Origin of the sequence: Shewanella sp. SR43-8, from assembly GCF_014163775.1 — a bacterium.
Lineage (GTDB): Bacteria > Pseudomonadota > Gammaproteobacteria > Enterobacterales > Shewanellaceae > Shewanella > Shewanella vesiculosa.
The window spans coordinates 230,685-288,355 of the sequence record NZ_JACJDX010000007.1 but is presented as its reverse complement, the minus strand read 5'-3'; the positions used below and the strand labels follow the sequence as shown (position 1 = coordinate 288,355).

Genomic DNA, 57,671 nt, shown 5'->3' with positions numbered 1-57,671 from the left:
GTTGATCTTATGTTGTTAAAAACAAAAAAATTTTACATGAAATCATTACAGCTGCAGTTATTTTTGGATTTTTTATAAAAAATCGACATCATCGTAACGTCGATATTTGTCATCAATAATCCTTTATTGATGAATCGTTATTGATGGTTGACATCTAAGAAAACGCTAATCTGAAACCCACTATCGTAATCATGTGTTATCGATCGTCACCATTTTTAGGACGCAACATTTAGAACTAATGGGGGTTAACATTTACAGGAAAGTGCCTATCTGATGCACTTAAGTCATTAGCCAGATTAACTGTAAGGCTCAATATAATTCTGCATCGATGTCATTGATTGATCATTGAAAGGGAGTGGCTTGTGATTAGCTGGCGATAGATAGGTAAACAAGTTCCATGCTATAACCTTATACAAGCTTATGATCTAAGGTGTAGATATTAAGATTGTTAACTAAGAAACCATTAAGTATTCAATTATCAGGCGTTAACTAAGCGGTTAAAGGCGCGCAGTAGACGATCAATGATTATCTTAACGCTTTATTTTAATGGTCAATTATCAGACGTTAACTAAGTGGTTAAAGATGGGCTGTAGACGATCAATGATTATCTTAACGCTTTATTATAATGGTCAATTATCAGGCGTTAACTAAGTGGTTAAAGATGGGCAGTAGACGATCAATGATTATCTTAAAGCCTTATTATAATGGTCAATTATCAGGTGTTAGCTAAGAGGTTAGAGATGGGAAGTAGACGATCAATGATTATCTTAACGCTTTATTATAATGGTCAATTATCAGGCGTTAATTAAGAGGTTAGAGATGGGAAGTGCATCAATGATCATGTGGAGTGTTCTATTTGGCGCTATTGGTATGGGTTATTTTGTTTTTGGTAAACGCCAACGTGCGATTGTCCCCTTGTGTATTGGCATCGCGTTAATTGTGTTTCCTTATTTTGTTGCCAGTGTCACTAGCTTACTGATTATAGGCGTTGTTTTAGTTGCGATACCCTACTTTATCCGGCTTTAGTTGTGAGTATATGCCACGATTTAGCATCAGAGTTAAATCTGACCATTGCTACACCAGTGGCTTTTTATGCTCCAAAGAAAGTGGCTCCAAATAAAGGTTTAGCATTTTTAATGTTTGGTTGAATGGGCTTTAAGATTGTACCCTCATTACAGTCAATCACCTGCTGTGGGCTTATGTGCAGATACTGTTTCGGAACGCTTTGCGCCATCCATGGTCGCTTGTATGCCTTGGAATATATAGATATACGTGAAAGGCCATGGTCAGAATCGGTGAAGTCAGCTTTGTTGTACTCGTAGTCAGAATCCTTAAACATAATTTCATCAATGCTTTCTTTTTGCATAATATGCTCAAGCATTCTGACTCTTGTTGTATTGTTAGTTACCTAAGAGGGAAAATATCCCCTCAAAAAGACAAACTTAGAATTTACTGATTGCAGCAAGCAAACTTTGATTGAATGTCTTATCAGTAACGACGCCTTCCTCTAAGTCAAAATTATCAAAAAAGCTTGGTAATGATATAGCGGCTATTACTGTTGCTGCAAAGTAGGGCGCTGATGCTTGCGCTGCGGCTAAGACACTTTGCGCTCCTCCAGGACCTGGCGAGGTGGACAGCATAAGAATCGGTTTATTTTGAAAGACTTTCATGTCTATTCGAGATGTCCAATCGAACAGGTTTTTATAGGCTGATGTATATGAGCCATTGTATTCAGCGAATGACATCACGATAGTATCTGCTGCGCCAATCGCGTTATAAAAATCGTGTGCTAATTGCGGAATACCAAATTCAGTTTCTCTGTCTACGCTGTATATGGGCATTTCAAAGTCATGAATGTCGATTAGCGATATATCTGCATTGTTGATTTGCTGTGCGGCATAAAAAGCCAATTTTTTGTTAATAGAGTTTTTGCTGTTGCTTGTGCCGAAGGTCAGTACTTTCATTTTAATTCCCTGTGATCAATATTATTTCAAGTGTGTAGTATAGATTGCTTTTTAAGGGTGGCGCGCCTATCAGCGTGAGGGCTAAAGTAACACCGCCACTAGTAAGTAAAAGTCACTGTATCCCAGCTTGGCGATGTGTAGTGGGCAAGTGAAGTTAGCCATTATTTTTAGGTAATTCAATTACTTTTTCATATTAAAGGTTATTCGAAATCATTCTGACTTATAAAATTACTAACACACTTCTATTCCTAAACGAGTTATAAAGTGCTCACTGTATTGCCAGCGACGATGAACCAATATGCCTAGGCCGTAAACATATTCAAACGTTATTCCGTTATCGATCAATCTTGAGATAATTTGTATCTACTGTTGAGACTTTACTATTATCTATTTCATTCGTTTCTGATGTGAGTCACCAGGTTGCTGATATTTGTTCAAACATTTGTGCCGATAGTGATAAAAAATGCCAGTCAGTTAACTGACTGGCATTTTTTCATTGTGATTTATGCGTGTTGTAACTAAGACAACTTATTGCAGGTCTTTACTCACTAAATTACCAAATACGTACGCGTTGCTCTTCAGGTAAGTACAACTCGTCACCGGGTTTAACATCAAAGGCTTTGTACCAAGCATCGTGGTTACGTGGGGCGAGGGCGCGGTAACGACCTGGTGCATGAGTGCCAGCACGAAGTTGGCTTAACATGCTTTGCTCGGTACGTTTTTCTTTCCACACTTGAGCCCAAGCTAAAAAGAAGCGTTGATCGCCAGTAACGCCATCAATAACCGGTGCTTCTTTACCTTTTAAGCTCAACTTATAAGCGTGGTACGCCATTGATAAGCCACCAACATCGCCGATGTTTTCACCTAAACTGTTACGTCCGTTGACAAAGTTTTCTGGAATAGGCTCATATTTGCTGTACTGCTCAGCCAGTTTATCGGCTTTAGCATCAAAGGCTGCGCGATCTTTGTCAGTCCACCAATTACGCTGAATACCATTAGCGTCTGATTTAGAGCCTTGATCATCAAATCCATGACCCATTTCGTGACCAATGACCGCACCAATACTGCCATAGTTCACTGCGGGATCTGCGCTTGGATCAAAAAATGGCGGTTGTAATATAGCCGCAGGGAACACAATCTCATTAAACGAGCTGTTGTAATAGGCATTGACTGTTTGCGGGGTCATGCCCCAACGATTACGATCGGTTTTTTCCAGTTCCTGAGCTACGCTGTCGGCTTGGAAGTATTTGCGCAGATTTTTAATATCACCGACTAAATCATTTTTAGTCAGGGTTAAACCATCAAATTCTTGCCATGAATCTGGATAACCAATTTTAGGGTTAAATGCCGCTAATTTAGCATGGGCATTCACTTTAGTTTCATCGCCCATCCACTCTAAACCATCAATACGCTGTCCAAGTGCTGTGCGTAAGTTTTCAACTAATTCGGCCATTTGTTGCTTAGACGACTCAGGAAAGTAACGTGACACATACACTTTACCGATTGCAAAGCCCAATGATTGAGTGCCTGACATTTCTTCTACCGCGCGTTTCCAACGTGGACGAGGTTGTTCTTGGCCTGTTAACTCTTTGCCATAAAAAGCAAAATTAGTATTGAAAATATCTTCTGATAATAATCCGGCATTATTACTGACCGTGTGGTAGGTCAGATAATCCTGCCATACATTTAATGGCTGTTGATTTATCAAGTCAATGATAGCCTTAACCGGTTCAGGTTCAGATATATTGAGTTGAGGGACTTGATAGCCTGTTTGTGCAAAATATAAATCCCAGTCGAATCCAGGATATTGCTGAGCAAGATCTGCGCGCTTAAGTTGGTTTAAGGTTAAATCGCGATTACGACGTTTCTCTCTAGGCCATTGTGCTTGTGCTATTTTAGTTTCAAGTGCAAGAATCGCCGCGGCACGTTTTTCACCGTCTTTTATCCCCGCAAAAGCCAACATTGCAGCGATATGCTCAACATAAGCTTTACGAATATTCACAAAGCGATCACTTTCTTCTAGGTAATATGAACGGTCTGGTAAACCCAAGCCACCAGCGCCAATGGTCATTTCATATTGATTAGGGTCTAAACGGTTAAACCACATTCCACCCCAAATAGGTGATGATGTACCTGTAAGCCAGGCTTCGCCGAATATTTTTGTTAAGTCTTGAGTCGAGTTGATTGCCGCTATTTGATCTAAGGTGCCTTTAATTGGTGTGATACCCAACTTATTAATGGTTTCGGTATCCATATAGGCATGATAAAAATCAGCAATTAATTGTTCTTCTGCATTTAAATCACTGCGGCCAGCAATATCATCAATAATTGCTTTGACTTGATCTTCACTGCGCTCAGCTAAGGCATTAAATGCGCCGTAACGGGTTTTGTCTGCTGGCATGACAAAGTTGTCGTACCAATGACCACTGGCATACATAAAGAAGTCATCGCCAGGTTTAACCGCTTCATTACGCGCTGTTAAGTCAATACCAAAAGTACCTAATTCAGCTTTAGCAGGAGCAGGCGAAGTGACGGCTGCAACCTGAGTATTCGTTGTATCAGATACACCACAACCTGCTAATAGTGCAGTGGTTAATCCAATCGCAATTAAGGATCTATTCATTGTTATCGTATTCCTTAGCCAATGTGTTGACAGAGTTATTTGCTTCGTCATCTTGAAAGAATGACACAAAATGTCAACATTTGAATTGTTAGCAAATTTTAGCAACTAGGTTATTAATAAGACATTTCAGCGATGAATCTTCCTTGTTAACTATGGTTTTTGCCACTTATCTCGCGATGATTTTACACCGTAAAAATAGTATAATTTGAATAAACTCCATGTGTGGAGTATTATTGGTTGTGGTAATGATTCGTTTTATATCGCTGTATAAATCTCTGAGGGGGCTGGATATGTCTGCAATTGAGCAAGCTGTGTTACAGCAAAATCCTGAAAAAACTGCCCAAGTCGCGCTGAAGGTGTTTTTTAATATCATGGATGCTTGGCATGTAAGAGCAAAAGATCAAATTGTGCTGTTAGGTAGGCCGGCCGAGTCGACATTTTATAATTGGAAAAAAGGTAAAGTGTCGTCATTGTCGCCAGATACCTTGGAGCGTATTTCATACGTTTTAGGCATTTATAAAGCCCTTGGGAGTTTATTTCCGACAAGAGATCAAGCCGATGCTTGGCCTCAAAAAGTCAATCAAGCCTTTAATAATCAAACAGCTTTGGAGTATATGCTAAAAGGTAGCATGATAAATTTGAGTGATATGCGGAGATACCTTGATGCACAACGAGGTTAATACCATTGAGCCTAACGCGGATAAGCTGTACAGATTAGTGCCCAGCCATTTTCCGCCAATCGACTTATTTGAACAGGTCGCCAACCCTGATGAGCTTGAGATAGTCTTTGCTATTGAATCACTCACCAACGACCGTCTACGTGAAGAAGCAGGCGACTTGGCCCTAGTGCCAGTAGAACAACGTATTTCTGGTATTGGAACCTCGCCAATAATGGCGGCATTTACCCATATTGGTACGCCATCACGCTTTACCGATGGTTGTCAATTTGGAGTGTATTATGCGGCTAAAACGTTACATACCGCCTTTGCTGAAACCATTTACCACCGAGAAGTGTTTTTACGCGCGACTAATGAGCCCGATACCGAACTCACTATGCGTTGCTATATTAATCAAGTCGCGTTGGCACTGCATGATATTAGATCCCAAGAATTTGATTACTTATACACAGATGACTACGCGATAGCACAGCAATTTGCTAAAGCGTTGCGTGCCCGTGACAGTAACGGTTTGGTATATCGTAGTGTAAGAGACAGTGGTGGTGAATGTATTGCGGCATTCAAACCTAAAGCCGTCACAATCCCACTGCAAGGTGGGCATTACAAATACATCTGGAGTAGTAAAAAGCAAAAGATTGAGCACATATTAGAAGTCAATTTGATTAAGTAACCGCAGCCTTTTATCGGTTCTCATCTTCAGATAAACAAATGTAAAATGAATCGCATCTAATGCTACAACTCGTTTAATACCTAAATCTTTTACACGTTAGGCGCTCAAGCCGCTATCTAGAATCAACCTCACTATTCTATAAATTGCATTATCTCTTATGCTTAAACTTTCCGGTTAATCTGGCAGTTGTTGCAGTGACTTATCGATTTGCTCAGATAACTGAGCCAATAAATGGCTGTATGCACTAACCATGTCTGGTGCCGTTGCTCCTGCTTTGGTGACAGCAGTGAAGTGTTGCTGGGTGATATGTCGGTTTACTTGGTTATCGATAAGATCCCAATAAACATTTAGTCTGACATTGTTACTGTCTCTGCTTAAGCTCATAAGCTTTATTTTGACACTGTACTGCGGGCTATTTTCTGCTCCCCAGGGGAATAACACTAACTTACGACTATGATCGCTTTGGTTGAGATTAATACTCACGACACGGCCGATACCTTGATCTAATGGCTCAGCCCAGTAGCTGTTGGCTATTCTTTGTAGGCTGCCATCTTCAAGCGGATATACCATTTGAGTAAAGTTTAGGTACTCGGGTATTTCAATAGGGCCAATGCCAATATCGTATTCGAGTGATGTACTGCCGGGCTCTATCTGCAAGGACGGTGCGGTTAACACAAAGTACTGTTTTGGCGGTGAGCTTTGGCAGCCGCTGATCAGGCTAAGTGCCAATAAACTCACACTCCAATATAGTGATCTCATCCAAGATAGCCTCATAACATTATTCTCCTTGCTTACCACGTATAATCGCCTCGGGTTGCTCATCTAAGGTTTCACTTAAACTACGTAACGCCCGAGCTGTGCGGCTAATCTCTGCCAATGTATTGGTTAATTCAATCACGAGTGGGGAGTTTTGATCTAAAGAATTACCTGCTTGATTCGCCAACTGATCAATACTGACTAATGTTTTGTGCAGTGCCGCTAAACTGAGGTTGAGAGACTCAACCATTTGCGGTTCATCTTTACTTAACTGCATCAGTAAACTATCTAGTTTAGCCAGTACTTCGATACTCTTGGTGCCTAATGTCGCCTGAGTTGTATCGATATGCACAGCGGTGTTTCTAACGGCTGTTGCAGCGCGATCAAAATTATCCAGCGCTTGCTGTATTTTGCCACTGGCGGCAATGTCGCTAAGTTGCTGAGCCAATTTATCCACATTGGTGATGACGTTTTTCAAGTTCAATGATTGCAGATCTTTAAATAAGGATTCGAAATCAGTCGCTATGGTTGGTAGCTCCAATAATGAATCTTTGTCATCATGAAAATGTGCGGATGTGTTGGGATAAAAATCTAACTCAACATAGAGTTGGCCGGTTAATAAACTCAGATAATTCAGCTGAGCACGTAAGCCATTCTCTATCGCATGGGAGAAAAACTCTTCTCCCACTTGTATGCCTTTAAGATTGATGCGTTTCAACAGTAAATCGGCGTGAACTGAGGCCGTGACACCTTGGCTACTGTCGTTGGGGAAATCAATGCTAATATCGCTTATTTCACCAATGATTACGCCTTTTAACTTCACTGGCGCACCGACTTGAAGCCCTTGTACTGAGTTATTGAAATACATGACCACAGGCGCTTTTTCGGCAAATATTCGCCCACCAGAAAAAAATAGCAGGGCAATAAACACTAAAAGAATCGCGCCAAAGATAAAGGCCCCAATCGCAAGAGGAAGTCGCTGGCTTTTACTCATGATGCCTCCACTTTATCAGCACGATTGAGAAATTGTCGCACTCGAGCTTGGCTACTGTTAAGTTTTAATTCTCTCGGATCGCCACAATCAAGCATGGTATTGGTTTGATTATCAAGAAACACACAGCGGGTGCCGATTGACAATATACTGGGTAGCTCGTGCGATACGATAATCACGGTCGAGTCCAGTGCTTGGCAAATTTGCACAATTAGGTGATCTAAGCGCATAGAGCTAATGGGATCTAAGCCTGCTGAAGGCTCATCAAAAAATAACAATTGTGGATCCAGTGCAATCGCGCGTGCCAAGCCTGCACGCTTATGCATACCGCCACTTAATTCGGCAGGGTAAAATTTTTCAAATCCAGCTAAGCCGACTAAAGCAAGCTTATATGCCACAGCCTCTGCTATTTGCCGATCCGAAAGGTCGGTATACAGTTGTAACGGTAAAGCCACATTTTCGGCAAGCGACATACTGGAAAACAACGCGCCAGTTTGAAACGTGATCCCCCAGTCTTTGAGCATGGCCACTTGCGCTGGTTCATCAGCGTCATAAAAGTTTTTACCTTGATAAAGTACTTCTCCCTTAAGTGGGGTTAACAATCCTACCATTGATTTAAGTAAGGTTGTTTTGCCGCAACCGCTTCCGCCAATGACAAAAAAAATATCATTTTTGTTAATCTCGAAGTTCAGTTGTTTTTGTACCTCGGTCGTACCATAACCGACACTAAGATTGCGTACACTGATGAAGGCATCATCCACCATAATTAGATCCCTAACTTATCGTATAAGATATTGAGCGCGGCATCGGAAACCACCAGAAACACAATGGCTTTAACTACAGCACTGGTCGTGGCTAAACCAACGGCATTAGAATCTCGCCCGCATTTAAGCCCGGCCTGACAACCTGCAATCGCAATCAAAAAACCAAAAATAAGGCTTTTTATCAACCCGGTGGATATGTCTACCCAATCAATGGCAACCTGAGTTTGTAAAATATATTGGGTGTAACTCACGCCCATGCCATTGGCAACTACTGCACCGCCGATCATGCCTATCACGTCAGAGTAAATGCACATTAACGGCATAATGAAAATCAATGCCAACAAGCGAGGTAACACCAGAAACTCCATGGTGGAAATACCCATGACTCGCAGCGCATCAATCTCTTCATTGACCTGCATGGTGCCTAATTGAGCTGCATACGCGGCTCCCGTTCTGCCAGCCATAATAACGCCTGTCATCAGGGCGCCCATTTCGCGTACCATTCCAATCGCCACTAAGTTAGCGACATACACCTGAGCACCTAACTGACGCAGCTGCACTGAACCTAAATAGGCTAAAATCATTCCCACTAGCAGACTAATCAAAGTGACAATCGCCAGTCCTTTAGGCCCTGCTTGTTCAATAAAAAATACGATATCACTGCGCCGAGTACTGGCTTTACCTCTTAACCAACGCCCTAATGCCAACGTGCTTTCCCCGACAAACACTAAGCCATCGTGCACCTGTAAGCCTTGTACAATCATGCCTTTACGAAGCGTGACCCACATGCCACCAATGACACCATCATTCGCCGTTTGATACACAGGCACATCGGTAGCTAGCTGCAGTAATTGTTGTAATCCTTGTGGGGTATCTTGAATATTGAGGGCTATTTTTTGTTGTTCACACCAGCGGGATAATTGTAATAAGGCAATGGCAAGGCTTGAATCCCACTGAGATAATTCAGTCGTCACTAATCTGACAGTATGGCAAGTTGCGGGAAGGGCGGCACAAATATCGGCACCTAGTGGTGCTTGGCCTAATTGCCAATCACCTGCAAGACTCAGGTCGCAGTTGTCATCGTGCATGTCGATATCAAATGTGGCGAGTGTCATACTAGACCCCAAAAAAAGTAGCAATCAAGTGTATATTTGCATCAAATTCATTGTTGTACTGATCACAAGTGTAGACCAATCGCTCAGATTGTATTTTGACCTTGAACAAATAAATTCATTAACTATTAAACTGATAACGCTATCTAGCTGGCTAATAACAACCTTCAATGGCTAAATATGCCGCCTGCATATCGCGGTTTAACATAAATAAACTTGCACAGACAAAATTTAGCGCTACTATGTATCCTATAAATGGTACTGTGTTTTTATACAGTGTCTAGTATAAATGTACGAGGTTAGCGTATGCGCTTTATTCCCATTGTCGCCAGTGCTGGCATTACCGGTTTTGAAAGCCCTGCTGCTGAGTATCTTCAATTAGGCCTCAGTCTTGATGAGATGTTAGTGCAACATCCAAGTTCGACTTTTATCGGCTTAGCCCAAGGGGAGTCAATGCAAGGTGTTGGGATATTCGATGGCGACTTACTGATTGTCGATCGTCATGAAACGGCTAAAAGTGGCGACGTGATTGTGGCTAATTTTAATGGTGAATTTGTGTGTAAAATTCTCGATCTGCAACGGCGAATGCTAGTGTCATCTCATGAGCAACATTTACCAGTAACTATTTGCGATTATGATGACTTTAGTATTGAAGGTGTGGTGATCCGCTCAATTCGTTGTCATCGCCAAAGCCCCATGTTTGTTAGCCACCAAGGGTAAGCAACAATGTTTGCCTTAGTTGATGCCAATGCTTTTTATTGCAGTGCTGAACAGGTATTTCGCCCTGATTGGCGTGGTAAGCCAATTATTGTACTGAGCAATAACGACGGTTGTATTGTGGCTGCTAATCGACAAGCAAAAGAAGCGGGCATACAAAAATTTCTACCCTATTTTCAAGTTAAAGCGCTATGTGCCGAGCGTAATGTGATTGTGTGTTCATCTAACTATGAGCTCTATGCCGATTTATCAGCAAAAATGATGGCGATAATAGGTCGCTTTGCGCCCGATCAGCATGTGTACTCCATCGATGAATGTTTCCTGTCGTTTAAACACAGTTACCCCGCGATTAAATGCCTGCATACTCATGGTCAGTTAATCCGTCGTACGGTTTGGAAAGAAGCGCGTTTACCCGTCTGTGTCGGTATGGGTGACACCTTGACCTTAGCCAAGATAGCCAATCATGCCGCTAAAAAAATTCCAGGGTACCAAGGTGTTTGCGTAATTGAGACATTGCAGCAACGCACTGACATTTTGCGTCAGCTTGCGGTCGGTGATGTATGGGGCATTGGTAGGCGCATAAGTAAAAAACTTGAAGTAATGAATATTCGCAGCGCATATGATCTTGCCTGTATGCCACCGAGCCTTGCGAGAAAACAATTTAGTATTGAAATAGAGCGAACGGTTCGTGAACTGAATGGTCAAGTCTGTAAACAATGGGATGAGGCAAGGGCAGATAAAAAACAAATTTTCTCGACTCGTAGTGTTGGTGAGCGCATCACTGACTATGAATTGCTATTACAGGCATTGAGTAAACATATCGCTATCGCGGCGCTTAAAGCGCGTCAGCAAGGCTCGTATTGCAAAACCATGTTGCTGTTTGCCAGTAATTCCCCTCATGACGAACGGCCCGTGAGTGATAAGGTCATTGTCCATTTCCCTTGCCCGACACATTGCTCTGTTGAACTCACCAAAGCGCTTAGACAAGCTGCACCAAGGTTGTTTCGCGTCGGTGTGCGGTATTACAAAATTGGCGTAGGCCTTGTTGATTTAGCCAGCGAGAAATATTTTCAATTTGATTTATTCAATCCTGCTAAGGTCGATTATGCCCTCATGCACACCCTTGATAGCATCAACCAACGTTATGGCCGCGATACTGTGTTTCTTGCTGCACAAGGAATACAACAAAAGTGGGCAATGCGTCGTGATTTGCTTACTCCTCAATATTCAACTCAATGGAAATGCTTACCCAAGATTAAATGTTAATATTTTTATGGGTTCCATCATTAAAATTGTCATTGAGCAAATAAAATAGAAATCACTGATTCGATTATTGGTATTGATATTGAGCTAAGCGTGGCACCGGTCACAAAATATCAATGCTAATTGGCATATGCCATTAATCGGCGTATATATAGCATATGCCAATTACTGTTAATCGATAATGGCAAGCATTAATGTCATCAACCATAACCATTTATGCCGTTTAAACTAAATGGTATCTCGATGATAAAATTTAATATTGTACAGTGAGGACTGCCCCCATGATTACAGCCATACCCATGAAAGCGGAAAATATTTCCAACCATTTTAGCAAAGCCGATGAGGTACTGTTTATTAATGACCAAGCTCAAGTCGTCGGGCGTTTTACCAACCCAGCTTTACTCGATGGATGTGAGGGCAAGCAGCAATTAGTCAGTTTGATACTGGCACAAGGCGCTAATCGGGTGATCATACGTAATATTGGCCAGCAGTTATTGTCTAAGCTACTAAACCAGAATTTGAGTGTATTTCATGCAAAAAACGGCCGTACAGAGTTACAGCATTTTGCGGCTGCTGTTTTATCCAACTGTGAACAATATACCCAGGTAAGTCAGGGGCGTCCGTCAGTGAAACATATTGCTAAGCAAGCTAATGGCGGTTGTTGCGAACATGATCATGCTGATGGAGAAGCGGGCTGTCACAGTGCACCTGAGGCGAAACGTTGCTGTGAAACTAAAGCGGGCGCAGAAAGCGCCATGATGAAACCTTGTTGTAATAAAAAGCACTCACTCACTCATGCACCAACATTAGTGAATGCGCAGGTCGAAGTGATGTGCTTACAGCGCTGTTAGTTTTAAATCATAGCGCTGTAATTTACGATATAAAGTACGAACACTAATATTAAGCTTAATGGCTAATTCTGCAGGAGACCCTTGAAATTGCTCACAGACCTGAAAAAGATACCTATACTCAACGTCATCTAATGACATGATCGTGGTTGCCGTTTTTAGGGAATTGTTTTCTTCGGTCGACAGGTTATTAGGTTGAACAATTTCAGGTAAATCACTGCAGTGGATCATATCTTCGTTGGCTATTAATGCTGATTGCTCAATAATGTTTTTCAATTCACGAATATTACCTGGATAGGCATAACGACTGAGTAAGGTTAACGCATTAGCTGAAAACTTTTTATGTTTGTATTCAGAATATTTAATAAAGTGATTAACGAGCGTTGGAATATCATCATGGCGTTCACGTAACGAGGGTAAGTAAATCGGAAATCCTGCAATGCGATAATACAAATCACGTCTGAATTCTCCTTTTTCAACTAAATCGAGTAAATTTTTATGGCTGGCGCTGACTAATCTAAAATCAGAACGTTTTTGTTTTAAGCCCCCAACGGCGCGATAGCATTGAGTTTCAAGTAATCTGAGTAACTTGACTTGCATATTCATTGGTACGTCGCCAATTTCATCAAAAAACACCGTCCCACCATGGGCGATTTCAATCAGACCTTTTTTGCTGGTGGTCGCCCCGGTAAAGGCACCTTTTTCATAGCCAAATAATTCACTTTCGAATAGATTCTCACTCAGTCCGGTACATTCAATCACCACAAATGGCTTATCACTTCTACTGCTGGCCTGATGTACAGCTTTGGCGACCAGCTCTTTACCAGCGCCTGTTTCACCTTGCAATAGTACTGCAATGTTGGATTGAGAGGCGCGATTTATCCGATTGAGCATTTCCTTAAACGGCGCGGATTGACCGACCATAGTGCCTTTTTTAGATTCGATCGATGCATAATCAATAGCATCTAGAATCTCTAGAAACCCTAAGATTTGGCCGTCATTATCTTTAATCGGTTTCATTAAAATATCGCAATATGACTTGCCATGAGCCGTGCTATGGATATGCATCGCATTGGCTGCTCTAGTCGTACTCAGGCATTGCTGTAAAGGGCAATCTTCGCCGTGTTTGTCACAAGGTTCGTTACTGTGATGGGAAATTTGATGACACTTACTTTGACCCAATATCACTTTGGTCTCATATGTTTCTGCATAGGCTTCATTGACCGCATGTATGACATAGTCAGGGGTAATAAATATTGCCGGTTTATCAATCGCGTTTATCATCGATTGGACTACGGTAGTGTTATCCATTTATTGCTCTCGCTTGTCTATATATGCATCAGTTAATTCTAATATGTCATTATAGGTGCCATAATTGTCACGTCAATGCCACATTTGTCACTTGGTAACCTTGCATTTACATTATCTAAACATTGATTGGTTCTAGGCAACTGATTTCATTGCCTTAAAATTTAAGATGTGATCTGGCACAAGCTTTGTATAGCTCTAATATACATGTCTGATGGCCGTATTGAGTTCAAAGACACTGTAAATGGGGAGAACATTCAATGGCTAAAATTGTTGTGATAGGTGCCGGTACTGGTGGCATGCCAGCCGCATACGAAATAAAAGAGATTTTGGGTAAGGACCATCAAGTTTTAATGGTTAACGAACATGATACATTTCGTTTTACCCCTTCTAATCCTTGGATTGCCGTTGGGTGGCGAGAACCTAAAGCCATTACGTTCCAGATAGAAAAACACTTAGCAGATAAAAAAATAGAATTTAAATGTGCCAGAGTGACTAAAATTGATACTGAAAAAAATCAACTTATAACTGCTGATGAAGACATTATTGACTATGACTATTTGGTTATCGCAACCGGTCCTAAACTGGCATTTAACACTATACCTGGAGCAGGCCCTGAACACTTTACTCAATCTATTTGCACACTTGAACATGCAGTAGAGTGCAAAGTTGATGTCGATAAACTGTTAGCTAATCCGGGTCCTGTGATCGTGGGGGCATTTCAAGGTGCAAGCTGCTTTGGGCCTGCTTATGAATACGTGTTTATTTTAGACAAGGTGTTACGTGATGCCGGCATTCGAAGCAAAGTGCCAATTCATTTTGTCACTAGCGAGCCTTATGTTGGGCATTTAGGTTTAGGTGGCGTTGGTGATTCAAAATCAATGCTCGAGTCTGAGTTACGCCAAAGAGATATAAAATGGATATGCAATGCCACGGTTGACTCTGTAGAGGAGGGCGTGATGCATATTTCAGAGCTTGATAGAAAGGGAAATGTTGATTTTTCTCACTCATTGCCATTTCAACATTCAATGTTAATCCCCCCATTTGCTGGTATTGATGCTGTCGCGAATGTTGAAGGACTATGTAACCCTAAAGGCTTTGTTATTACCGATGAACATCAACGTTCACCAACATTTAGTAATATTTTTGCGGGTGGCGTTTGTGTGGCAATCCCGCCAGCAGAAATAACGCCAGTCCCAACCGGAATGCCAAAAACAGGTTACATGATTGAGTCGATGATGACTGCAATCGCTCACAATTTGCATAGCATTATTATTGAAAACAGCCCGCCTAAAAGTAAAGGCACCTGGAATGCAATTTGTATTGCTGATATGGGTGACACTGGTGCAGTATTTGTGGCAATGCCTCAAATAGCACCGCGTAACGTCTCTTGGTTTAAAAAAGGGAAATGGGCGCATTTTGCCAAAATTGGTTTTGAAAAATACTTTCTACGAAAAATGAAGACTGGTAGCAGTGAACCATTATACGAAAAATATGCGTTGAAACTCATGGGGATCACGCGCCTAGAAGCAGAGGATGATGATAATGACATTAGCAAAGAATTGTAATCAACACGTGGCAGGATCTGGCAAATTAGGCGCTTTACTAATACTCGCGAGTATGGCCAGTGTTAGCCAAGCAGCATCATTAACCGAACAGCAAATGCTTGAGCAAGAGGCTAATGAGCGTATTGCCGAATTTAGCCAAACATTAAAAGGTCAGTTACAGGCAGCCATAAAGCAAGGTGGATTGCCCAATGCTGTGTCTGTGTGTAAGTCGGTAGCGCCTGCCATTACTGCACAGAATTCGAAACAAGGCTGGACGCTCGCTCGAACCAGTTTGCGGGTGCGTAATTCAGACAATACGCCAGATGCATGGGAGTTAGCACAATTACAAAAGTTTGAAGCCATTCAGTCTTCAGGACAGCAATCCGTTGATAAACCGATAGTGGCCAGCGAGTATATTGTTAATGGCGATAATACTGAGTTTCGTTATATGAAAGCCATTCCAACTCAAGAGTTATGCTTAGGTTGTCATGGCAGTAATATTAACCCTGAACTGAGTGCATTGATTAATACAACCTATCCTGATGATAAAGCAATTAACTTTGCCCTTGGTGATATTAGAGGTGCATTTTCATTGCAAAAAGTCATCAGTGATCCAGTATCGCCGATGACAGCCAAACCCTAATAAAGACGTAAATAATGACGTAATAAGGCTTAACAAACGTTAAGTCTTATTACGCAAAACCTAAATCATAGTGAGTTGATTCGTTCGCAATTTATTGCGACATAATTCGCAGTAAAAGATGATGATTTGACTTAACATTATACTGTAATAATCAAACTTCCTCAGTCAACGATAAATGATGTTGCGAATGTGACCGATATTCATATGAGGTTTTATCTAACAAATGCCCAAGGGATTTTGTTGGGAGTAATGTGTCATGAGCAAAATCCGCATCGATCCTTTTTATCATCACGTTAGCCATACGATTACTTATGTGGTGACGGATCTTGCTACGCGTCAAAGCGCCATAATCGATCCTGTTTTAGACTTTGATATCGCCTCTGGAACCATAAGTACCCACTTTGCCGATATGCTGATTGAGCATATCGATAAACATGGATATGAAATTGAATGGATTTTAGAAACGCATGCCCATGATGATCATATTTCAGCGGCATGCTATATCAAGAAAAATCGAGGAGGGATAACGGGAATTGGCGAGAATATCACCAAAGTCCAGCACACGTTTAAGCGATTACTTAATCTTGATGAAAGCTTTCAGTGTAATGGTGAGCAGTTTGACCAACTGTTTGTCGATGAAGAATTGATTAAATTCGGTCATTTAAATATTCACGTAATGCACACTCCGGGCCATACACCAGCTTGTGTTAGCTATCTTATTGAAGACACAGTGTTTGTCGGTGATACCTTATCTATACCTGAGTTAGGGACTGCGAGTACTGAATTCCCAGATAGCAGTGCAACCACCTTATACCATTCAATTCAACGGATATTAGCATTGCCAAATTGTACCCGTGTATTTGTAGGACATTATCCGTTCACAGATAAAAACGCGGAGAATCAATTAGAAACATCGGTTATTGCGCAAAAAAGGAATAACCGCGTTGTAGGGGGTAAAGTCACTCTTACTGAGTTTGTTGAGTTACATCAACAACGTCATATAAATGCTGATACTCCAGCTTTGCTACTACCCGCAATCCAAATCAATATTCGTGCAGGCAATATTTCACCCATAGAAGGTGAAGATAACTATTATATTAAAATACCGCTAAATCAATTGTGATCACATCACGAAAATAATCATCTTACCAATTAGTGGTCAAATAAACGGCCTCCAGCTAATGGCAATGAAAGATATCAGCCATTAGCCAGAGCATATCTAGCTTACTGTGATTTAAACCTTATACGGCACTAATGGAAATCCATCTTGTTGCCATTGCACCATACCACCTGCTACAGATAGTGGTTTTTTAAAGCCCATATTTTGTAATGAATCAGCAGCAAGTGCGGAGCGACCCCCAGTACGGCAAATCAGAAATATCTCTTTTTCTGCTAATTCATTTAATGCTAAAACCCATTCGCAATGGTGACTGACCAAAGGATGCTCGTGTATTTTCATCTCTAATACACCACGAGGGAAATTTACTGCACCTTCGATATGGCCTAATAAAAATTCTTCGTGTTCACGGACATCGATAATAACCACATCAGGGTTAAGCATTGCCGTGAGTAAATCATGGGTACTCACTTCGATAATGTTAGCTTTGATTTCACTTATGTATTCTTGAGCAGTTTTCATGTGTACCTCGTGATATTAAATAATAGATTTAGTTAGGATAAATAGCGCCATTAAGACTAAAAACACGGCAAATATTTTCTGTAATATTGCTTTAGGTAAATATTGGCTTATCCATTGACCTGCAATACTGCCGACAAACCCGCCAGCAATCATGATCCCAATAACCGACCAGTCAAACTCAAGCCCTTTATCTGAAAGCAATGAGTAGTATTTTATAAAGCCAACGAATGAATTCATGGTAATAATCAGTAAGCTGGTGCCAATCGCGAGTCCAATATCAATACCACCGAGGATCACCAAAGCCGGCACAATTAAAAAGCCGCCACCAACACCAACAAAACCAGTCACAACACCGACCCCTAAGCCTTGTAAGAGGATTTTGGTCACATCCAGCGTGCCCGCTTTACATCGACTTGATTGATTACGCCACATCATGACGGCACCCATAAGCATTAAAATGACAAACACAGTCAGTTGAATGTCACTGGTCACAAAAGTGCTTGTCCAAGCACCTAAGTAAGTCCCCGCCATGCCAGGTAAACCAAATAAGAACACATGACGCCAAGAAACCTTTTTATGCTTAATGAAACGCATACTGCTGATTAAACTGATTACACCAACGATACATAATGATGAAGCTATGGCTAATTGTGGTTGCATACCAATAAGATATAACAACACTGGAACCGTAATAATTGAGCCTCCAGAGCCCAATACACTCAGCACTAAACCAATTAATAATGCGCCAATAATTGCTTGTATCATTTTGATGACTCTTAGGTTTAAAGAAGGTTAATCGGGATTTTTAAATAGACTGTGCCATTGTCTTCAGCATCAGGCATTTTTCCTGCACGAATGTTGACTTGAATCGATGGCAATATCAGCCTTGGCATGGCTAACGTGGCGTCTCGTTTTTGTCGCAAAGCAACAAAATCGGCTTTTGACATGGTGTCGTTAACATGAATATTGTGTTGTTTTTGTTGACTGATTTGAGTTTTAAATTGGTGGTCACGGCCTTCAGTAGGGTAGTCATGGCAAACATAAATGTCGGTCGAGTCTGGCAAACTAAATAATGTCTGGATTGAGTCATATAAAGTATTGGCATCGCCACCAGGGAAATCGCATCGCGCAGTCCCCACATCAGGCAGAAAGATAGTGTCACCTACAAACGCGGCTTGTTCGTTAATGATGTAGGCTAAATCGGCAGGAGTGTGCCCTGGAGTATGCATAATACGTATGGTCATATCACCGACTTGTAGCCGATCACCATGTTTAAATAGTCGATCAAATTGACTGCCATTCGGCAAAAAACTCGCCTCAAGATTAAATATGCTTTTAAAAGTATCTTGAACTTCGGTGATATGCTCGCCAATGCCTATTTTGCCACCGACTTTGTCACATATAAAACTGGCGGCAGATAAATGGTCTGCATGGGCATGGGTTTCTAATATCCATTTTACCGTCAAGTTTTGACGTTCAATCCAATGTAAAACTCGTTTGGCACTTCGAGTATCAGTACGACCTGACTTGTAATCAAAATCTAAAACAGGGTCAATAATAACGGCATATGAAGTGGCATTATCGGCAACGACATAAGTGAACGTTTCACTGTCATCATCTAAAAACTCATGGACACTAAAAGTAGAGTTCATTATAAAGTTCCTATATTAATCCTATGTAAAAGATGCACAGGAACTTAGATCCCTGTGCCGGCAAAATTAAAGCGATTTTTTGCTGAAATACCAATCAGTGTATTCATAACCTTGGTTTAAACGGGCTTTGGCTTCAGCAGTAGTGGCTGGTGGGGGGACAATAACGTCATCACCAGGCTGCCAGTTTTCTGGAGTCGCTACGCCATTGGCGTCGCTGGTTTGCAATGCTTTGACTAAACGAACAAATTCGCTAATAGAACGGCCGTTGCTCATTGGGTAATAGACCATGGCACGTAATATACCTTCAGGATCGATAATGAAAGTTGCACGCACAGCGGCGGTATCACTCGCGCCAGGTTGGATCATGCCGTAGGCTTTAGCCACTGCCATTGATAAATCGGAGATAATAGGGAAGGTAATTTCAACACCAAAGTTTTCTTCAATATTACGTACCCAAGCAATATGAGAGTGAATACTGTCGATAGATAGACCCAATAATTCGGTATTAATCTCAGCAAACTCTGCAGCGTGTTGTGCAAATCCCATAAACTCAGTAGTACATACAGGGGTGAAATCTGCTGGATGCGAGAATAACACCAACCACTTGCCTTTATAGTCAGTGAGAGAGCGCATACCATGAGTCGTCTTGGTATTAAATGCAGGTGCTGGTCGGTTTAATTGTGGAAAAGAAACAATAGAATCAGTCATGTTATTACTCCAGTAGTGGTTAACTTAAATTCTGCCTAATCTGTAAAACAGATTACAAACATACTTAGTAATAGCAATTGGTGGGCCAAGTTAGCTTAGTGCGAGGTCTTATTGGAATATTATTTATAAGGTATTGAAAATTATCATTTTTAAATCAGTTAACTTTATAAGGCTTGATATCGGTGTTATCTAATAGCGACTATCGTCTCGCTATGCTTTGTCATAAATGACGCTAGCGACAATAATGGTGTCAAATATGGCGTAGAGAAGTCAGTTATTGATGGTAATAAACCCAGAACCCAATCCACGAGATCAGAAACACTGCTGCCTAGTAGGCATGTGAAGTGCTGGGGGAAATGTGGTTGGATATTGAATAGAAAAGAAATTAACGGATCAGCAAAGGTTAATCTGAAATAAGCCAAGACTCATAAGCAACTAGAATGACGTTGAACGGCCTTAAATAGACTCTTTATTCGTCAGCACTGTGAAGCGGCTCTTGATTATGACTTTTGAGCCTATACACATATCCTCTTTAGTTTTATATTTTAGTGATTAAATCCAATATTTATAAAGGGTTAAGACACTAATGGATTTGGCAAAGCTTTCCCGTATTAGCATGAAACACTTAATCACTTTGCATGTGATGCTTGATACCCTCAGTGTCACTGCCAGTGCTGAACGCTTATGTTTAAGCCCCTCATCGGTAAGTAAAACCTTGAGTCAGTTAAGAAACAGCCTTAATGATGAATTATTTTATCGACATGGTAATTCGCTAATCGCCACCCCCTTAGCGCGAAGACTGGGCCCTAGTGTGCAGCAGATGATCAATGATATGAACCATATCATGAGCCAAGATGTGTTTAGTCCTGCTGATTATCAGGGCCGTTTTGCGCTCTCTATGCGTGAAAGCACCTTTGAACTACTGGCGGCAAAAATAAGCGCTCATATTCTTAAGTTAGCGCCCAACATCCATTTAGATATTTACAGTAAAGACAATATTGGTTTTGATGGCTTAATAAAGGGCTCGTTAGATTTCATTATTTTACCCCACGACCTAAGTCAGCCGACGGATATTGATGACGATTTAGTCTGGGAAACCTTGATCAATGATGAGATGGTTTGTTTAATGAATGCATCACATCCTTTGGCTTTGCAGCAAGACATCAGCCTTGATGACTATTTGCAATTCAGCCATATAGGTATAACCGATACCGACTTAAGCACACCCTTTTTCGATATTTTGCTGGCTCAGCAATCCAAAAAACGCGCGATCCCCATTTCAGTAGCAGACTTTGGTAGTGCCGCCTTAATGTGTCACCACAGTGAATTACTGTTTACCTGCTCGCGCTACTGGGGAGCCACAGCCAAACAAGCCCAAGGGCTGATCATTAAAGCTTTACCTATAGATTATGGCAAAGTCGCTTATAGCCTCGTATGGCATAAACAAAGCATGAATGATCCCGCACACCGATGGTTATATGAGCAAATATTACACTGTCGTCATTGCTAAAATAGGATGTCGAGATTAAATCGACTTAATTGAATTAAAGATATAGGACCGGTAAGGCAAGATTATTCACTCCTCGCTGGCTCAGCAGCGCGGCTAAATTTTCGATATCAGCCTGAGTGCATTGCTTCCATGTTGAAGCGATTTCACCAACTCCGTGATGGTGAAATGCATTTAATTTAACTCGGGTATCACTTGGTAGCTGAGTTACATAAGCCGCTAGGGCATCAATCTGGGTATCATAATCTGTAACCTCAGGAATATGTAACAGTCTCACTTCATAGAGCTTATTGTGCTGAGCAAGTAATTCAATTGAGTTAAACACCGCTTTGTTATCACGCCCGGTAATATAGTAGTGAGTAGCTTGGTGCCATGCTTTTAAATCAACCATAGCACCATCTAAATAGGGGAGTAATTTATGCCATCCCGTGCGACTTAAACTACCATTGGTGTCGATCATGCAAGTTAAGTGTGCTAGTTGCTCAGATGATTTAATCGCCTTAAACAGAGTAATAACAAAAGGTAATTGCAAACTCGCTTCGCCGCCGCTAACCGTAATACCGTTAATAAAATATCGCTGACAACTAATCACCTCAAGGATTTGCTCAAGCGTATAAGTTACCGTTTTGGGCGAGGATTGTGCTTGGCATACCCTAAGGCAAGTATCACATTCAGTGCACTTAGTGCTGTGCCACACGATATGTGGCTTACATTTTAAATCTGTATCTTGCGTTGCAATGAGCGTCAATGCTTGCTCAGGGCAATGATCAACACAATCGCCACATGCATTACACAAACTTATCGTTTGTGGATTATGGCAATTTTTGCATTGATAATTGCAGCCTTGCAGAAAAATTACCAATCTACTGCCCGGTCCATCGACGCATGAAAACGGCAATATTTGGCTTACAACAGCCAGTTTACTCATAAACAAAAGGCGCTTGTTCGTGAGCAATAACACGGGCTTGGCGCTGTAATATGCCGGTATTCATGGTGGCCTCAGCAGCTAAACCGCTAGTATTGCTGCGTGAACCAGGTTGTTTGAACGTTTCAATGTCAGATCATTTGACCATGTAACCAGTAACGCGGACTAAATCATTATTCGCGACATTGGCGGTAAACTCCCTAAAACCTAAGCTAAATGCGCCTTTACAGAGTTGGAACATGGCTTGTGGATTCGATTTTACGGTTTCATCTATGCTAAGAATATCGCTAATTCCCGCAGTATAATATTGATGATGCTTCGCTAACGCTTGAATATGACTAATAGGATCAGGCTCTGTGCCATAAGGAATACGAACACCAGGAGTCACATCTTTATCGACGCTAATACCACTTTGAGAATGCAATAACGCACGCCCCTTATAACCATAGGTCACCGGAGTTGATGTCACCATGTTAGCCAATGCAGCTGAGATCCTTAGGCCTAATTCATTAGTTGCCTGGCTGTGACCATAGGCGTTACTGGATAGATCAGTAGCCTCTTGCGATCCAATAGCGGCAGCTAACCCCTTAGCAGACAAGGCTTGTAAAATATTGACCGCCTCAGCCATACCGTAAATCCCAAACATAGGCGCAAAACGGTCCTCAACAATGAGTTGCTCCTTAACCAAAAAACTGTCGAAAAAATGTGATTGTTGATGTAAGAATGCCGAACGCGCTTCAATAAGCTCAAAGGTGAGTTGGCCATAATAAGGCAGTACTTGTTGAAAAAAATCATCGATGCTAGTGGCTTTTAAGGCAACTTGTTTTAAGTTAAGTCGTACTAACGTATTGGCGCCGCCAGCTAATGGGAGCGCGTTATAACAACTGACAATGCCAAACCCGCGCTTATCGAATGTTTCAGCATGCAACGAATAGTTGGCGATGTGAGGCTTATTGCAAAAACAAATATTGGTGGTCGCCTGCAACAATAAATCATCTGGTGTTATTGCAGGCTCGTACATAAAGGTCAAATTAGGCGCAATTTGTTGTAACTCAAGATCAATGCGCAATAAAGTCCGGCAAATAATATTATCAGTCGGACCAATATTCACATGCATAAATGCATCGGGCAATATGCGGTCAAGTAAGATCCAAAAACGGGTTAATTTGCGATAAATGGTATCAGCGTCAAGCCCAGCAACAAAAGGCATCAATAACGCATCTAAATGACCTAAGAACACCGGAATATTGGTCACCGACGGCACATGATGATAAAGCACCATTAATGCATTAAGGGCATCATCAAAATCTTCAGCCGGTGATAACTCTAAGTACTCTGAGCCTTGCTTCAGGTATTTAGCGTAGTCGGGCAGAACATAACGCGGTTTAAACGGCGCGTGGCCTTCAAACATATCGCAAATAATACCGTCCTTCATCGCATCACTAACCTGCTCAGACACTGCCACATATGGCAGACTATTTTCAGCTTCTAGGGCCAAATAATTTGATTTTTGCTTAGGAGAAAGGTGAGGGTGGCTGACTATTTGGATAATATTTTCTTGTAATGACATGACTGAATTCACTTTTTAAAGGCTAATGCTTGATAGCCATTAATCTACTCAGTGACCGGGTGTTTAAACAGTGAAAATAGCGGAGGTTGGCATTGATAAAATCGAAATCCGATGATGCAGATCACAATCAATCAAGTTCTCTACTCCATACTATGTCCTAATAATTCTAAACGCATAATGATTATCGTTAAGCTGAATTGATTAACGGTTGAAGTCATTGATAAACTTTTCTAAATTGGCTTTTTAAAACTGATAGATAGAAAAATAAAACTCAATTACAATGGACGACTTTTGCTTCAAAAATATTCGCGATCTGAGCATAAAATGCCAGCGTAAGATCTAAGGAACATCTTTAATTGAGAACATTAATTGTCTTTATCACAACAGGCTTTATCCTGTTAAGTGGTTGCCAAACGGTGGCAATTAAAGATGCCGACGCAGACAACAATTTCAGTACTGCCAATAAAACAAGCTCAACGATCCCTAAGTCTTTAGTCCGCCGAAATTACCAAGACAATGGTGATGTGTGGGAACGCATCCGCTACTCAATGGATATGCCAATCCCAGATGAGCAGTTAGTTAACCAATATCGACAGTGGTATATCGATAATCCACAGCATCTTGAGAGTATTTCGCAACGCGCAAAGCCATTTTTGTATTTAATTGTGCAAGAGTTTGAGCATCGAGATTTACCTATTGAATTAGCCTTACTACCTATGGTTGAGAGCTCATTTAATCCTTTTGCTTATTCTAGCGCCGATGCGTCAGGTCTATGGCAGTTCACCTCACCAATGGCCAGCCATTTTGGCTTGCAGATGAATTGGTGGTATGACGGTCGAAGAGATGTGCCAGCGGCAACATCCGCAGCATTAGATATGCTCGAATACCTGTACAAAAAGACCGATAATTGGTTATATGCACTAGCGGCATACAATGCCGGTGAAGGGCGCTTGCGTGAGGCGATTAGATATAATGAAGCGAGAGGACTGAGTACTGACTTCTGGTCTTTACCCTTGCCTAAAGAAACCAGACAATATGTACCACAACTGCTGGCAATCGCTGATGTGATAAAAAATGCTCAACGTTATGGTATTGCACTCAAAACGATTCCTAACAAACCCCTTGTTGAAGTCATTGATGTTGGCAGTCAAATCGATATCTCGGTGGCAGCCGAGCTTGCAAATATGCCCATAGCTCGGCTACAAAATCTAAATCCTGGATTTAATCGTTGGGCGACATCGCCAGACGGACCGCATCAATTAATAGTGCCTGTTAGCAAGGTAAATGAATTTAAAAAGGCACTTGCTGATACTGACATTAGCGCCAGAATGAAATGGTCTAAATATCAAATAAAACCGGGCGATAGCATTAGTGCTATTGCTAAACGTTATCAAACGACTGTGTCTAAAATTCAACAAATGAACGACATCAATAGTGATAAAATCGTTGCCGGTCAATTTTTGTATATGCCACAAGGCGTATCGAGCATGATACCAGAGGTCGAACTCGCTTCAACAAACAAACAACCAAGGACCATCACCACATCTAATCAGCCAGCAGTTCGGAGCGATCACACGGTAAAATATGGCGATACTCTTTGGAGTATTGCCAAAGTGTATAAGGTCAGTGTGGAACAAATTATCGCTTGGAACAAAATGACGGACAAAGACAAGTTGACGGTAGGCAAAACCCTGCAGTTTTATCAACAGCCCTTCCAGCAACAGCAGACTCAATTGTAACCCTGTTGTTTAGAAACTGATAAACACGATAGCTCAAATGTTGTAAAAGTTGAGCGTTACATAAATGTGAGTATTTATCGATTTAACCTAGTGAAGTACATCGAAATCCAGCTTTGCCATCTGGACACTTTTGATTATACAGATCGTTTAATAGAGTGACCCACAAGGCTTGAGTGATGTTAAATCTTAGTGTTCATATTTTTTCATATTTGTTTCCCATCAGTTCATAACCAACTCAACAGCCATTCATAAGTTTTGAATATAGTCACCCTATCAACAAGAACATATATTTTAGGGTAATGAATATGAACATTAGAAAAACTCAACTAGCTCAGTCAATTTTGTTAGGCAGTCTAATCTTATCGGCTACCTCTTTTGCCAATGCTGCAGATGATAATGTCTTCGATGGAGCCATAAGTGGTAAATTAACCTTTGCTTCAGATTATGTTTTTCGTGGCGAATCGGAAACGATGGATGCAGAAGTACCAGTGGTACAAGGTACTCTAGGGTGGGGTAATGATCTGGGCTGGTATACCGGTGTATTTGCTTCCAATATCAAATTTGCAGACCCCAATTTAGAAATTGTTACTGCACCTTATATAGGTAAAGCAGGTGAGTTTGGCGATAGTGGTATCAGTTACGACGTTATGGTTTTTTCTTACCTGTATCCAGGTGCCTCATATTCGAATTATACCGAACTGTGGATAAAAGTCGGTAAACAATTTGGTCATGCAAATGTGCAATTAGAAGTGACTCCAACAATCGACGATTGGTTTGGCGTAGAGGGCTGGCAAGGTGTTAACTATGCCGTTCATCCGAGCTATCAGTTTGACAATGGTTTACATGTTTCAGCAAGTATCGGCTACCAAGATTTAGATGGTAATGGAGCAGAAGGTTGGGGACACTGGAATTTGGGAGTGAGTAAAGCCTATGCCGGCCTCAATTTTGATGTTCGTTATCATGGCAGTACCATGGATAGCGATCATAAGGTCTATGGCACTCAAACAAAAATCTTTGATGACCGAGTGGTTGTCGGCATCAGCAAAAGTTTCTAATATAAAAACATAACGTCTTTTATTGCTAAACTACAAATATAATTGGATCTTGTTTTACATATCCCCATTATGTGATCTAGGTCCTTTTTTATAAACCAATTTTGCTAGCTGCCACTCATTCCTTGTATATCTTTATAGGCAAATATGAAAAGTTATGAATAATAACGACCATTATTAGCAACACTATCTGGATTGGACGATGGCACATCCTGGTTTAACAAATACAGTACTCGTCGTTGACGATGAAGCAGTGATCCGAGCTCGATTAAAAGGTTATTTTGAGCGTGAAGGTTATCGGGTACTTGAAGCTGGAGACGGCGAACAGATGTGGCAACAGTTTACAAATCAACATATCGATTTGGTGATGTTAGATATTAACTTACCCGGTACCGATGGTTTGAGCTTGGCACGTGAACTGAGAAGTCGTTCGGACGTTGGCATTATTTTAGTCACAGGTCGTGATGAAACCATTGATAAAATCGTTGGTCTTGAAATGGGCGCTGATGATTATGTGACTAAACCATTTGAATTAAGAGAACTATTAGTAAGAGTTAAAAATTTGTTGTGGCGAATTTCATTAGTTAAAAAAGCACAGCAAGACGTTGTAGAACAATTTGAACAGTGTGACGATATCATTGCGTTCGATAAATATATTCTTGAGTTAAACAGCCGAAAACTGAGTCGTGGTGACGAGGTGATAAAGCTGACTAAAGCAGAGTTCGAATTACTTACCGCCTTTGCATTGCATCCGCAGCAAGTACTATCTCGTGAGCGACTAATGCAGCAAACAAGCCACCGTAATGAAGATGTAAATGATAGAACCATTGATGTCATTATTCGTCGATTACGAAACAAGCTACAGGCTGACCTGTTTGTGACGGTTCATGGAGAAGGCTATTTGTTTGCGACAAAGATTAAAGATTAGTTTTTGGCGTCACGCGGTAAATAGGGTAAAAACTTGCAGGGGCTAAGCTGTTATTAAACATATCGAGTTGCACCTTTCCTTGTTCTAACGCCTGTATTTGTGGGCCAATATCACCAAATGATTGTGCTCCCTCAAGTAGTTTTACCATGATGTCTATTGCTAATTTACCTTGTAACACCACTTGATCATCACTGCTGAAAGCGACTTTATTACGATGCAGTCCTCGCAATGTCGCTGGCGATAGATAACTGCTCACAAGCTTTACTTGGCCAGCTAATTGTTTATGTTGCAATGTTCCAATTGCTGCTTCGATAGCAACAGCACTGCCTATAATATAGCTAGGAATATGATCATTAAGCAGATGATGAAGTTGGTCACGATAAAGGTCACGATTATTATCGGTATGGCGAATTGATGTAATCTCAATATGACTATTGGCAATAGCATCTTGAATACCGAGCTCAACCCAATCGCTGCCACCAACACTTTCTGGACCAGTTAGTAGTGCGAGTGTTACTGGAGATGATGGCGGTATTTTTTTAACAGCTTTAGCAATAAAGTGGCCAGCTTCCCAGCCCATTTGATACCAATTAACGCCTACACGAGTCGTTATCATGGGGTTATCGAGTCTATTCACTAACGCTATGATGGGTTTATTAATCTGTCCCGGATAGTTATCAAGTAAATTAGGGGCCACGGCACCGAGTAAGATGGCATCGAACGGCTGATTAAGGCAGTATTCAAGTTGTTTTAGTTGTTGCTCTTTTCTGTAATAACTGCCGGCTTCAAATAATTCTAAATTAATGCCTAATTGGCTGGCTTTTGACACCAAACCGTAATCAATACCGATCCAATAAGCATCTTTGAGGTGAGGTACTAAGGCACAGATCCGCCAAGGCTTTTTGGCCGAAGTCAGTTGATTATATTGTATCGATTTTACTGTTTGAATTTTGGCATTAAATGGCGTCCGCTGTTGTAATATCCAGCTAGAATCTAATGTAGCCTCAGCAAGTAATGGTATTGTCCCTAAGCAAGCTATGAGCAAATAAATAAGTCGGCGCATTATATTGTCTCGATTAAGGTTTCTAAACAGAACACTAAGATTTTTTGTAATTATAACATTTTAAGGAATGACTGTGAGCACTTTATCACTATCAGGCAAGAGCTTAGTAGGTCGCCTTATGTTGGCATTTTGTTTGCTCGGATTGTTACTGTTAATTTTAGTTAGCCTTGGCAGCATTTCGCTTTATTGGGTAAAGCTTGCTGACCAATATTTATATGAAGAGGCGTTACCCGCATCTGAGGCTGCAAGGCAATTGATGCAGTCTTCTAATGGCTTGCTCGACAATGCCCAAGCGCTGGAACGAGTGGAACAAGAGGCACAACGCGTTTTCCTTGGACGTAAGTTGTCACTCGAAAGCACTAATTTACTTTCCGCTATTGAACGACTCAATTCGTTAAATCTACAAAATCATGGTGTCGATAAAGATAAGCAATTAGCTCTATTAGCTGGTGAAATTATCCATGACTTATCGGTATTCGGCCGCCAAGTGGGTAAACGTTTAGTATTGGCGGCTCAATTGAATAATAAAGGAAGCGCACTCGCGGAAGCAGCCAGTAAGAGTAGTGTTTTACTTGAAGCAGAACAAGCTGTGGTCGATTCAACCATTCTGGCCAAGTTAAGTTTAGCTTACCCTCAAGTGGTTGGTGCTGAACAAAGTGCCCAACTTTTGGACTCCATCATAGAACAAGACTTGGATGTTCGTGAACGTTTAAATCGAGCTTTGGGATTGATCCATCACATTGAGTTAGTAGGGCAGTTATTACAGTCTCCAGAACAACAACTCGGATTAAATAACGTACTCGACAATATGGCTCGAGTACTGTCTCCAACGACTTATACCATTAATTCTACTCGCGATAACTCCCAAAACGGTAATGAAATACCGAGCCCTTATACTGCTTCAGGCACGAGTGGGCAAATTGATTTAATGCCTCTAGAATTACTTAAAGGCTTAATTCGAGATCCGGTTAGAGCGACAGAGCTTGAGCACCAATTGATAATGTTAAGGGAGGTGAATGATGGCTTAAGTTTGCAGCAGCAATATGCTCAATTGCTAACGAAACAAAATGCGCAGCTGTTAACGCTGACGGATAAATTAGGCCAACTGAATAAGTCAGTCGATAGCGCAATGAAAGCACAACAGCTACAGGCAGAACATGCCCGAAGTAATTTTTTACAGCAATTACTGTGGGCTAAATCAGGACTGTGGGCGACAGGTATTTTGATGTTAATCATTATGCTGTTGGTGGTTTATCGAGTTATTTATAAAGGTATCGCTTTACGCCTAAGTGAAGCAACTGCAGCATTATCTCAATTAAGTCAGGGCAATACCGAAGTAGTACTTGATCCTCACGGAGACGATGAACTCACCGCGATGGCTTCTGCCATTGAAGCTTTTAAACAAAAAACCGCGCACAATCAAGCACTGCAATCTGAATTACAACAAACGGCATCAGAATTATTTGCCCATAAAGCCTCACTTGAAAGTACCGTGCAGGCACGTACACTCGAACTGGCTGAAACCAACCGTCAACTAGACGCTGAAGCAAAAGGACATTCGACGGCTAGAGTGATGGCAGAACAAGCTAACAAGGCAAAATCGCTATTTTTAGCGACCATGAGCCATGAAATCCGTACTCCGCTAAATGGTCTTTTAGGCACCCTGACTTTACTGAGTCACTCGCCATTACCTCCAGCACAAAAACAAATGTTGGCATTATCGCAATACAGCGGCACCTTACTGCAAAATGTACTTAATGATATTTTGGACTTTTCCCGTTTGGAGCAAGGTAAATTAACTAACGAACCACGGGCTGTTGCGCTTAATGAGCTGCTCGATGAAGTGATGGCAATCATGTTAGCTGGTGCGGGATTGTCAGGTATCTCGTTATATTTAGTTCGCGGTAATTTACCTAAATGGATAACGGTAGATGGCCCCAAATTGCGCCAAGTGTTGTTTAATTTGCTCGGCAATGCCATTAAATTCACTCCAGCAGGACAGGTTACATTACGGGTAAATGTGGTCGAGAAACGATTAACCTTTGAAGTGTCAGATACTGGCGTTGGCATAAGTAAAAAGGCCATAGATCAATTGTTTATCGCCTATAGTGCACAGCCTAATCAAGGCAGAACCAGAGGCACAGGACTCGGGCTCGCAATTTGTAAAGAATTAGTCTCGTTAATGAATGAGGTTAATACTGCCAATGATTCTATTTGGGTCAATAGTAAAGTGGGTGAGGGTTCCACCTTTGGTTTTAGTTTGCCATTGCACATCTGTGAGCAAGAACATGAGGTTATCTGTGCAAAATTACCTAAAGTTGATCCTAAATGTGTACTCGTTATCGAAGACAACAAAGTCAATTCCATGGTAGCCCAAGGGTTTTTAGCACATCTTGGACATCATTCCGTACTGGCTGATAGTTGTGCTCAAGCAAGAGCGTTGTTTAACGTTGATAGTGCGTTGAAGTTTGACGGCATTATGCTTGATATTCAATTAGGCGATGGCTCAGGAGTTGAGTTATTGGTAGAGTTGAAGAATATTGCTAACGCAGCCCAAAAAGACATCAGCATAGCCGCTTTTACGGCACAAATTCAACATGATGACATAAACGAGTATCAAGCAGCGGGCTTTGACGACGTATTAGCCAAACCGCTTAATATGAAGTTTTTAGCCAATTGGATTGGTGATGCAAGTGATAAGTCAGCAATCAACAGCGACAACACGAATAAGTTAACTAAGATGGATAAACACAAAGGCTTTACACAAACGACCATAGATCAAAAATTTTCAGTTTGTAATGAAGACAATCAGCCTTTACTCGATGAAAAGCAAATTAATGAAGACTTACAATACCTTGGTACGGCAGCTGTTAAAGAGATGTTAGCGTTATTTAAAGTCAGTAGTACACAACACATCAATGCACTGGCAGCTTTACCTACAGATAGGCCAAAAGCGTTACACGCACTTAAAGGCAGTAGTGCCAGCATTGGCTTTATTCAGTTGAGTCAGTTGTGCAAACAATTAGAAAAAGATGGCATTAGTGATGATTCATATTTGTTGCTTAAGCAAGTATTGCAAGCATCCATCAACGCACTTGAGTTGAAAATCTAAACCTAAGATGTTGTAAAATATGGATAATAATTATAGCCAAGTGTGTGTAACCCTAACGCTATTTATCCTGAACTCAAACATTACATATAAAAACACCGAGCTTGATCGGTGTTTTTATATGGGGGTTAATTATATAGATATCCTGTTACTGAGCACCTTTTAGTCCTACACAATCGCTTTCAACCCAAGCCAGAGTGAGGTGAGCAATGGCTGAATAAAACTTACCAGTATCCACAGAGGTAAGCCTATCTACAAAACGGGGTAACCAAGCGTGGAGATATTGCCTAATAAAGCTGAGCTGAGTGTTATCGTCACAAGCACACGCTTGGTGAGCGACATAAGCCAAAATAACGGCAATATGGTCAGACGGTTCAGGAAATTCACTTTGAACAGTTAATTGGCTTTGTTTTAGATATGTTTGCATTTGCTGATGCTGTTCACCAAATAAGAGTATGTCGTCCTTGGCAACTGCATTATCGTTAAGATATAAACTGGCATAAGGGCTGGCGCTATGCTTTGTACCTACTAAAAATAGGCCACAATAATCGGCAGCAAGCTCTAATAAAGCGTGATCAGTATTGACGCTGTTAAGGGTTGAATTAAGCACTGAGTTTATGGTTTCAATGTCTTGACTCAATAACGGGTCACTGGCCAATTTAGCAAAGAATGCCTGAGCCTGACTTGCAGTGAGCTCTTGTAATAGCTGTTGGTCTAGCTCTTTTGCAAACAGTGATGAGAGCAGCTTATACACCATCGAACGACCCTGGTTCATTGGCGTGTTATACAATATCTTGTCATTCATCTATGTTATCTCCTGACCCTATTATGGCTGTTAACTTAAGCGCCAAGAATTAAATCGCTTGGCGCACAGTGATAATACTTACACTTTATAGCTGCGTTTCTATTGGGCCACTAAAAGAACTGACGTCAGGTAACTTACCTTGATACTTTTCGAAATCGACCAAGCAAGTGTATGCGGAGCAAGCCTGGGCAAGCTTTGATGTACCAATATCTTGCGTTAACGTATTAGGGTCACCATAGCTGCACAACGCCCCAATTTCACTACCGCCTTCTTTAGACCCATCTTTACCGACTGGGCCATACCAAGCCCCTTCATGAATTCGGATAACCCCACTAGGGAAGCTGTCGGATACCACTGCACCCGCTAACAGTTGACCTCGGTCGTTAAACACACGAACAACATCGCCATCTTTAATGCCGCGCTGTTTTGCATCGGTAGGATTCAAGTACACGGGTTCACGACCTTGTACCGTATAGGTTTCCCGATATTGCTGCGACTCACACATTTGTGAATGTAAGCGTTTATCTGGGTGGCAAGATTGCATCCACATTGGGTATTTATCTGAACCAGGACCACCATGGCAGCGCTCTGACTTTTCTATCCAAGTAGGATGGCCAGGACAGTCATCGTAATTGAATTGGGCGATTTTACGGCTGAAAATTTCAATCAAGCCCGATGGTGTACCCAATGGATTCATTTCAGGATCATCCCTAAAGTCGGCATGGCGAGTCCAAGGTTGGCCTTCACCAAAATGTACATAACCTTGTTTCCAGAACGTGTCGAAATTTGGCATATCGAACTTACCGGCATTATCGGCTTTACAGTCATTATAAAGTTTCTTAATCCAGTCAAATTCAGACATGCCACGGGTATATTCTGTCTCTTTACCCATTATTTTGGCAAAGCGGGTAAAGATATCAAAATCAGACAAGCTATCAAATAATGGTTCAACCATTTTTTGCATCGCTAAAACACCACGGTTAGCGTAGCTGCCATAAACGTCAATGTCATTACGTTCAAATGTAGTACAAGCGGGTAAAACGATGTCTGAGAAACGGCACGTTGCTGTCCAGTTAATGTCGACAGTGACCACACATTCAAGCTTTTGAAATGCTTGCTTCATCTTATTTCTATCTTGGTGATGACTCCATGGATTATTACCTGAAAATACCATCATCTTAATATCAGGATAAGTGACCTTAGCCCCGTTGGCATCGATGGTTTTACCCGGTTCTAAAATGGCATCAATCCAACGTGCAATCGGAATTGTGCTACTCGCACCTTTAAAATCATTACTGTCGAATAATGGCTTTTGGCCTTCATCAAGATTACGAGGAAACGCGCCCGGTGCAGCTGCGCCCGATGAAGGAACACCAATACTTGAGTAATGATGGCCATAGCTGATACCTCCACCAGGTAAACCAATTTGGCCAATCATAGTGGCAAGTACAGCTGCCATCCAATAAGGTTGTTCACCGTGTTGTTGACGTTGAATACACCAACCCATCATGATTTGAGTACGACCTTTGGTCATCACTTTAGCTAAATCACGTATAATTTCAGGGCTAACACCAGTAATTTTACTGGCCCACTCTGGTGTTTTAGCTACGTTATCTGACTCGCCTAAAATATAAGGTACGAATCTGTCGAAACCTAGGCTGTAGCCCTCAATAAATTTTTCATCGTGTAACTTACTGGTGATCATTTCATGGGCAATACCCAGCATTAACGCAACGTCAGTTTGTGGGTTGACGTAAAGTTGCTCACAGCCTAAGTATTTTTGGGTTTTAGTGACCACTGGGTCGATACTGATCACCCGGATCTTACCTTGTTTTACTTTTTCTTTAAGCTCCGCTAGATAAGCGAACGATTCATGGGTTTCGGCATTCCAACCCACTTGCAGGTTTTTATAGGGATCATTTGACCACAAAATGATGGTTTTAGATTGCTCAAGGATCAACGGCCATGAAGTACCTTGGGCATAAACTTCAGTAGAACCTAAAATATAAGGCAAAATAGTTTGGCCAGCACCCGTTGAGTAGTCACCTATTTTTTTGACAAAATTACCGTGCATTCCAACAGCGCGTTGCATGTGACTGGTACTTGAATGCAGTTGTCCAGTGGCGCGCCAGCCAGTTTGACCTGCGTGCAATCCTGATGGGCCATATTGAGTTTGCACCTCATCAAGTGAATCTTTAAACAGAGTCAATGCTTTATCCCAAGTGACACGGACAAAGCGAAAATCACCTCGTTGACTGGTATCACTTTTATGACCTTTCAATAAAAAATCTAGGCGTACCATAGGGTAGCGAACCCGTGAAGGGTTGTAGACTAAGCCTTTAACGCCATTAATCATATCGGTAGGGTATTTGTCCAACTCAAATGGAATCACCTGGTCAATCACGCCATTCTTACGTTTCATCTTGAATGCACCAAAGTGCGAACCGGTAGTCAACCAGTCGTCATTTGCTTTAGTGCCCGCAGCTGCAAGGGCATTGAATGGTGCCAAAACTGATGTACTGCTTAGTCCAACATAAGAAGTCGCCACTAAGCCTTTAAGAAAATGTCTTCTGTTCATGATGATGTCCTATTAATGCGCCGACTTATCGAAAGTAGATGAATGCTCTTGTAAGTACTTTTGTACAAGCGCTTGAGTGTCTTGGTCCATGTTGACGAATGCAATCATGCCTTTAAACATTCCAGGCCAGCTATTAGCGTCAAAGTGTGCTTCTGCTGGTTGGGTGTGGCACACACTACAACTTCTGGTATAAGTGGTGCGGGCATAATCCCAAAGTGGCTGTAAATCGTTAATTAGGTAGTCAGCATCTGTCCAAATTTTGGCTTCAACACGCTGCCATGTTAATCCGGTCATGGGGTCTTCTTTCTGTTCAAAAACATTCATTACGCCTTCTTCTAACGCAGCATCTTTTGATAACTGAGCCGACAGAATGTTAAGACCAAAATCGAAATAGATAACACGACCAGCACCAATTTTTTTACGCCAACCATTAATACCAACTAGTACACGATTGCCATTGATTTCAAGTACCGTCACTTTAGTGGCAATGTTTAACGTGCCAGCTTCAACATCTGTTTTTTGATTAAAATAAAGGGGTTTAGTTAAGGCAGTAAAGTACTGAGCACCAACCACAAGACCAGTTTCGCCAGATCCTACTTGTGCAATAAGTTCTGGTGCACGAGAAGTCCCCATGTCAGGAAGTTTGTGAGCAATACCTTTATGGCAATCAACACAGCTCTGGTCTATCTCTGCTGCACGCTTCATTTGTTTTTGCGCCAACTTTGACATGTCATCCCATTTCATCGAGTCATAGTTATGGCAGTTTTTACACGCCAAAGAGTTATCACGGTCGAAGCGTTTCCACTCACGGCTAGCCATCTCTAGACGTTTTGATTCAAATTTTTCTTCAGTATTAACAGTTTGCATCAACCAGCCCCACATATCATGTGATGCTTCAATCTTGCGCCCAATTTTACGACTCCAGTTATGAGGCACGTGACAATCGGGGCAAGTGGCCCGAACACCAGAGTGATTAGACCAATGCACCGTTTTCTGTAGCTCTTGGTAGGGCTTGCTTTCCATACTGTGACAGCTAATACAGAACTCTTCAGTGTTGGTCATTTCCAGTGCAGTATTAAAACCACCCCAGAATATAATCCCCATTAAAAAAGCAGATAGGCTAATTGTGCCTAATGTAAGATATTTGGCAGGCTGGTTTAGCGTCCGCCAGGTATTAATAAACCATTTCATAACAGCATCCTTTATAAGATTGACTCATAATTTATTTGAGGATTAGTGCGCAACAACGCCACCAAATGCTTGGATCATCCAAATGACAAAACCATACGCACTAATGCTGGTTACTGTGATAATGGGAAAGAATAAAAAAATGATAAACCCAAGAGCTTTCAGCTCCTTAGACTTCACATTACGTTGGGGATCTACTACGTTTTTTGTTGTCATAGCTTGCTCACTTAAAAAATTACCTTTGCTGATGACAGCTATATTAGATAACAATTGTTAATGGCACTCAGACTGTGGATGAATGAACGTAGACAATATATGAAAGATTATGAATAAATAGATTGAGTACCAACAAGAAAGGTTGCGGTAGAAAATAACACCGGGGTAGAGACTAGGGAAAGTGAGATTATGGTTTATGCACCGCATCGCTATCTACCATAGCTTTAGACTATTTTGTGGTTTTTTAACCCGTAATTTTATTCAGGTCTAATAGAGAATTACATTAAACTATTACGATAATAAAAAGCTAAACACTCGATGTGATATGACGTGTGATAACAATGTTAAACAACACCATAAAAAAATAGATTAAAATCTGTTAACTACACTATAGTTATTCTATTAATTTGACACTAATGGAGTAATACAAGGATGTTGATTTTAAAGTTTATTTTATTGTCTTTAATCGTATTTATGCCAACTTCACATGCAGGTGAAACATGGAAAATCGCATCACTAGAGTGGGCTCCTTATGCGGGCTCAACCATCCCAAGTATGTAAAGATGCACTTGTACCATGGATTAATACTATGGGTTCTTGATCAGACTTTGGTCCTTCATCTCTTGAGTGAATATTCATCCTGAGAAGCAGGTTGAGCCCAACGCTTACTCAGCTCTGCAACTGACTTATCAGGTGCTTGATTAAGGCAAGCTAAAAGTACCAACAACAGATATAAAAAATATTTCAACAATTCGAACATTTGTGCACCTTATTATTGTCACAGGTATTATTGCTAATAAATATTAACAGCAGTGTTCCTTAGATTAGATAGCCACTTAAGACTACAATGCAAATGAGGTAAATCTTTGCTAAGTAGCTTCAAATAATGACAGCCATATAGTTACAATAATGTTAATAGCAGGCTTGCAGCATACACAATGACATTGTTATCACAATATCCCCAGAACAAGATGCATTGGCTCTCTTAAGTGCAAAATATAGCTTATATGGTAGAGCTTTATTGGCCGTTAAATATGTTAAAATTTGTTTTTATCACTATAAAACAATGAGATAATCTTATTCTAAAGAGTTTGTTAACAAATATTAGCCTAGCTCACAGCATGATATAACTGATATAGAATATATAAGCCAGTTCTGACCGTTCTAGGCGGATAGAGGCGCTCTCTGTAGTGAGAGTATTAACGTACTTAGCTTTTTAATCACTTACTAGGCATCGTATAGTTAGTCGCTAAATGTGACATGTGTCGAACAAATCTAACTAAAAATCGTTATAGTAAGATCATCTTCGAATTCTTGGGCGCCATATATGCTGAAAGTTTTGTTAAATATAGCGATTATAATATCACTAGTAGGGCAATTATTGATGCCTAGCTTCGCTATGTCTAATGAAATGTCTATGCCTGCAGAAATGGTCATGTCTGACGCACAATCGAGCCCACCTCATCAGTCAGCAATGATGAACACTGACTGTGATAACGAGCCTAATTGTTGTTTAGGTGATATGAGTCAATGCATTAGTCATTGCCATGCGATCGCGAATACTTTTACGTTTTTTACAGGCATAGAGCTTATCTCTATAGGGCTAACCAGCACGAAGGCCAGCTTGCCTTTATGGGTATCAACCCCTTCTAATCTATCAAGCCAAAACCCACCTCCAATAGCTTAATTCTTTATCTAAATTAATTATTTATATTAGTTACCTATATTAATCACCCACATTAATTTATAAAGATTTTTGTTGCTGTCGTTATCAGCATCAAAAAGTTAACGGAGTTTATTATGAAAAAATTTATTGCTATCTCATTACTATCTTTAGTCAGCTCAGTATCAATGGCTGCCACTATCTCATTGCCTGATTATTTGATCTTTACTGCGGTCGATGGAAAACCGGTATCAAATAAAAGCCAATTAGAAATCTCTCCTGGTCAACATCTCATTGAATTACAGTTTTATGAGTTGTTCTCATCTGGCGCTGATGATACTAATTTCATTAAGTCTGATGCGTTATATTGGAGTTTTAATCTATCTAGAGATGAAGATATTAAAGTGTATACCAAAGAGATTCTATCTTCGAAAAATGCAAAAAACTTTATCAAATCACCGTTTATAACATTAGAAAGCGCCACTATTAAAGGTGAAACCGTCAAGTTAGTTAATCACGAAGAGTTAATGGCTATCATCATGAAACAACATAGTAAAATGATGCAGCAATAACCCTCTAATAATAGGGCGCTCTAATGCGCCCTATTATTTTAATATTCAAACCTTGCTTGACCTGTGTGTTACACATAGGTTTATAGTTAGATGATTATAATGATTAACCTTAGCGGAGGAGGCTGCATGAAAGTGAACCAACTTGCTATTGAACTAGGTATTAGCGCCGACACAGTGCGCTTTTACACTCGCATTGGCCTACTTAATCCCAATAAATCTCCAGTCAATGGTTATAAAGACTATGACCATAAAGATAAGTCGCGTATGCAATTTATCTTAAGCGCTCGAAGACTTGATTTTTCAGTTGAAGAAATTAAAGTGATTTTTTCAAAAACCGACCATGGTGAAAGTGCCTGCCATCTTGTGCGAACGTTAGTTAAACAAAAGCTGGCTGAAACGGAAAGACAATTTAATGAAATGGTTAAACTACGCTCAAGGCTTGCACACGCAGTTGAGCAATGGTCAACCATGCCGGATAACTTACCGACAGGAAATATGATTTGCCATTTGATTGAAGGTTCACATCAAACAGATGGCACTCCTGCAAGAATTAATCAGGATGATAAGATTACATTAACACCAACGGAGGTTAAGTAATGGAACACACAACGCATTCACCTATACAGCTCAATATTATCGGCGCAGGCTGCGCTAGCTGTGTTGGTAAAATTGAGAAAGCCATTAAAACCGTACAAGGCGTAGATTCGGCCGATATGAATTTTGCAGATAGAACGGTACTTGTTACTGGTCAAGCAACTGCAGAGTCCATTATCAACGCGGTAGAAAGTGCTGGCTACAATGCCACTCAAATCCAGGCTGAGTCGGCAGAAGATGCCATGAATGAGAAAGAACAGGCTGATTTACAACATTATAAAAGTTTATTACGCCATACCATTATCGCTTTAAGCGTCGGTATTCCGTTGATGATCTATGGACTTTTTATTGGCGAAATGACGGTATCAAGCCTCTCAGAGCAAATGGTATGGGGGCTGGTTGGTGTAGTTACCATGGCCATTATGTTGATATCCGGTAAACATTTTTATATTGGTGCTTGGAAATCTTTTTTAAACCATAACGCCAATATGGACACCCTCATCGCCTTGGGAACAGGAACGGCTTGGATATATTCGATGCTAATTGTGGCATTTCCGCAGTGGTTTCCCGAAATGGCAAGACATGTTTACTTTGAAGCAACCACAATGATCATTGGTTTAATTAATCTTGGTTTAGCACTAGAAGTAAAAGCGCGCGGTAAGACCTCTGAAGCCATTAAGCGTCTTATTGGCCTGCAAGCAAAAACGGCGCGGGTTATCCGTGATGGCAAAGAAATCGATATCGACATTGCCCAAGTGTTACTTAACGATCATGTTAGAGTCCGTCCTGGCGAAAAAATCCCCGTGGATGGGGTGGTTATTGAAGGTAAAAGTACCATTGATGAGTCAATGCTGACCGGTGAGCCCATGCCAGTTGAAAAAGCTGTTGATGATGATGTGGTCACCGGTACTTTAAATAAATCTGGCTCAATCATATTTAAAGCAACACGGGTCGGAAAAGATACCGCACTGGCGCACATTATTAGTATGGTCAAACGGGCACAAAACTCGAAGCCACCGATTGGTCGATTAGCGGATGTCATTGCGGCTTATTTTGTACCAGCCATTATGATCATTGCCATTGTCAGTGCCATGGTGTGGTTTAACGTTGGACCTGAGCCATCAATGGTATTTGCCATAGTGTCTGCTACAACCGTGTTGATTATCGCTTGTCCTTGTGCCCTCGGACTCGCAACACCAATGTCGGTAATGGTTGGCGTTGGTAAGGCGGCTGAATCTGGGGTACTTATTCGTAACGGTGAAGCTTTACAAACGGCCTCTAAAATCACCGCAATGATTTTAGATAAAACTGGCACCATTACCGAAGGTAAACCGCAAGTTACCGATATTATTCTGGCTCATGCAGACAGTGAAGAGCAGGTAATTGCCTTATCGGCTGGAATTGAAAGTCACTCCGAACACCCCCTAGCACAAGCCATTGTTGACAGTGCCAACGCTAGAAGCATTAAAGCCATTAACACTGAACACTTTAATGCCATTTCGGGGCAAGGTGTAGAAGCGCAGGTGGATGGACAAACATTACTGTTTGGTAATGAAAAACTGATGCAAGACAACAATATTGCGATTAGTGACTACCAAGCCAAGGCCCAAACCTTAGCCGAAGAGGCTAAAACACCTATGTATTTGGCGCTTGCAGGGCAGTTACTTGCCATTATCGCAGTATCTGATCCGATAAAATCCGATTCAATCGAAGCGATTGCGAGACTAAAACTCAGTGGCATTAAAGTGATTATGTTAACCGGAGATAATAAAGCCACCGCAGCCGCAGTGGCGAAGAAAGTCGGTATTGATGACTTTTTCGCTGAAGTGATGCCAGCAGATAAAGCCAAAAAAGTCGCTGAACTTCAGCAACAAAATGAAATTGTTGGCATGACTGGCGATGGCATTAATGATGCTCCAGCGTTAGCCTTAGCCGATGTCGGCTTTGCAATTGGTACGGGTACCGATGTCGCGATAGAAAGTGCCGATATTACCTTAATGCGTGGATCACTTCATGGATTAGCCGATGCCATAGCAATTAGTAAAGCAACGCTGCGCAACATTAAACAAAACTTGTTTGGTGCATTTATTTATAACGTTGCGGGTATTCCGTTAGCGGCAGGAGTGCTTTATCCGGTATTTGGTATTTTGTTAAACCCAGTGATTGCCGGGGCGGCGATGGCCTTTTCATCGCTAACTGTCGTCAGTAACGCCAACCGTTTACGTCTGTTTAAAGCTAAAGAACACTAGGAGACTCAAAATGTTGATTAATTTACTGTGTATCGCATTAATCGGTTTTATCATTTGGTGGTTTTGGCTGTATAAACCATCAAATGAAACTAAGGTTGATGCCAGCACATCAATAGTGGTTAAAGACGGGGTGTATTCGCCTGCAAGAATTAACATTAGCGCCAATACGCCGACAGAAATAACCTTTTTACGCCAAGATAAATCCGGATGTTCCGCCACAGTCTTGCTACCCGACTTAGATATTAGCCAAGATTTAGCACTGGATAAACCCACGACGGTAGCATTACCTGCTCTGGAAAAAGGCGAGTATCCATTTCATTGTCAGATGCAAATGTATAAAGGCGTGTTGATCGTTGAGTAAGCGTTACCAGCCCGTTATGGCATAACGGATTGGATAATGAATCTTTGGGGGACATGAACAAAATGACGTTCAGAACTTGATAGTGTAATGTCACCCTAAGATTTAATTAATGATTATCGTTAATGTAACGCATGCCTATCGGCAAAATGAATTTACTGAGCAAAAATGACCCAGACAATTGACTTACCCATACTTTATTCTTTAAGAAATTGCCCTTATGCAATGCGGGCTAGGTTGGCGATTTATGCTTCAGGCCAGCAAGTTCAGCTACGCGATATAGTGTTAAGTAACAAACCTGATGAGATGCTTAAGGTGTCACCTAAAGGTACCGTCCCGGTACTAGTCACCACCGATAACCAGGTGATCGATGAAAGCCTAGCCATCATGCAATGGGCATTTTTACAAACAGACCCAGAAGGTTACACTAACAAAGCAGTCCCCAACGCTTTAGATGAAATGTTGGCTGTTATTGCGATATTTGATAATGAATTTAAAGGTCATCTTGAACGGTATCGCTGCTCAAAACGTTACCATGAACCCTCATTACCAGAAGATAGACAGCAATGTGAGCGTTATCTTGCCGATCTGGAATCGCGACTCTGTCTGCACCAGTATTTGATGTCCGACAAACCGAGCTTAACTGATTTGGCATTAATGCCGTTTATGCGGCAGTTTGCCCAAGTAGAGCGGCAATGGTATCTACAATCACCCTATCCAAAATTGCGCCAGTGGTTGAATCATTTTTTGCAAAGTCGGATGTTCAGCAAGGTAATGGTACAAAATTCAATGTGGTTAGACACTAAACAACGCCTGATATTTGGCGCTGGTGTCTAGGGCTATTATTTTTATTGAGCTTGAGTATTTAAGATTAATTCGGCATAGCGCGCCATTGGAATATTGATTTGTTGTTGCAATATTTGAGCCTTACGCATGAGTTGTTCAGTTTCTATTTGGGGTATGGCATTTTTGAATGCCAGAATGATCCTGTTGCCACTGTCAACTTCGAAACTGATTAAGCGATGTTCAAATTCTAGCGCAAGTAATGCATCTAACTCTTGTCGAAGTTCTACCGATGTATGCCAAATATTGAGTACTAAAACGCCATTTTCATTAAGTGCAGTTTTACAATCCCGTAAATAGGATGACTGCACTTGGTTAGGTTCCATGCCTTGTGAGTTATACAAATCTGAAAAAATAACATCACTTTTGACAGTAGTATATTTAATGTGATGGACTGCATCGTCTATATGAGTAACGATGCGATGGGTATCGGGTAAATAAAAGTAATCTTTGGCGGCATTGACTACCGCTTCGCGGTATTCAACCGCATGGACGTTTATATTAACGAAACTATTGAGTAAACACTTTGCCATCGATCCCGCCCCCAGCCCCATAATAGTGGCGATGTTCACTGTCGGAAGAAACAATAATCCGCTCATCATGGCTTGGGTATAACCAAGATGTAATCCATTTATATCATTGAGTTTCATGCAGCTTTGATAGATTTTTCCATCGAAGCTAAGAATACGGCTATTTTTTGTTTGATAAACATAAATGGGGCCGTGCTCATCTTCAGTTGATGAGATGCAGGTTCCTTTGATATCCATGGTATTGTTAACATCGCTTAAATACGTACATGTAACGGGTAGGGCAGTATAGCTGATAATAGACGCGGTAAATTAATTGCTTACGAAGTAAAGCTCTTTTAGTTGATATCAAACGGCTAAATTATTCGTGGTTAAGTTAATATAATGTATCCAGAAAGTGACTTTTTTCAAATATAAAACTACTATGATTATTATGAAAATAACAAATTGATTTTTTATGAAAAAATATCTCTTTACCTTAATTATCATTTTGCTATTCGCTTGCGAACAACCCGCTACAGAAAAAGCCCTGCAGTACAGTCGTTCGCCTAGTAATAATACCGCGTTAACCTATCGATTTGCGATTCACCCTTTACACAATCCGCAAAAGTTATTCGAAGCTTATCAACCGCTGATTGATTATATCAATCTTAAAATCCCTGAGATTGATATTGAACTCGAAGCATCAATCGATTATGCCTCTTATGAACAAAAAATCCGCGACAGAAAGCCAGATTTATTACTGCCTAATCCATGGCAGACCTTGCAGGCTAGGGACAACGGATATCGAGTGATTGCCATGGCTGGTGATGCTGATGATTTCAAAGGGATTTTTATTGTAAGAAAAGACAATAATATCCAAAAACCAATTGAGCTGAAGGGTAAAAGAGTGAGTTATCCTGCACAAACAGCGCTTGCTGCGACAATTATGCCACAGTATTTTTTGTACACTAATGGAATCGATATTAACCAAGATCTTGATAATATCTATGTGGGTTCACAAGAGTCTTCAATCATGAATGCATATCTTGGTAAGGTAGCTGCAGCAGCAACTTGGCCACTTCCTTGGCGATTATTTCAAAAAGATCACCCAGAAAAAGCAAACCAGCTTAAAGTTATTTGGCAAACACCATCTTTAATCAATAACTCAGTTATGGTACGTGATGACTTTCCTAAAGAGATTAGTCAAAAAATACAACATTTACTGATTACTTTAGCAGACTCACCAGAAGGTAAGGCGATTATGCTCGGTATGGAAACCGCTAGATTTACTCAGGCTGAAGATGCTGATTACGATGTTGTACGCAGCTATATAAATAATTTTGAGAGTAAAGTGCGTCCAGTGGAAAGCTCAATCAATGATTAAAAAATTGCAACGTATTCTATTAGGCACATTGCGCCGACAAATGATGATTGGCATGACGCTCATCATCACTTTGATGATGGGATTATTTGTCTGGGATACCACTCATCGCCAACAAAAAATTAAAGTTGAACAATATAAAGATCAAGCTATTGCACTTGCTGATACTTTAGCGACTTCGTCTGCTATTTGGGTTGCCTCGCGAGATGTCAGCGGTCTGCAGGAAATCGTCAATGGTGTCTCAAAATACCCTAACTTAAAGCAAGCTATCGTCATCGATTTACGTGGCCAAGTGTTGGCACATACAGATTTAACTAAAGTGGGTTTGTATATCGATGCATTCAACCAAGACAATGATCTGCAACAGATACATTATTCTAATAGTAGTATTGATGTAACTAAAGCCATTGTATTAGCTGATCGAGAAATTGGCTGGGTGGTGATTGATTTAGATAGACGCGCTTACTTAGAAGAGATTAACCAAATAAAAATAAACAGTTTCTTTTATGCACTTACTGCCATTTTACTTGGTGTATTAATCACCACCTTAGCCAGTCGTTATTTAACTCGTCGTTTGTATATCATTCAAAAAGTAGCCGACAAAGTCCAAACTGGCGCCACTCATTTACGTGTCAACATGAAGGGAACTGATGAAGCTTCGTTACTTGCTAAACAATTTGATCAAATGCTGGATAGCTTGGCATTAAGGGAATCTCAATTAGCCTCATTTTATTCTTTAGATTTGGTCGGTTTAACGGTTACGTCACCAGATAAAGGCTTGATCAGTATCAATCCTTGTTTGTGTAAGATGCTGGAATACACCGAAGAGCAACTGAAAAAATTAACATGGAATGATTTAACCTACCCTAATGATTTAGAGGCTGATGAAGCCCAATTCACCAGGTTACTTGCCAATGAAATTGATGGCTATAGTCTAGAAAAACGTTTTATTAGCAGAACAGGCAAAGTGATCCCTACCATGTTAGTCGTTCGTTGTGTGCGTAAAAACGATGGCAGTATTGACTACGTTCTGGCAATGGTTCAAGACATCAGCAAGCAAAAAGAAGACGCTATTCAAATAGAGCGACTAGCCTACTTTGACCCGCTAACGAAATTACCCAATCGGCGGTTATTAGATGATAGGTTAAAACAAGCATTAATATTTAGTGATCGGAATCAGTATTATGGTGCGATATTATTTCTTGATCTGGATAATTTTAAAACACTCAACGACACCCTAGGACATGATATTGGTGACCTGTTATTGCAACAAGTGGCCAATCGACTTATCAATATTATCCGTGAAGGTGATACAGTCACTCGCTTTGGCGGTGATGAGTTTGTGATCATATTAGAAGGCATTCATTCTAATGCTTTTGTTGCCGCCACACAGATAAAAGCGATTGCCACGGCTATTTTAGATACCATTAACCAGCCTTACACTATAGCAGGCCATAGTTACTCGACCAGTACCAGTATTGGCGCGACTTTGTTTCTCGGCAATAATACCACCCCAGATGAGTTACTCAAGCAAGCTGATATTTCCATGTATCAAGCCAAAAAATCAGGTCGAAACCTTGTCTGCTTTTTTGACCCTAAAATGGAAATCAGCATTATCAATAGAGTGGTGCTTGAACGCGATTTACTCATTGCACTAGAACATAATCAATTCCAATTGTATTACCAAGTACAAGTCGACAGCTCAAACACCCCCGTGGGCGCCGAAGCCCTGATCCGTTGGAACCATCCACAGCGCGGCATAGTGTCCCCCTTAGAATTTATCCCGTTGGTAGAAGAAACCGGCATGATTATCGAAATAGGACAGTGGGTTATTGATTCGGCCTGTAGGCAACTCAATGCCTGGCAGCAACATGTTAATACAGCAGGATTATCATTATCCATCAATGTCAGCGCCAAACAATTCCATAAAGCCGATTTTGTCGACATAATCAAAAAAAGTATTGATAAATATAGTGTTAATCCTAAATTACTTAAAATTGAATTAACTGAAAGTGTACTGTTAAATAATATTCAAACCATTATCGAAAAAATGAATACTTTAGCGGCTATAGGTATCCAGTTTTCGTTAGACGATTTTGGTACCGGTTATTCATCGTTACAATATCTCAAAAAACTTCCATTACATCAGCTTAAGATTGATCAGTCATTTGTGCGTGAACTCTGTGTTGATAGTAACGATAAAACCATTGTTAAGACCATTATTTCGATGGCACAGAGCTTAGGTTTAAGTGTAATTGCAGAAGGTGTAGAAACTGAACAACAACAGCAATATTTAATCAGCCAAGGGTGCCGTAATTTTCAAGGTTACTTGTTCAGTAGACCTATACCAATTGACCAGTTTGAAAGCCTAATACCTCAAATCGCTTAATTAGGCAGATGCCAGTAGGATAGGGCGACGATAAGCAAAATGCGCCTATTGACTTAGAGTCAATAAAACGGCTATTGCGTAGAACATGAAATGAGATAAATCGAGGTAAACACTAAGATTTTTATTCTAAGGTGTGCGTAGAAGGGGTAATGTTGCTGCTGGAATAAACACCGAATGAATCAACACGATGGACCAATAGTGGCTAAAGTTAATTAGCCACCTTACTCGACATTATCTAACAAATGCCTGTTAACATAGACTGTCCCAACTCAAGATAAGCATTAGCATCATCAACAATCCCTTTCGATTTAAGATGATGGGCAAAACCCAATCGTGCAGTCATCAATAACCAAAATATCGTACTAATTAAACCCACAATGCGCCATAGCGTTGATTTTGCCCACTTAAGCGTAAAGGTAATTGAGAGTACATAAAGTACAAAACCACCTAATTTAGACGATGCCCAACCGTTCACAAACGGGTACAAGTTCAATGGATTAACGATAATCATGTAAACAAAGGTGCAGATAAACAGAGCATACAAAATATGAGGACCTATCTTTAGCAGTTTATTATTGACCTTGTCAGAGCCTCTCATCGTCAACACAAAGTTAATGATAAAAAATATAAACGTCAGCGCAATTATTGTCAGGTGGGTGTGCTTAACTATCATGTACATGGTCTTGTTCCCTAAAAAGTAATGTGTATATAGTACTTATACCGTGTGTTTGTAGTTTAAAGCAAAGTCTGTAACCAACGAACCTTAATTACGTACTACGGTGGCGCTAAGATCAATATCACCAACCAAGTCTAATTATTGTATTTGAGTATCGTGCTTATATGAAAAATAGGCATCAAACTTTCTCTTACAAGCTTTCTCCTAATATCAGCAATACAGCACTGTAGGCTACAGTTTTTTCATTTTAGTGCAGCTCATGAGTACTAACTCTTTAATCCGTTGTTCAGGTGTTATCTTTGGGCTTTTTGTCGGTTTCTTGTATTAAACCATTACACTTTGCGCACTGACTTTAAAATGAATTTACTAGCCAAGCGTTCATCTCATTCAGCTTCGTCCCATCCAAAGATAACAGGATATTTTTCAATGAGTCTGTAGACATCTTTGATGATATCGCCCAATCCACACCAATAATTCTAATGGCTTTATGTGGGTCATACTATTCTCGGTAAGGTGTCTAAATATGTAGCTTAGACAAATATTCAGGCCAAGCTGAGTGCGGCAGCGAACAGAGTGAAAAATAAAATACACGTATGATGAGCATTAACATCATGAGTTAATTGTGGTCGCTAACTCTTATTTATGTAGCCAATACATAATGTTGCATAGACTGAATGAGTTCAAAGTGATTGCAATTTAAGCCACAGATGGTGATATTTTTTTACCATTTTTTTATTTTTATGCTAGGCAGGCGCTTCACTTTGCACAGCAAAGTGATCTAAACGCGTCAATTTTGAGGATAATATGCAAATAGAAACACTTCACGATGTTATGCAATGGACTAAAAACATGCACCAAGAACTGCACTATTTTGCAGCAAATTGTGCACTAAAAAGCGATAGTGTAAGAGTTGGATTGCTGCTTAAGTACATTTCAGAGCACGAAAAAAAAATGGCGCAGATAATGAAAAAGTTCGAAGACAGTGGTAACAACAGTGCGCTTAACACTTATAGTCGGCATTACTACGAAAAACTCGCTATTTCAATTCACACTGAAGGTGAGCATCCGTTTGAAAAGATGGATACGGATGAAATAGCGATTGTCACTCTTGAATATCACAAAAATATTGTCGGACTATTTGAGTATCTGCAAAAGTGCAGTTGTGCACCTTCCGTGACGGAATTTCTTAACGATATATTGTCGGTTCAAGAGGCTGAGGGAAGATTATTGGCACGTAACATGAAACAAATTGACGATTTGTAGCATCAATACTCCTCAGACCAAAAGTCATAGCGTCATGCTGAGTGGTTTCGTATTAGAAACTATGCAGAATGCGCTCCCTCTGGTAAGCAAAGCCTGTTTAGTGGCTGACTTTATACGTTATTTTAGCCACCAAATTAGCGTTAATTTGGCAACAACGGCGAATTCACATCAAGCCATATAGATAATGCGACATTTCAACAAATCTAAGCCGAATTTATCGGTTTTATGACCTTAACTTGGTGTGACTCTGCAATAAAACTCCGCGACGTTAGCAAAAAAATGACAGGTTATTCACAGTGTTCAGATTTTTTAACATTTTGAATAAAAACATTAAAATCGAAAATAAAGCCACTATCAAGCGTATTCTCGAAAGTACGCTAACGCGCAGAGTCTAAAACTAAAGATCAGTATAATTTACTCGTTAGTCATCAAATCTTAGGTATCACTTAGATATCAAATGTCTCTAGTCATTGCAAAATACAATTTATTAATATTGAGGTGAGCACATGCTTTTTAATAATTCGAATATCTCGGACTCTCCTATCCGTCAGAAAATTCGCGAGTTCTATCGTATTGATGAAAGTGTTGCGGTAGAGCATATTTTACCGTTAGCAAAGGTTAACCCTGAAGCTGCCAGCAGAGCGTGGGAAAAAGCCCGTAAAATATCACTAAAAATACGTAGAGATGAGTCAGGAAACGGTGCTGTAGATGCCTTACTCGCAGAATACACATTATCCAGTGAAGAAGGTGTGGTGTTGATGTGTTTGGCCGAGGCCTTATTGCGTGTACCAGACAAACACACTCAAGATGCCCTAATTAGCGACAAAATTTCTCAAGGTGAGTGGCGAAGTCATTTGGGCAGCAGTGATTCACTGTTCGTTAATGCCTCATCCTGGGGACTATTAGTTACCGGCACTATGGTTGATTATGCTGATGAGCGCGAAAAAGATAGTTTTGATTTATTGAAAAAGATTATTGGTCGTTTAGGAGAGCCTGTCATTCGTAAAGCAATGAACTATGCCATGCAAATTATGGGTGAGCAGTTTGTTATGGGCGAAACGATTCAAGCTGCAACAGAGCATGCTACCAAACAAGATCGGCAAGGCTTCGTATATTCTTACGATATGCTAGGTGAGGGTGCTCGCACCATGGATGATGCGGATAAATATTTTAAAGCTTATCAAGTTGCTATAGATACTATTGGCGCGGTTTCACTCGCGTCAGGTAAGGACGATCCTCGCAGGGTTCCTGGTATCTCAGTTAAGCTTTCTGCTATCCATCCTCGTTACGAATTTGCGCAAAAACAACGGGTAATGACTGAAGCTGTGCCCAAGCTTAAAGCGCTTTGTTTGCAAGCTAAAAAATACAACATTGGTTTAACGGTTGATGCGGAAGAATCTGAGCGATTAGATTTATCCCTTGATGTTATTGAGGCGGTATTTAGTGATGACGATTTAGCGGGTTGGAATGGCTTTTCTATGGCGCTGCAAGCTTATCAAAAGCGGGCTATTTTTATCCTTGATTGGTTGCATGAGTTAACCGTTCGTGTTGGCCGGACAATGATGGTGCGTTTAGTTAAAGGTGCTTATTGGGATACTCAGATTAAAAACACTCAAAAAGGCGGCTATCAGCATTTTCCGGTATTCACTCGCAAGGCTTCTACTGATGTTTCTTACCTCGCCTGTGCGAAAAAATTACTAGAATATAGAGATACTCTCTATCCACAGTTTGCGACACATAATGCTTATACTGTGGCGACTATTCTTGAACTGGCGGGCAATGACAAAACAAGTTTTGAATTTCAATGTCTATATGGCATGGGTGGTTCTTTATATGATCAAGTTGTTGCCAGTGAAAATGTTCAATGTCGCGTTTATGCACCGGTTGGTCCTCATAAAGAGCTACTCGCCTATTTAGTCCGTCGTTTGTTAGAAAATGGCGCTAACTCTTCTTTTGTTAATGCCATTATTGATGAGTCTCAACCGGTCGAATCGTTACTTGAAGACCCAGTTGAAAAAATGACTCGCTTAACAGACAAATATAACGGCCAGATAATCAAACCTATTGCGTTATACCATGATGAAAATGGTGTGGGTCGAGATAATTCCAAGGGCCTAGATTTAACCGACATCAATATGCTTACCCCGTTAAAAACATCACTAGATAACTGGGTTGAAGCTAACCAGTTCTGTGAGAGTGATATCCCAGAAGGGGCTGTAGCCATTAGAAACCCAGCAAAGCAAAGTGAAATCATTGGTTTCCAGCGACATCATAGCAAAGATGACATGCTCGCGATGATAGATACGGCTCAAACGGCGTTTGCCTCATGGTCACAAAAGCCTGTATCGGAGCGTGCAGCCTTATTATGCAGTATCGGCGATATTCTCGAACATCATAGGGACGAGCTCATAGCCTTATGCATCAAGGAAGCGGGAAAAACGACTCAAGATGGTATTGATGAAGTCAGAGAGGCTGTTGATTTTTGTCGTTATTATGCACAACAAGCGATTGAACTTGCAGAAGATGATCGTTTAGAAGCCCGAGGTGTGGTGTTATGTATCAGCCCTTGGAACTTCCCGTTAGCGATATTCATAGGCCAAGTAACTGCAGCCATTGCTACTGGTAATACGGTGTTGGCAAAACCCGCCCAGCAAACAAGTTTAATTGCATTACGCGCTATTGAACTCATGACATCTGCTGGACTACCTCACGGGGTTGTACAAGCGGTTATTGCCAAGGGGAGTGAAGTAGGCAGTATTATTATTCCTAATGCACATATTCAAACGGTTATTTTTACGGGTTCAATTAAAACAGCGACTATGATTTCGCAAACGTTGGCTGATAGAGACGGCGCAAAAGTGCCTCTCATTGCTGAAACGGGCGGTCAAAACTGCATGATAGTTGACTCCACAGCTTTGCCAGAGCAAGTAGTTGATGATGTTATTTCTTCAGGATTTCAGTCTGCAGGTCAGCGTTGCTCTGCGCTCAGGGTGTTATTTTTGCAAGAAGATATTGCTGATACGATTATTACAATGCTTAAAGGCGCATTAGCAGAATTGCATGTGGGTAATCCAGAAAAACTGAGCACTGATGTGGGGCCTGTCATTGATCAAAAAGCGCTAGAATCACTCAATGCTCACAGTGATTATATGAAAACTCATGGTCAACTATTGTATCAATGTGCGATATCTAATGAAGAAAATGAAATAGCACAAAACGAAGATTTCTTTTTTGCACCGCGACTTTATGAAATAGACAATATTAGCGTGCTCAAGCATGAAGTCTTTGGTCCCTGTGTGCATATTATTCGTTTTAAAGGCGATGAAATAGAAAAAGTCATTGATGATATTAATGATACCGGTTTTGGTTTAACTATGGGTATACATACCCGGATTGAACAGCGAGCCATTCGTTTGGCGACACTATCGCGTGCAGGTAATGTATATATAAATCGTAATATGATTGGCGCTATTGTCGGGGTGCAACCTTTTGGGGGGCGTGGCCTTTCAGGTACAGGGCCAAAAGCGGGTGGCCCCTATTATTTAACGCGTTTAGTGAAAGAGAAAGCCACTCCCGATGCCGATAAATTTAACTTATTGCCTTCGCAAGTCGATGCCTTAGTGAGCGATGCGGGATCAAAAGCAGAAGCAGAATTATTGATGGATAGGGCGGATGTAGCAGAAAAAATCTGGCGCATGACCGAGTTAAATCAGCGTATTGCTTTTGTTCGTCAAATGTTAGTCGAAATGGCTAATATCGATAGTATTGATGATTTAGCCGATGACTTAAATCGTACTTTGACAGCCGCTAATTCACAATTAGTGGCTGTTGAAAAACATCTGCAAAAGCCAACAACACTTCCAGGTCCAACAGGTGAGTCTAATATTCTCTATTTAGAAAACCGCGGTAATATCATCTGCTTTGCTGATAAAAATGTAACTTTCCATTTTTGGATGCTCTCTATCGTAACGGCTTTGGCAACCGGAAATACCGTTATCTCGGTGGTTTCTGATTTATTTTATGATCAAGCGCTAGCCATTAGAGATAAGTTCGTTACAGCAGGTGCTGATGAGAATGTTTTTCAAGTTACTCGGTTAGGTCATTTAACCACTTTGTTGGCACATCCGGCGTTATCAGGAGTTGTTGTTGATAGTCATTGTGACCGAAAACATTATATCAGTGACAGACTAGCCGAGCGTCAAGGCGCAATTTTACCGGTTATTAGTTCAGAGTATTTTGATAATCTCATTCAACGTTTATTAACAGAAAAAACCGTTAGCATTGATACAACCGCTTCTGGTGGTAATACGTCGTTGATGACTTTAGATGAAGAAAACTAACTATTTTAGAATGTTATGGTTAAACAAACATTCTGAATATTTATAATTTCATCAACTGAAACGTTGATGAAATTATTCACTTTAGTGGCAATCGATAAAATTAAAACGACCTAACAGGCAAACTAAAACGATAGACGAATAGATGTATTATTCGAGTTGACCATCAATGGTAACAGAGGATTTAGATATGCAGTCTGTTCGTTGTCGAACAGACTGCATTTGGTTTTATCGGTATGATTTTACTGTGCGATTAGGAACATTAAGTAACCAATTATTGCAGTTAAAGTCAAAGACAATCCCGATTAGTTAAGCTTGTCAGATTACTGATTGCACATTTATAAATAGAAGGGCTTGTACTGAGCCCTGAGGAGAAACTATGATTCAAACCAACCAAATTCAACCTGATATGCCTGTTGTCTGTTCCGAAGATGGTCAATTTGCTACTGTAGATCATATGGAGGGCACCGACACCCTCAAGCTGAAAAAAGATGATAGCGGTCAACACCATTACATTCCGCTGAGCTGGGTAACTTCAATTGAGGGCGATAAAGTTAAAATCGATCGTCCAGGAGACCAGGCTATGCAGGAATGGTCTCAAACTCCGCCAACAGCTACAGGACACTAAAGTCTTGTTGTACCGCTAAACAGAGATGGCATGCACTCATGCCATCTTAAGACCAGAGCGGGAAGTACTGAATTTATTTCCCGCCATCACATTTCCCCAAAAACTCACACCAAAATCATAGACATCAAAAACAGCGTTAGTCGAGTTCGTACAGATTTTACGTAGGCGCGGATTACAGGAATGTCAGGAACATTTTTCTCTTTGGCATTATTTTCTGCAACCAGAATAGCTAGATCTCACGTGAAATTTGAATCTCAGTTTTCCTGATATCAATGAAAAATGGCTCTAGGCCAATAGTGGTGTAGGCTAGAGCAATTCAAATTTCAGTGGGATCAAGTTTCAATCTCAATGTCGAATATCACAAAACAGTATTTGATTACCTTACACAAATACTCTATTTAACATAATATACAGCATACGAACAAAAAAAGCCTCAAATCAAGAGGCGAGTTCTTCATAAGCTTTTGAAATATCAGGTTCTTTTATCTTTGCAGCCATAGTCGCAAAGTGAGACTTTATTTTGTCATCCCCTGCTAAATCTGCAATCTTTTTTAACACTTCATCTGAGGGGAATTTGTTCGTTTCCCTCCATCTTATGAATTGACCTAGGGAAACATCAGTAATCCCTATTTTTAGCGCGGCTTGTCGAATGCTTCCGCGCTCGGATGCACGGGCGATTGCGCGCGATAAAAGCTCATCGTAATGCATTGTTATAAATCCATGTTTTGTAGTCACGTAGGTATATTAGCACCTGTCTCAAAATGAGACAAATATGATGGATTATTGAACATGAACGTGAACTGAACGTCTTGCATATAAACTGGTTAGTTTGTATCGTCTCCCCGTCAGCGTTTTGTAGTCACATTGCTAAATGCTGGTTAATAAAATGGGTTGTCTCGGTGATAGGGCGGTGTGCACAGCCGCCCTTTCATTTTAACGGGACTGCACACAACACCAGGGACAGACACCATTATGCAAATCACTATTAGCTCACCAAAACAGTTTTATAGACTCGCTCATCAAGCTAGTGAGTCATTTAGTCCAAGCGTCACCAATCCTTATTTTAAAAATCAAATTGACACCTATCTTGATATGGCGGCCTGGTATTTAGACCGCAATCAAATCAAAAGCGCTCGTGATGCCTTTGAAATCGTTTGTGTATATCAGCGATTAATCATGCAGTCGTACCAACACAGCGGCAAGTTTGAGGCGTAGTCAGTGAAAGAGACTACGCCAACTAAAAAACGTTTTGAGCGCCCCTTTGCGGCGCTCAATCGTGATCGTTGGAAAACCTATCTCGCTAATCCATCGGGGCAAGTTGCATTGCTAACCCCGTGCGGCCGTGCCACACAAAAGCGCTTTTTACGTGATATTGCGCTAGTGATGGACACATTAGTCAGCAATATGTGCCTACGCACTCGTAAAGTTGGTGTAATAGCGCGAAATGGCTTTTTTCTCTACACATGGGAAAAGATAGCAAAAGAGTGCAATCTACCGCTTTGGAGAGTGAAACAGTGCGCAGCACGGATAATAGAAAATGGCTGGCTTGAGTCAACGCAACCAAGAGGCCTAACAATAACGAACGGTAAACCTGCTTATGTGTGTTTAGCGTCAATTAAACGGATCACGCTTAAATACATAACTGCTGCAGGATTGAAAAAAGCATTCACAGAAGCACACGCCGCGGCTAAAAAATCCGTTATGAAGCTATCAATACGCTATAATAAGCCGGTCAAATATTTACTCACTCCCATAACGTTACTTGCCAAATTTAAGCGTGTTAAAGCCGCTATACCGTCCCCACAACCACCAAATTAACCGAATAAAACCAAATTAAGCCGCTTAAATGCGGATTTTCACGATCCGAAATTACCAAATTTGGTTAAATAACCATCAATTTAACTAAGTTGTATTAGATTTATCTACTGAACGACCAGGCATAGAACCAAACCGAACCCAAACAGATAGACCGAATCCCAACCAAGCTGTGGATAAGGTTGTGCATAAGCTGTGATTTAGCGAAATAACTACTCCGAGTATATACACCGAACATTTATACATCATAGTCATTCTTCCTAGTGTCTTTATTACATAAAGAGAGAGAGTCTTATTAATGCTTTACCCCTCGCAAGCTTGGGGATAAAGCATTAATTTGATGATGCCTGTCCATTTCCTAGCTGCGCTAGGGGACAGTATCAAAGCGGTGCGCGTTGCTTGGTTTTGCCTCCGGCCGTCTGACTTCGTTTGTAAGCATGGCTTGGTGTCCCTGCGGGGCTTATCGCTTCGCGATGGCTTGGCAAGAAAGATAAATCAAATCGAAATTTGCACTTTTTTGGTTAACTGGTAGCCTATGTATTGAGACAACCCTCAACCAACCAAACGGTAGAGGGTACCAAATGCGTAAATTAAACAGACCAAACGTTAAAGTGTTACAAGCTCAGGCACAAAAACAAGCTCCAAGCCTGGACGATAGCATTGCAACCGAAACACCAACCGCAATCACTGAATCAGCGCCAGCTGAACCCGCTTTTAATTTCACCGGTCTTGATTATGAGACTGTGTTTGCTATCCATGAAGAAAGCGCCCGTTTACTTAACGAATGGGAGGCTGAATCATAATGGTAAAACCACCGCAAAAATTATCAGATCAGCTAAACGATATTTTAAGTCGTATGGCCGAGGCTGATAAAATTCCAGCTTATCGACTCGATGCTAAATCCAAAGTAATGCAAAACGCCGCTCAAGACGCGATAACCTTAACCGGTGCGATTATTGTCGAAGTTGAGAAACTCATGCACCAGGTTTTAATGTTGCAATCTGACGTTGAAGTTGGCCGGCAAGCACTCATAAAATCAGGGGTTATCGATGAAGAAAACCAATCCTGATATTGTCGGCAAGATGCGCTGTGATACCTGCTCAAGTGAGATGGAGGTTCGCCAGCGCTCAAACGGTAAAAAATTGCTGTATACCTATTGCCCTAAATGCAAAATGGATCAGCGTAGCGGTGAAGCTATTCAGGCATTTTGGCGGCAAAATATGGTTGCGCCAGATGCAGAGTTAGCCGCCCTGGTACCAGAACCCGCACCAACTAAACCAAACCCAACCGAAACCAACACCAAAGCCGATACCGAAAATCAGTTAGCTGATTGGGTACCGCCCGAAAATCTGCAACCAGACCAGGAACAAGATGAAACCAAATCTAGCAAGCTAGGTTGGTGGATTGGTGGCGGTGTGTGTCTTGTTTTGGCCGCGTTCGGTGTACGCGCTTCAATGAATTAACGGTGATTGATATGGAATTAGAAGAACAAGCTGAAAGTGTCCCAGTGTTTACCGATGGGATGGCAGCACAAACCAGCCAACAAAGCGCAACGGAAACGCTCGAAACGTCAAATGATGAGCTCGAGGAGTTTATTGGCCGCGCAGAAAGTCAAGAACGCGACAACAAGCCGGAAAAATCAGATGCAGTTGATAAAATCACGGTTGCAGCTGCTCGTGTGATGGTCACTAATGGCGCACAGGGGATCATGTATGTTTGTGGCCTTATTACTCGCACAAATGTTCAAGTTACCAGCACTGAGATTGATTTATTGTCTGAGGATTTAGCGCCGCTTATCGTCAAGTACGGTAAAGACTTTGAAAATATGCCGC

General features: G+C 41.0%; 52 protein-coding genes and 1 pseudogene (1 of these 53 only partly in view). 31 read left to right on the top strand and 22 right to left on the bottom strand.

What is annotated here, in order from left to right:
* The first annotated feature begins 819 nt into the window (after nucleotides 1-819).
* Nucleotides 820-1,026, top strand: coding sequence for a hypothetical protein (locus H5114_RS11345; RefSeq protein ID WP_124014922.1), 207 nt, complete (start codon nucleotides 820-822; stop codon nucleotides 1,024-1,026).
* A gap of 64 nt (nucleotides 1,027-1,090) precedes the next feature.
* Here the strand turns inward: H5114_RS11345 and H5114_RS11340 are convergent, their stop codons facing one another.
* From H5114_RS11340 to H5114_RS11330, 3 genes are all read right to left on the bottom strand, one after another.
* A complete protein-coding gene (locus H5114_RS11340; RefSeq protein WP_182722969.1) occupies nucleotides 1,091-1,381 on the bottom strand; it encodes a hypothetical protein in 291 nt (96 codons plus the stop codon).
* Nucleotides 1,382-1,442: 61 nt separating this feature from the next.
* Nucleotides 1,443-1,964 (bottom strand): NADPH-dependent FMN reductase, encoded by a 522-nt coding sequence (locus H5114_RS11335; protein WP_124014921.1) that lies wholly within the window; start codon nucleotides 1,962-1,964, stop codon nucleotides 1,443-1,445.
* A 553-nt stretch (nucleotides 1,965-2,517) separates the two neighbouring features.
* Nucleotides 2,518-4,587, bottom strand: a complete 2,070-nt coding sequence (locus H5114_RS11330) for a M13 family metallopeptidase (protein WP_182722968.1) — start codon at nucleotides 4,585-4,587, stop codon at nucleotides 2,518-2,520.
* A 290-nt stretch (nucleotides 4,588-4,877) separates the two neighbouring features.
* On the opposite strand from H5114_RS11330, the gene H5114_RS11325 reads away from it, so the two are divergent.
* Together H5114_RS11325 and H5114_RS11320 are read left to right on the top strand one after the other, a co-directional pair.
* Complete coding sequence (locus H5114_RS11325; RefSeq protein WP_182697405.1) at nucleotides 4,878-5,267, top strand: antitoxin Xre-like helix-turn-helix domain-containing protein; 390 nt, start codon at nucleotides 4,878-4,880, stop codon at nucleotides 5,265-5,267.
* Complete coding sequence (locus H5114_RS11320; RefSeq protein WP_182722967.1) at nucleotides 5,251-5,934, top strand: RES family NAD+ phosphorylase; 684 nt, start codon at nucleotides 5,251-5,253, stop codon at nucleotides 5,932-5,934. The genes H5114_RS11325 and H5114_RS11320 overlap by 17 nt, the downstream gene beginning before the upstream one ends.
* Before the next feature lie 174 nt (nucleotides 5,935-6,108).
* Here H5114_RS11320 and H5114_RS11315 read toward each other — a convergent pair whose 3' ends face one another.
* The 4 genes from H5114_RS11315 to H5114_RS11300 are packed head-to-tail and all read right to left on the bottom strand — an operon-like array spanning nucleotide 6,109 to nucleotide 9,560.
* The gene (locus H5114_RS11315; RefSeq protein ID WP_182697403.1) at nucleotides 6,109-6,693 is read right to left on the bottom strand and encodes a membrane integrity-associated transporter subunit PqiC; all 585 of its coding nucleotides are present in this window, start codon (nucleotides 6,691-6,693) and stop codon (nucleotides 6,109-6,111) included.
* 19 nt (nucleotides 6,694-6,712) lie between these two features.
* Nucleotides 6,713-7,684 carry an MlaD family protein gene (locus H5114_RS11310; protein ID WP_182722966.1) on the bottom strand — a complete coding sequence of 324 codons (972 nt, stop codon included), beginning with the start codon at nucleotides 7,682-7,684 and terminating at the stop codon, nucleotides 6,713-6,715.
* Complete coding sequence (locus H5114_RS11305) at nucleotides 7,681-8,445, bottom strand: ABC transporter ATP-binding protein (protein WP_182697401.1); 765 nt, start codon at nucleotides 8,443-8,445, stop codon at nucleotides 7,681-7,683. Before H5114_RS11305 ends, H5114_RS11310 begins: the two co-directional genes overlap by 4 nt.
* 2 nt (nucleotides 8,446-8,447) lie before the next feature.
* A complete protein-coding gene (locus tag H5114_RS11300; RefSeq protein ID WP_182722965.1) occupies nucleotides 8,448-9,560 on the bottom strand; it encodes an ABC transporter permease in 1,113 nt (370 codons plus the stop codon).
* Nucleotides 9,561-9,863: 303 nt separating this feature from the next.
* Here H5114_RS11300 and H5114_RS11295 point away from each other — a divergent pair, with 303 nt between their 5' ends.
* The 3 genes from H5114_RS11295 (at nucleotide 9,864) to H5114_RS11285 (ending at nucleotide 12,388) form a co-directional block, all read left to right on the top strand.
* Nucleotides 9,864-10,277, top strand: coding sequence for a LexA family transcriptional regulator (locus H5114_RS11295; RefSeq protein WP_124014913.1), 414 nt, complete (start codon nucleotides 9,864-9,866; stop codon nucleotides 10,275-10,277).
* A 6-nt stretch (nucleotides 10,278-10,283) separates the two neighbouring features.
* Nucleotides 10,284-11,540 carry a Y-family DNA polymerase gene (locus tag H5114_RS11290; RefSeq protein ID WP_182722964.1) on the top strand — a complete coding sequence of 419 codons (1,257 nt, stop codon included), beginning with the start codon at nucleotides 10,284-10,286 and terminating at the stop codon, nucleotides 11,538-11,540.
* Nucleotides 11,541-11,818: 278 nt separating this feature from the next.
* On the top strand, nucleotides 11,819-12,388 hold the full coding sequence (locus H5114_RS11285; RefSeq protein WP_182722963.1) for a NifB/NifX family molybdenum-iron cluster-binding protein: 570 nt from the start codon (nucleotides 11,819-11,821) through the stop codon (nucleotides 12,386-12,388).
* Here the strand turns inward: H5114_RS11285 and H5114_RS11280 are convergent.
* Nucleotides 12,374-13,696 carry a sigma-54-dependent Fis family transcriptional regulator gene (locus H5114_RS11280; protein WP_259395281.1) on the bottom strand — a complete coding sequence of 441 codons (1,323 nt, stop codon included), beginning with the start codon at nucleotides 13,694-13,696 and terminating at the stop codon, nucleotides 12,374-12,376. The genes H5114_RS11285 and H5114_RS11280 overlap by 15 nt on opposite strands.
* A 257-nt stretch (nucleotides 13,697-13,953) precedes the next feature.
* On the opposite strand from H5114_RS11280, the gene H5114_RS11275 reads away from it, so the two are divergent.
* The 3 genes from H5114_RS11275 to H5114_RS11265 all read left to right on the top strand — a co-directional run bounded on the left by H5114_RS11275 (nucleotide 13,954) and on the right by H5114_RS11265 (nucleotide 17,006).
* Nucleotides 13,954-15,261: an NAD(P)/FAD-dependent oxidoreductase gene (locus H5114_RS11275; protein WP_182697397.1), complete on the top strand. Its 1,308-nt coding sequence runs from the start codon at nucleotides 13,954-13,956 to the stop codon at nucleotides 15,259-15,261.
* Nucleotides 15,239-15,883, top strand: a complete 645-nt coding sequence (locus H5114_RS11270; protein ID WP_182722962.1) for a DUF3365 domain-containing protein — start codon at nucleotides 15,239-15,241, stop codon at nucleotides 15,881-15,883. Before H5114_RS11275 ends, H5114_RS11270 begins: the two co-directional genes overlap by 23 nt.
* Nucleotides 15,884-16,139: 256 nt before the next feature.
* A complete protein-coding gene (locus tag H5114_RS11265; RefSeq protein ID WP_182722961.1) occupies nucleotides 16,140-17,006 on the top strand; it encodes an MBL fold metallo-hydrolase in 867 nt (288 codons plus the stop codon).
* A 111-nt stretch (nucleotides 17,007-17,117) separates the two neighbouring features.
* On the opposite strand, the gene H5114_RS11260 is transcribed toward H5114_RS11265, so the two are convergent.
* The 4 genes from H5114_RS11260 to H5114_RS11245 all read right to left on the bottom strand — a co-directional run bounded on the left by H5114_RS11260 (nucleotide 17,118) and on the right by H5114_RS11245 (nucleotide 19,882).
* The gene (locus tag H5114_RS11260) at nucleotides 17,118-17,522 is read right to left on the bottom strand and encodes a rhodanese-like domain-containing protein (protein ID WP_124014907.1); all 405 of its coding nucleotides are present in this window, start codon (nucleotides 17,520-17,522) and stop codon (nucleotides 17,118-17,120) included.
* 15 nt (nucleotides 17,523-17,537) lie between these two features.
* Nucleotides 17,538-18,287 carry a sulfite exporter TauE/SafE family protein gene (locus tag H5114_RS11255; protein ID WP_182722960.1) on the bottom strand — a complete coding sequence of 250 codons (750 nt, stop codon included), beginning with the start codon at nucleotides 18,285-18,287 and terminating at the stop codon, nucleotides 17,538-17,540.
* A gap of 17 nt (nucleotides 18,288-18,304) precedes the next feature.
* Nucleotides 18,305-19,174, bottom strand: a complete 870-nt coding sequence (locus H5114_RS11250) for an MBL fold metallo-hydrolase (RefSeq protein ID WP_182722959.1) — start codon at nucleotides 19,172-19,174, stop codon at nucleotides 18,305-18,307.
* Nucleotides 19,175-19,240: 66 nt separating this feature from the next.
* Nucleotides 19,241-19,882 carry a peroxiredoxin gene (locus H5114_RS11245; RefSeq protein WP_182697392.1) on the bottom strand — a complete coding sequence of 214 codons (642 nt, stop codon included), beginning with the start codon at nucleotides 19,880-19,882 and terminating at the stop codon, nucleotides 19,241-19,243.
* Nucleotides 19,883-20,468: 586 nt separating this feature from the next.
* Here H5114_RS11245 and H5114_RS11240 point away from each other — a divergent pair.
* On the top strand, nucleotides 20,469-21,392 hold the full coding sequence (locus tag H5114_RS11240; protein ID WP_182722958.1) for a LysR family transcriptional regulator: 924 nt from the start codon (nucleotides 20,469-20,471) through the stop codon (nucleotides 21,390-21,392).
* A 34-nt stretch (nucleotides 21,393-21,426) separates the two neighbouring features.
* Here the strand turns inward: H5114_RS11240 and H5114_RS11235 are convergent, their stop codons facing one another.
* Together H5114_RS11235 and H5114_RS11230 are read right to left on the bottom strand one after the other, a co-directional pair.
* Entirely contained in the window at nucleotides 21,427-22,317 is an 891-nt protein-coding gene (locus H5114_RS11235) for a YjjW family glycine radical enzyme activase (protein ID WP_182722957.1), read from the bottom strand.
* Nucleotides 22,310-23,884: pseudogene (locus tag H5114_RS11230) on the bottom strand (YjjI family glycine radical enzyme). Before H5114_RS11230 ends, H5114_RS11235 begins: the two are co-directional and overlap by 8 nt.
* 356 nt (nucleotides 23,885-24,240) lie before the next feature.
* On the opposite strand from H5114_RS11230, the gene H5114_RS11225 reads away from it, so the two are divergent.
* From H5114_RS11225 to torR, 3 genes are all read left to right on the top strand, one after another.
* Complete coding sequence (locus tag H5114_RS11225; protein WP_182722956.1) at nucleotides 24,241-25,623, top strand: LysM peptidoglycan-binding domain-containing protein; 1,383 nt, start codon at nucleotides 24,241-24,243, stop codon at nucleotides 25,621-25,623.
* Nucleotides 25,624-25,928: 305 nt separating this feature from the next.
* Complete coding sequence (locus H5114_RS11220) at nucleotides 25,929-26,678, top strand: TorF family putative porin (protein ID WP_124014899.1); 750 nt, start codon at nucleotides 25,929-25,931, stop codon at nucleotides 26,676-26,678.
* Nucleotides 26,679-26,877: 199 nt separating this feature from the next.
* Entirely contained in the window at nucleotides 26,878-27,603 is a 726-nt protein-coding gene (torR, locus tag H5114_RS11215; RefSeq protein WP_011637451.1) for a two-component system response regulator TorR, read from the top strand.
* Here the strand turns inward: torR and torT are convergent.
* The gene (gene torT / locus H5114_RS11210; protein ID WP_124014898.1) at nucleotides 27,593-28,666 is read right to left on the bottom strand and encodes a TMAO reductase system periplasmic protein TorT; all 1,074 of its coding nucleotides are present in this window, start codon (nucleotides 28,664-28,666) and stop codon (nucleotides 27,593-27,595) included. The two genes, torR and torT, sit on opposite strands and share 11 nt — an antisense overlap.
* Before the next feature lie 67 nt (nucleotides 28,667-28,733).
* On the opposite strand from torT, the gene torS reads away from it, so the two are divergent.
* Nucleotides 28,734-31,778: a TMAO reductase system sensor histidine kinase/response regulator TorS gene (gene torS / locus H5114_RS11205; RefSeq protein WP_182722955.1), complete on the top strand. Its 3,045-nt coding sequence runs from the start codon at nucleotides 28,734-28,736 to the stop codon at nucleotides 31,776-31,778.
* A 145-nt stretch (nucleotides 31,779-31,923) separates the two neighbouring features.
* Here torS and torD read toward each other — a convergent pair whose 3' ends face one another.
* From torD to H5114_RS11185, 4 genes are all read right to left on the bottom strand, one after another.
* Nucleotides 31,924-32,565, bottom strand: coding sequence for a molecular chaperone TorD (torD, locus tag H5114_RS11200; protein WP_371696796.1), 642 nt, complete (start codon nucleotides 32,563-32,565; stop codon nucleotides 31,924-31,926).
* A 100-nt stretch (nucleotides 32,566-32,665) separates the two neighbouring features.
* A complete protein-coding gene (gene torA / locus H5114_RS11195; RefSeq protein WP_124014895.1) occupies nucleotides 32,666-35,158 on the bottom strand; it encodes a trimethylamine-N-oxide reductase TorA in 2,493 nt (830 codons plus the stop codon).
* A gap of 12 nt (nucleotides 35,159-35,170) precedes the next feature.
* The gene (gene torC, locus H5114_RS11190; protein ID WP_124014894.1) at nucleotides 35,171-36,349 is read right to left on the bottom strand and encodes a pentaheme c-type cytochrome TorC; all 1,179 of its coding nucleotides are present in this window, start codon (nucleotides 36,347-36,349) and stop codon (nucleotides 35,171-35,173) included.
* Nucleotides 36,350-36,391: 42 nt separating this feature from the next.
* On the bottom strand, nucleotides 36,392-36,562 hold the full coding sequence (locus tag H5114_RS11185) for a periplasmic nitrate reductase, NapE protein (RefSeq protein ID WP_124014893.1): 171 nt from the start codon (nucleotides 36,560-36,562) through the stop codon (nucleotides 36,392-36,394).
* Between the two features lie 1,384 nt (nucleotides 36,563-37,946).
* Between H5114_RS11185 and H5114_RS11180 the strand changes: the two genes are divergently transcribed.
* From H5114_RS11180 to H5114_RS11155, 6 genes are all read left to right on the top strand, one after another.
* Nucleotides 37,947-38,249, top strand: a complete 303-nt coding sequence (locus tag H5114_RS11180) for a hypothetical protein (protein ID WP_259395280.1) — start codon at nucleotides 37,947-37,949, stop codon at nucleotides 38,247-38,249.
* A 113-nt stretch (nucleotides 38,250-38,362) separates the two neighbouring features.
* Nucleotides 38,363-38,797: a DUF2057 family protein gene (locus H5114_RS11175; protein ID WP_124014891.1), complete on the top strand. Its 435-nt coding sequence runs from the start codon at nucleotides 38,363-38,365 to the stop codon at nucleotides 38,795-38,797.
* Between the two features lie 126 nt (nucleotides 38,798-38,923).
* On the top strand, nucleotides 38,924-39,394 hold the full coding sequence (locus H5114_RS11170; RefSeq protein WP_124014890.1) for a MerR family DNA-binding protein: 471 nt from the start codon (nucleotides 38,924-38,926) through the stop codon (nucleotides 39,392-39,394).
* Complete coding sequence (locus H5114_RS11165; protein ID WP_182722954.1) at nucleotides 39,394-41,640, top strand: heavy metal translocating P-type ATPase; 2,247 nt, start codon at nucleotides 39,394-39,396, stop codon at nucleotides 41,638-41,640. Before H5114_RS11170 ends, H5114_RS11165 begins: the two co-directional genes overlap by 1 nt.
* A gap of 10 nt (nucleotides 41,641-41,650) precedes the next feature.
* Nucleotides 41,651-42,001, top strand: a complete 351-nt coding sequence (locus H5114_RS11160; RefSeq protein ID WP_182722953.1) for a cupredoxin domain-containing protein — start codon at nucleotides 41,651-41,653, stop codon at nucleotides 41,999-42,001.
* A gap of 165 nt (nucleotides 42,002-42,166) precedes the next feature.
* Complete coding sequence (locus H5114_RS11155; protein WP_182722952.1) at nucleotides 42,167-42,835, top strand: glutathione S-transferase; 669 nt, start codon at nucleotides 42,167-42,169, stop codon at nucleotides 42,833-42,835.
* A gap of 11 nt (nucleotides 42,836-42,846) precedes the next feature.
* Here H5114_RS11155 and H5114_RS11150 read toward each other — a convergent pair whose 3' ends face one another.
* A complete protein-coding gene (locus H5114_RS11150; protein WP_182722951.1) occupies nucleotides 42,847-43,608 on the bottom strand; it encodes a spermidine synthase in 762 nt (253 codons plus the stop codon).
* 217 nt (nucleotides 43,609-43,825) lie between these two features.
* Here H5114_RS11150 and H5114_RS11145 point away from each other — a divergent pair, with 217 nt between their 5' ends.
* Both H5114_RS11145 and H5114_RS11140 read left to right on the top strand, forming a co-directional pair.
* The gene (locus tag H5114_RS11145; RefSeq protein ID WP_124014885.1) at nucleotides 43,826-44,734 is read left to right on the top strand and encodes a phosphate/phosphite/phosphonate ABC transporter substrate-binding protein; all 909 of its coding nucleotides are present in this window, start codon (nucleotides 43,826-43,828) and stop codon (nucleotides 44,732-44,734) included.
* The gene (locus H5114_RS11140; protein WP_182722950.1) at nucleotides 44,727-47,120 is read left to right on the top strand and encodes an EAL domain-containing protein; all 2,394 of its coding nucleotides are present in this window, start codon (nucleotides 44,727-44,729) and stop codon (nucleotides 47,118-47,120) included. The genes H5114_RS11145 and H5114_RS11140 overlap by 8 nt, the downstream gene beginning before the upstream one ends.
* Before the next feature lie 235 nt (nucleotides 47,121-47,355).
* Here H5114_RS11140 and H5114_RS11135 read toward each other — a convergent pair whose 3' ends face one another.
* Nucleotides 47,356-47,793 (bottom strand): SirB2 family protein, encoded by a 438-nt coding sequence (locus H5114_RS11135; protein ID WP_259395283.1) that lies wholly within the window; start codon nucleotides 47,791-47,793, stop codon nucleotides 47,356-47,358.
* A gap of 966 nt (nucleotides 47,794-48,759) precedes the next feature.
* On the opposite strand from H5114_RS11135, the gene H5114_RS11130 reads away from it, so the two are divergent.
* The 3 genes from H5114_RS11130 to H5114_RS11120 all read left to right on the top strand — a co-directional run bounded on the left by H5114_RS11130 (nucleotide 48,760) and on the right by H5114_RS11120 (nucleotide 54,024).
* Nucleotides 48,760-49,059, top strand: coding sequence for a hypothetical protein (locus H5114_RS11130; protein ID WP_243640979.1), 300 nt, complete (start codon nucleotides 48,760-48,762; stop codon nucleotides 49,057-49,059).
* A 506-nt stretch (nucleotides 49,060-49,565) separates the two neighbouring features.
* The gene (gene putA, locus H5114_RS11125; RefSeq protein ID WP_182722948.1) at nucleotides 49,566-53,399 is read left to right on the top strand and encodes a bifunctional proline dehydrogenase/L-glutamate gamma-semialdehyde dehydrogenase PutA; all 3,834 of its coding nucleotides are present in this window, start codon (nucleotides 49,566-49,568) and stop codon (nucleotides 53,397-53,399) included.
* Nucleotides 53,400-53,775: 376 nt separating this feature from the next.
* Entirely contained in the window at nucleotides 53,776-54,024 is a 249-nt protein-coding gene (locus H5114_RS11120) for a DUF2171 domain-containing protein (protein WP_182722947.1), read from the top strand.
* 438 nt (nucleotides 54,025-54,462) lie between these two features.
* On the opposite strand, the gene H5114_RS11115 is transcribed toward H5114_RS11120, so the two are convergent.
* The gene (locus H5114_RS11115; protein ID WP_182722946.1) at nucleotides 54,463-54,732 is read right to left on the bottom strand and encodes a hypothetical protein; all 270 of its coding nucleotides are present in this window, start codon (nucleotides 54,730-54,732) and stop codon (nucleotides 54,463-54,465) included.
* A 264-nt stretch (nucleotides 54,733-54,996) separates the two neighbouring features.
* Here H5114_RS11115 and H5114_RS11110 point away from each other — a divergent pair, with 264 nt between their 5' ends.
* The 6 genes from H5114_RS11110 to H5114_RS11085 all read left to right on the top strand — a co-directional run.
* Nucleotides 54,997-55,239 carry a hypothetical protein gene (locus tag H5114_RS11110; protein ID WP_182722945.1) on the top strand — a complete coding sequence of 81 codons (243 nt, stop codon included), beginning with the start codon at nucleotides 54,997-54,999 and terminating at the stop codon, nucleotides 55,237-55,239.
* Between the two features lie 3 nt (nucleotides 55,240-55,242).
* A complete protein-coding gene (locus H5114_RS11105; protein WP_182722944.1) occupies nucleotides 55,243-55,842 on the top strand; it encodes a hypothetical protein in 600 nt (199 codons plus the stop codon).
* 578 nt (nucleotides 55,843-56,420) lie between these two features.
* On the top strand, nucleotides 56,421-56,642 hold the full coding sequence (locus H5114_RS11100) for a hypothetical protein (RefSeq protein ID WP_182722943.1): 222 nt from the start codon (nucleotides 56,421-56,423) through the stop codon (nucleotides 56,640-56,642).
* Entirely contained in the window at nucleotides 56,642-56,908 is a 267-nt protein-coding gene (locus tag H5114_RS11095) for a hypothetical protein (RefSeq protein ID WP_182722942.1), read from the top strand. Before H5114_RS11100 ends, H5114_RS11095 begins: the two co-directional genes overlap by 1 nt.
* Nucleotides 56,889-57,302 carry a hypothetical protein gene (locus tag H5114_RS11090; protein ID WP_182722941.1) on the top strand — a complete coding sequence of 138 codons (414 nt, stop codon included), beginning with the start codon at nucleotides 56,889-56,891 and terminating at the stop codon, nucleotides 57,300-57,302. The genes H5114_RS11095 and H5114_RS11090 overlap by 20 nt, the downstream gene beginning before the upstream one ends.
* Nucleotides 57,303-57,313: 11 nt before the next feature.
* A protein-coding gene (locus tag H5114_RS11085) for a hypothetical protein (protein ID WP_182722940.1) crosses the window boundary here: on the top strand, nucleotides 57,314-57,671 show its 5' portion. Its footprint extends 173 nt past the window's final position; only the first 358 of its 531 coding nucleotides appear in the window; the start codon lies at nucleotides 57,314-57,316; the stop codon falls past the right edge of the window.

What these genes read in the sequence shown, in the direction of transcription:
- H5114_RS11165 (WP_182722954.1), top strand. Translation starts at nt 39,394, where the DNA reads ATGGAACACACAACGCATTCACCTATACAGCTCAATATTATCGGCGCA.
- H5114_RS11300 (WP_182722965.1), bottom strand. Translation starts at nt 9,560, where the DNA reads ATGACACTCGCCACATTTGATATCGACATGCACGATGACAACTGCGAC.
- torR (WP_011637451.1), top strand. Translation starts at nt 26,878, where the DNA reads ATGGCACATCCTGGTTTAACAAATACAGTACTCGTCGTTGACGATGAA.
- H5114_RS11245 (WP_182697392.1), bottom strand. Translation starts at nt 19,882, where the DNA reads ATGACTGATTCTATTGTTTCTTTTCCACAATTAAACCGACCAGCACCT.
- torA (WP_124014895.1), bottom strand. Translation starts at nt 35,158, where the DNA reads ATGAACAGAAGACATTTTCTTAAAGGCTTAGTGGCGACTTCTTATGTT.
- H5114_RS11115 (WP_182722946.1), bottom strand. Translation starts at nt 54,732, where the DNA reads ATGCATTACGATGAGCTTTTATCGCGCGCAATCGCCCGTGCATCCGAG.
- H5114_RS11240 (WP_182722958.1), top strand. Translation starts at nt 20,469, where the DNA reads ATGGATTTGGCAAAGCTTTCCCGTATTAGCATGAAACACTTAATCACT.
- H5114_RS11315 (WP_182697403.1), bottom strand. Translation starts at nt 6,693, where the DNA reads ATGAGATCACTATATTGGAGTGTGAGTTTATTGGCACTTAGCCTGATC.
- H5114_RS11285 (WP_182722963.1), top strand. Translation starts at nt 11,819, where the DNA reads ATGATTACAGCCATACCCATGAAAGCGGAAAATATTTCCAACCATTTT.
- H5114_RS11340 (WP_182722969.1), bottom strand. Translation starts at nt 1,381, where the DNA reads ATGCTTGAGCATATTATGCAAAAAGAAAGCATTGATGAAATTATGTTT.
- H5114_RS11145 (WP_124014885.1), top strand. Translation starts at nt 43,826, where the DNA reads ATGAAAAAATATCTCTTTACCTTAATTATCATTTTGCTATTCGCTTGC.
- H5114_RS11295 (WP_124014913.1), top strand. Translation starts at nt 9,864, where the DNA reads ATGCGCTTTATTCCCATTGTCGCCAGTGCTGGCATTACCGGTTTTGAA.
- H5114_RS11260 (WP_124014907.1), bottom strand. Translation starts at nt 17,522, where the DNA reads ATGAAAACTGCTCAAGAATACATAAGTGAAATCAAAGCTAACATTATC.
- putA (WP_182722948.1), top strand. Translation starts at nt 49,566, where the DNA reads ATGCTTTTTAATAATTCGAATATCTCGGACTCTCCTATCCGTCAGAAA.
- H5114_RS11325 (WP_182697405.1), top strand. Translation starts at nt 4,878, where the DNA reads ATGTCTGCAATTGAGCAAGCTGTGTTACAGCAAAATCCTGAAAAAACT.
- H5114_RS11270 (WP_182722962.1), top strand. Translation starts at nt 15,239, where the DNA reads ATGACATTAGCAAAGAATTGTAATCAACACGTGGCAGGATCTGGCAAA.
- H5114_RS11310 (WP_182722966.1), bottom strand. Translation starts at nt 7,684, where the DNA reads ATGAGTAAAAGCCAGCGACTTCCTCTTGCGATTGGGGCCTTTATCTTT.
- H5114_RS11160 (WP_182722953.1), top strand. Translation starts at nt 41,651, where the DNA reads ATGTTGATTAATTTACTGTGTATCGCATTAATCGGTTTTATCATTTGG.
- H5114_RS11335 (WP_124014921.1), bottom strand. Translation starts at nt 1,964, where the DNA reads ATGAAAGTACTGACCTTCGGCACAAGCAACAGCAAAAACTCTATTAAC.
- H5114_RS11320 (WP_182722967.1), top strand. Translation starts at nt 5,251, where the DNA reads ATGCACAACGAGGTTAATACCATTGAGCCTAACGCGGATAAGCTGTAC.
- torC (WP_124014894.1), bottom strand. Translation starts at nt 36,349, where the DNA reads ATGAAATGGTTTATTAATACCTGGCGGACGCTAAACCAGCCTGCCAAA.
- H5114_RS11330 (WP_182722968.1), bottom strand. Translation starts at nt 4,587, where the DNA reads ATGAATAGATCCTTAATTGCGATTGGATTAACCACTGCACTATTAGCA.
- H5114_RS11220 (WP_124014899.1), top strand. Translation starts at nt 25,929, where the DNA reads ATGAACATTAGAAAAACTCAACTAGCTCAGTCAATTTTGTTAGGCAGT.
- H5114_RS11250 (WP_182722959.1), bottom strand. Translation starts at nt 19,174, where the DNA reads ATGAACTCTACTTTTAGTGTCCATGAGTTTTTAGATGATGACAGTGAA.
- H5114_RS11275 (WP_182697397.1), top strand. Translation starts at nt 13,954, where the DNA reads ATGGCTAAAATTGTTGTGATAGGTGCCGGTACTGGTGGCATGCCAGCC.
- H5114_RS11305 (WP_182697401.1), bottom strand. Translation starts at nt 8,445, where the DNA reads ATGGTGGATGATGCCTTCATCAGTGTACGCAATCTTAGTGTCGGTTAT.
- H5114_RS11135 (WP_259395283.1), bottom strand. Translation starts at nt 47,793, where the DNA reads ATGATAGTTAAGCACACCCACCTGACAATAATTGCGCTGACGTTTATA.
- H5114_RS11120 (WP_182722947.1), top strand. Translation starts at nt 53,776, where the DNA reads ATGATTCAAACCAACCAAATTCAACCTGATATGCCTGTTGTCTGTTCC.
- torT (WP_124014898.1), bottom strand. Translation starts at nt 28,666, where the DNA reads ATGCGCCGACTTATTTATTTGCTCATAGCTTGCTTAGGGACAATACCA.
- H5114_RS11110 (WP_182722945.1), top strand. Translation starts at nt 54,997, where the DNA reads ATGCAAATCACTATTAGCTCACCAAAACAGTTTTATAGACTCGCTCAT.
- H5114_RS11175 (WP_124014891.1), top strand. Translation starts at nt 38,363, where the DNA reads ATGAAAAAATTTATTGCTATCTCATTACTATCTTTAGTCAGCTCAGTA.
- H5114_RS11280 (WP_259395281.1), bottom strand. Translation starts at nt 13,696, where the DNA reads ATGGATAACACTACCGTAGTCCAATCGATGATAAACGCGATTGATAAA.
- H5114_RS11185 (WP_124014893.1), bottom strand. Translation starts at nt 36,562, where the DNA reads ATGACAACAAAAAACGTAGTAGATCCCCAACGTAATGTGAAGTCTAAG.
- H5114_RS11170 (WP_124014890.1), top strand. Translation starts at nt 38,924, where the DNA reads ATGAAAGTGAACCAACTTGCTATTGAACTAGGTATTAGCGCCGACACA.
- H5114_RS11290 (WP_182722964.1), top strand. Translation starts at nt 10,284, where the DNA reads ATGTTTGCCTTAGTTGATGCCAATGCTTTTTATTGCAGTGCTGAACAG.
- H5114_RS11265 (WP_182722961.1), top strand. Translation starts at nt 16,140, where the DNA reads ATGAGCAAAATCCGCATCGATCCTTTTTATCATCACGTTAGCCATACG.
- H5114_RS11255 (WP_182722960.1), bottom strand. Translation starts at nt 18,287, where the DNA reads ATGATACAAGCAATTATTGGCGCATTATTAATTGGTTTAGTGCTGAGT.
- H5114_RS11130 (WP_243640979.1), top strand. Translation starts at nt 48,760, where the DNA reads ATGAAAAAGTTCGAAGACAGTGGTAACAACAGTGCGCTTAACACTTAT.
- H5114_RS11155 (WP_182722952.1), top strand. Translation starts at nt 42,167, where the DNA reads ATGACCCAGACAATTGACTTACCCATACTTTATTCTTTAAGAAATTGC.
- H5114_RS11235 (WP_182722957.1), bottom strand. Translation starts at nt 22,317, where the DNA reads ATGAGTAAACTGGCTGTTGTAAGCCAAATATTGCCGTTTTCATGCGTC.
- H5114_RS11150 (WP_182722951.1), bottom strand. Translation starts at nt 43,608, where the DNA reads ATGGATATCAAAGGAACCTGCATCTCATCAACTGAAGATGAGCACGGC.
- H5114_RS11090 (WP_182722941.1), top strand. Translation starts at nt 56,889, where the DNA reads ATGAAGAAAACCAATCCTGATATTGTCGGCAAGATGCGCTGTGATACC.
- H5114_RS11180 (WP_259395280.1), top strand. Translation starts at nt 37,947, where the DNA reads ATGCCTAGCTTCGCTATGTCTAATGAAATGTCTATGCCTGCAGAAATG.
- H5114_RS11140 (WP_182722950.1), top strand. Translation starts at nt 44,727, where the DNA reads ATGATTAAAAAATTGCAACGTATTCTATTAGGCACATTGCGCCGACAA.
- H5114_RS11100 (WP_182722943.1), top strand. Translation starts at nt 56,421, where the DNA reads ATGCGTAAATTAAACAGACCAAACGTTAAAGTGTTACAAGCTCAGGCA.
- torS (WP_182722955.1), top strand. Translation starts at nt 28,734, where the DNA reads ATGACTGTGAGCACTTTATCACTATCAGGCAAGAGCTTAGTAGGTCGC.
- H5114_RS11095 (WP_182722942.1), top strand. Translation starts at nt 56,642, where the DNA reads ATGGTAAAACCACCGCAAAAATTATCAGATCAGCTAAACGATATTTTA.
- H5114_RS11345 (WP_124014922.1), top strand. Translation starts at nt 820, where the DNA reads ATGGGAAGTGCATCAATGATCATGTGGAGTGTTCTATTTGGCGCTATT.